Origin of the sequence: Streptomyces iakyrus (assembly GCF_000717055.1) — a bacterium.
Classification (GTDB): Bacteria; Actinomycetota; Actinomycetes; order Streptomycetales; family Streptomycetaceae; genus Streptomyces; species Streptomyces iakyrus.
Genome location: NZ_JNXI01000032.1, coordinates 1 through 56,467 on the forward strand (window position 1 = coordinate 1; position 56,467 = coordinate 56,467).

Annotated in this window: 56 protein-coding genes and 2 pseudogenes (1 of these 58 cut by a window edge); 40 read left to right on the forward strand and 18 right to left on the reverse strand. The window is 70.1% G+C overall.

Going from position 1 to position 56,467, the window contains the following annotated elements; genetic code table 11:
- From OO68_RS37135 to OO68_RS37150, 3 genes are all read right to left on the reverse strand, one after another.
- On the reverse strand, positions 1-546 hold a 546-nt coding region (locus OO68_RS37135), incomplete at its 3' end, for a pyridoxal-phosphate dependent enzyme (RefSeq protein WP_033313773.1).
- Between the two features lie 902 nt (positions 547-1,448).
- Positions 1,449-2,837 carry a hypothetical protein gene (locus tag OO68_RS37145; RefSeq protein ID WP_033313775.1) on the reverse strand — a complete coding sequence of 463 codons (1,389 nt, stop codon included), beginning with the start codon at positions 2,835-2,837 and terminating at the stop codon, positions 1,449-1,451.
- Positions 2,834-3,625 (reverse strand): alpha/beta fold hydrolase, encoded by a 792-nt coding sequence (locus tag OO68_RS37150; protein ID WP_063739365.1) that lies wholly within the window; start codon positions 3,623-3,625, stop codon positions 2,834-2,836. The genes OO68_RS37145 and OO68_RS37150 overlap by 4 nt, the downstream gene beginning before the upstream one ends.
- A 63-nt stretch (positions 3,626-3,688) precedes the next feature.
- Between OO68_RS37150 and OO68_RS37155 the strand changes: the two genes are divergently transcribed.
- The 16 genes from OO68_RS37155 (at position 3,689) to OO68_RS37230 (ending at position 20,967) form a co-directional block, all read left to right on the forward strand.
- A complete protein-coding gene (locus OO68_RS37155; RefSeq protein ID WP_078625705.1) occupies positions 3,689-4,087 on the forward strand; it encodes an ArsR/SmtB family transcription factor in 399 nt (132 codons plus the stop codon).
- Positions 4,084-6,048, forward strand: coding sequence for a heavy metal translocating P-type ATPase (locus OO68_RS37160; protein WP_033313778.1), 1,965 nt, complete (start codon positions 4,084-4,086; stop codon positions 6,046-6,048). Before OO68_RS37155 ends, OO68_RS37160 begins: the two co-directional genes overlap by 4 nt.
- Positions 6,045-6,575 carry a signal peptidase II gene (locus OO68_RS37165; RefSeq protein WP_033313781.1) on the forward strand — a complete coding sequence of 177 codons (531 nt, stop codon included), beginning with the start codon at positions 6,045-6,047 and terminating at the stop codon, positions 6,573-6,575. The genes OO68_RS37160 and OO68_RS37165 overlap by 4 nt, the downstream gene beginning before the upstream one ends.
- Positions 6,568-8,115: a DHA2 family efflux MFS transporter permease subunit gene (locus OO68_RS37170; protein ID WP_033313782.1), complete on the forward strand. Its 1,548-nt coding sequence runs from the start codon at positions 6,568-6,570 to the stop codon at positions 8,113-8,115. The genes OO68_RS37165 and OO68_RS37170 overlap by 8 nt, the downstream gene beginning before the upstream one ends.
- Before the next feature lie 46 nt (positions 8,116-8,161).
- Positions 8,162-8,779 carry a cation efflux transmembrane domain-containing protein gene (locus OO68_RS37175; protein ID WP_209442659.1) on the forward strand — a complete coding sequence of 206 codons (618 nt, stop codon included), beginning with the start codon at positions 8,162-8,164 and terminating at the stop codon, positions 8,777-8,779.
- Between the two features lie 448 nt (positions 8,780-9,227).
- Complete coding sequence (locus tag OO68_RS37180; protein ID WP_033313819.1) at positions 9,228-10,169, forward strand: bile acid:sodium symporter; 942 nt, start codon at positions 9,228-9,230, stop codon at positions 10,167-10,169.
- A gap of 245 nt (positions 10,170-10,414) precedes the next feature.
- Positions 10,415-11,092 (forward strand): DsbA family protein, encoded by a 678-nt coding sequence (locus OO68_RS37185; RefSeq protein ID WP_078625706.1) that lies wholly within the window; start codon positions 10,415-10,417, stop codon positions 11,090-11,092.
- Complete coding sequence (locus OO68_RS37190; protein WP_033313783.1) at positions 11,089-11,733, forward strand: vitamin K epoxide reductase family protein; 645 nt, start codon at positions 11,089-11,091, stop codon at positions 11,731-11,733. The genes OO68_RS37185 and OO68_RS37190 overlap by 4 nt, the downstream gene beginning before the upstream one ends.
- A gap of 32 nt (positions 11,734-11,765) precedes the next feature.
- Positions 11,766-12,368, forward strand: a complete 603-nt coding sequence (locus tag OO68_RS37195; RefSeq protein ID WP_033313784.1) for a TlpA family protein disulfide reductase — start codon at positions 11,766-11,768, stop codon at positions 12,366-12,368.
- Between the two features lie 3 nt (positions 12,369-12,371).
- Positions 12,372-13,124 (forward strand): cytochrome c biogenesis CcdA family protein, encoded by a 753-nt coding sequence (locus tag OO68_RS37200; protein ID WP_033313785.1) that lies wholly within the window; start codon positions 12,372-12,374, stop codon positions 13,122-13,124.
- A gap of 69 nt (positions 13,125-13,193) precedes the next feature.
- Complete coding sequence (locus OO68_RS37205; RefSeq protein WP_033313786.1) at positions 13,194-13,562, forward strand: ArsR/SmtB family transcription factor; 369 nt, start codon at positions 13,194-13,196, stop codon at positions 13,560-13,562.
- Positions 13,563-13,593: 31 nt separating this feature from the next.
- Positions 13,594-14,283, forward strand: a complete 690-nt coding sequence (locus tag OO68_RS37210; RefSeq protein ID WP_051814944.1) for an SCO family protein — start codon at positions 13,594-13,596, stop codon at positions 14,281-14,283.
- Between the two features lie 233 nt (positions 14,284-14,516).
- Positions 14,517-16,262: a cytochrome c biogenesis protein ResB gene (resB, locus tag OO68_RS37215; protein ID WP_033313788.1), complete on the forward strand. Its 1,746-nt coding sequence runs from the start codon at positions 14,517-14,519 to the stop codon at positions 16,260-16,262.
- Entirely contained in the window at positions 16,259-17,353 is a 1,095-nt protein-coding gene (gene ccsB, locus OO68_RS37220) for a c-type cytochrome biogenesis protein CcsB (RefSeq protein ID WP_033313789.1), read from the forward strand. The genes resB (OO68_RS37215) and ccsB (OO68_RS37220) overlap by 4 nt, the downstream gene beginning before the upstream one ends.
- 547 nt (positions 17,354-17,900) lie before the next feature.
- Entirely contained in the window at positions 17,901-18,671 is a 771-nt protein-coding gene (locus OO68_RS37225; RefSeq protein WP_245237361.1) for a helix-turn-helix domain-containing protein, read from the forward strand.
- A gap of 4 nt (positions 18,672-18,675) precedes the next feature.
- Complete coding sequence (locus tag OO68_RS37230) at positions 18,676-20,967, forward strand: MMPL family transporter (RefSeq protein ID WP_078625708.1); 2,292 nt, start codon at positions 18,676-18,678, stop codon at positions 20,965-20,967.
- Positions 20,968-21,136: 169 nt separating this feature from the next.
- On the opposite strand, the gene OO68_RS37235 is transcribed toward OO68_RS37230, so the two are convergent.
- Positions 21,137-21,379: a hypothetical protein gene (locus OO68_RS37235; protein ID WP_033313790.1), complete on the reverse strand. Its 243-nt coding sequence runs from the start codon at positions 21,377-21,379 to the stop codon at positions 21,137-21,139.
- Between the two features lie 710 nt (positions 21,380-22,089).
- Positions 22,090-22,815 (reverse strand): hypothetical protein, encoded by a 726-nt coding sequence (locus tag OO68_RS37240; RefSeq protein WP_157852808.1) that lies wholly within the window; start codon positions 22,813-22,815, stop codon positions 22,090-22,092.
- A gap of 343 nt (positions 22,816-23,158) precedes the next feature.
- Between OO68_RS37240 and OO68_RS46575 the strand changes: the two genes are divergently transcribed.
- On the forward strand, positions 23,159-23,332 hold the full coding sequence (locus OO68_RS46575; RefSeq protein ID WP_157852809.1) for a hypothetical protein: 174 nt from the start codon (positions 23,159-23,161) through the stop codon (positions 23,330-23,332).
- A 240-nt stretch (positions 23,333-23,572) separates the two neighbouring features.
- On the opposite strand, the pseudogene OO68_RS48785 reads toward OO68_RS46575, so the two are convergent.
- From OO68_RS48785 to OO68_RS46580, 3 genes and pseudogenes are all read right to left on the reverse strand, one after another.
- Positions 23,573-23,733 (reverse strand): annotated as a pseudogene (locus OO68_RS48785) (IS630 family transposase); the annotation flags it as partial.
- Between the two features lie 130 nt (positions 23,734-23,863).
- Complete coding sequence (locus OO68_RS37245; protein ID WP_245237363.1) at positions 23,864-24,418, reverse strand: hypothetical protein; 555 nt, start codon at positions 24,416-24,418, stop codon at positions 23,864-23,866.
- A gap of 5 nt (positions 24,419-24,423) precedes the next feature.
- Positions 24,424-24,591 (reverse strand): hypothetical protein, encoded by a 168-nt coding sequence (locus tag OO68_RS46580; RefSeq protein ID WP_157852810.1) that lies wholly within the window; start codon positions 24,589-24,591, stop codon positions 24,424-24,426.
- A 114-nt stretch (positions 24,592-24,705) separates the two neighbouring features.
- On the opposite strand from OO68_RS46580, the gene OO68_RS37250 reads away from it, so the two are divergent.
- The 4 genes and pseudogenes from OO68_RS37250 to OO68_RS48635 all read left to right on the forward strand — a co-directional run.
- Positions 24,706-25,356, forward strand: a complete 651-nt coding sequence (locus OO68_RS37250) for a TetR/AcrR family transcriptional regulator (protein WP_033313792.1) — start codon at positions 24,706-24,708, stop codon at positions 25,354-25,356.
- A 140-nt stretch (positions 25,357-25,496) separates the two neighbouring features.
- Positions 25,497-26,621: a Nickel transporter NicT gene (gene nicT, locus OO68_RS37255; protein WP_051814945.1), complete on the forward strand. Its 1,125-nt coding sequence runs from the start codon at positions 25,497-25,499 to the stop codon at positions 26,619-26,621.
- Positions 26,622-26,766: 145 nt separating this feature from the next.
- Entirely contained in the window at positions 26,767-27,426 is a 660-nt protein-coding gene (locus OO68_RS43290) for a DUF305 domain-containing protein (RefSeq protein ID WP_157852811.1), read from the forward strand.
- 215 nt (positions 27,427-27,641) lie between these two features.
- A pseudogene (locus tag OO68_RS48635) lies at positions 27,642-28,004 on the forward strand (class F sortase); the annotation flags it as partial.
- Positions 28,005-28,051: 47 nt separating this feature from the next.
- Here the strand turns inward: OO68_RS48635 and OO68_RS37265 are convergent.
- Positions 28,052-28,822 (reverse strand): methyltransferase domain-containing protein, encoded by a 771-nt coding sequence (locus OO68_RS37265; protein ID WP_033313793.1) that lies wholly within the window; start codon positions 28,820-28,822, stop codon positions 28,052-28,054.
- A 176-nt stretch (positions 28,823-28,998) separates the two neighbouring features.
- Positions 28,999-30,168: a lipid II:glycine glycyltransferase FemX gene (locus tag OO68_RS37270; protein WP_051814947.1), complete on the reverse strand. Its 1,170-nt coding sequence runs from the start codon at positions 30,166-30,168 to the stop codon at positions 28,999-29,001.
- A gap of 143 nt (positions 30,169-30,311) precedes the next feature.
- On the opposite strand from OO68_RS37270, the gene murJ reads away from it, so the two are divergent.
- From murJ to OO68_RS37285, 3 genes are read left to right on the forward strand one after another with little or no spacing between them, the layout of a single operon-like run.
- Positions 30,312-32,003 carry a murein biosynthesis integral membrane protein MurJ gene (gene murJ / locus OO68_RS37275; protein WP_033313794.1) on the forward strand — a complete coding sequence of 564 codons (1,692 nt, stop codon included), beginning with the start codon at positions 30,312-30,314 and terminating at the stop codon, positions 32,001-32,003.
- The gene (locus OO68_RS37280) at positions 32,000-32,575 is read left to right on the forward strand and encodes a SigE family RNA polymerase sigma factor (protein ID WP_033313795.1); all 576 of its coding nucleotides are present in this window, start codon (positions 32,000-32,002) and stop codon (positions 32,573-32,575) included. The genes murJ and OO68_RS37280 overlap by 4 nt, the downstream gene beginning before the upstream one ends.
- Positions 32,568-33,422, forward strand: coding sequence for a hypothetical protein (locus tag OO68_RS37285; protein ID WP_033313796.1), 855 nt, complete (start codon positions 32,568-32,570; stop codon positions 33,420-33,422). Before OO68_RS37280 ends, OO68_RS37285 begins: the two co-directional genes overlap by 8 nt.
- A gap of 32 nt (positions 33,423-33,454) precedes the next feature.
- Here the strand turns inward: OO68_RS37285 and OO68_RS37290 are convergent, their stop codons facing one another.
- The 3 genes from OO68_RS37290 to OO68_RS37300 all read right to left on the reverse strand — a co-directional run bounded on the left by OO68_RS37290 (position 33,455) and on the right by OO68_RS37300 (position 35,635).
- A complete protein-coding gene (locus tag OO68_RS37290; RefSeq protein ID WP_051814948.1) occupies positions 33,455-34,225 on the reverse strand; it encodes an alpha/beta fold hydrolase in 771 nt (256 codons plus the stop codon).
- Positions 34,226-34,342: 117 nt separating this feature from the next.
- Positions 34,343-34,972, reverse strand: coding sequence for a DUF2218 domain-containing protein (locus tag OO68_RS43295; RefSeq protein WP_051814949.1), 630 nt, complete (start codon positions 34,970-34,972; stop codon positions 34,343-34,345).
- Positions 34,973-35,002: 30 nt separating this feature from the next.
- Complete coding sequence (locus OO68_RS37300) at positions 35,003-35,635, reverse strand: class I SAM-dependent methyltransferase (RefSeq protein WP_033313798.1); 633 nt, start codon at positions 35,633-35,635, stop codon at positions 35,003-35,005.
- Between the two features lie 229 nt (positions 35,636-35,864).
- Here OO68_RS37300 and OO68_RS37305 point away from each other — a divergent pair, with 229 nt between their 5' ends.
- From OO68_RS37305 to OO68_RS37340, 8 genes are all read left to right on the forward strand, one after another.
- Positions 35,865-36,275, forward strand: a complete 411-nt coding sequence (locus OO68_RS37305; RefSeq protein WP_033313801.1) for a hypothetical protein — start codon at positions 35,865-35,867, stop codon at positions 36,273-36,275.
- A 365-nt stretch (positions 36,276-36,640) separates the two neighbouring features.
- Positions 36,641-37,234 (forward strand): hypothetical protein, encoded by a 594-nt coding sequence (locus OO68_RS37310; RefSeq protein ID WP_033313802.1) that lies wholly within the window; start codon positions 36,641-36,643, stop codon positions 37,232-37,234.
- Positions 37,235-37,691: 457 nt separating this feature from the next.
- The gene (locus tag OO68_RS43300; RefSeq protein WP_157852813.1) at positions 37,692-38,060 is read left to right on the forward strand and encodes a hypothetical protein; all 369 of its coding nucleotides are present in this window, start codon (positions 37,692-37,694) and stop codon (positions 38,058-38,060) included.
- A gap of 191 nt (positions 38,061-38,251) precedes the next feature.
- Positions 38,252-38,848: a carbonic anhydrase gene (locus OO68_RS37320; RefSeq protein WP_033313803.1), complete on the forward strand. Its 597-nt coding sequence runs from the start codon at positions 38,252-38,254 to the stop codon at positions 38,846-38,848.
- Positions 38,849-38,937: 89 nt separating this feature from the next.
- On the forward strand, positions 38,938-40,377 hold the full coding sequence (locus OO68_RS37325) for a SulP family inorganic anion transporter (RefSeq protein ID WP_033313839.1): 1,440 nt from the start codon (positions 38,938-38,940) through the stop codon (positions 40,375-40,377).
- 122 nt (positions 40,378-40,499) lie between these two features.
- Positions 40,500-40,850, forward strand: a complete 351-nt coding sequence (locus OO68_RS37330) for a BlaI/MecI/CopY family transcriptional regulator (RefSeq protein WP_280922564.1) — start codon at positions 40,500-40,502, stop codon at positions 40,848-40,850.
- Positions 40,847-41,749 carry a M56 family metallopeptidase gene (locus OO68_RS43305; protein ID WP_051814951.1) on the forward strand — a complete coding sequence of 301 codons (903 nt, stop codon included), beginning with the start codon at positions 40,847-40,849 and terminating at the stop codon, positions 41,747-41,749. Before OO68_RS37330 ends, OO68_RS43305 begins: the two co-directional genes overlap by 4 nt.
- Positions 41,750-41,831: 82 nt before the next feature.
- A complete protein-coding gene (locus OO68_RS37340) occupies positions 41,832-42,491 on the forward strand; it encodes a class I SAM-dependent methyltransferase (protein WP_033313805.1) in 660 nt (219 codons plus the stop codon).
- A gap of 76 nt (positions 42,492-42,567) precedes the next feature.
- On the opposite strand, the gene OO68_RS37345 is transcribed toward OO68_RS37340, so the two are convergent.
- The 4 genes from OO68_RS37345 to resB (OO68_RS37360) all read right to left on the reverse strand — a co-directional run bounded on the left by OO68_RS37345 (position 42,568) and on the right by resB (OO68_RS37360) (position 47,450).
- Positions 42,568-44,184, reverse strand: a complete 1,617-nt coding sequence (locus OO68_RS37345) for a multicopper oxidase family protein (RefSeq protein WP_033313806.1) — start codon at positions 44,182-44,184, stop codon at positions 42,568-42,570.
- A gap of 75 nt (positions 44,185-44,259) precedes the next feature.
- Positions 44,260-44,709: a DUF6153 family protein gene (locus tag OO68_RS37350; protein ID WP_033313807.1), complete on the reverse strand. Its 450-nt coding sequence runs from the start codon at positions 44,707-44,709 to the stop codon at positions 44,260-44,262.
- Between the two features lie 90 nt (positions 44,710-44,799).
- A complete protein-coding gene (gene ccsB / locus OO68_RS37355) occupies positions 44,800-45,915 on the reverse strand; it encodes a c-type cytochrome biogenesis protein CcsB (RefSeq protein WP_033313808.1) in 1,116 nt (371 codons plus the stop codon).
- A complete protein-coding gene (gene resB / locus OO68_RS37360) occupies positions 45,912-47,450 on the reverse strand; it encodes a cytochrome c biogenesis protein ResB (RefSeq protein WP_033313809.1) in 1,539 nt (512 codons plus the stop codon). The genes ccsB (OO68_RS37355) and resB (OO68_RS37360) overlap by 4 nt, the downstream gene beginning before the upstream one ends.
- Before the next feature lie 275 nt (positions 47,451-47,725).
- Between resB (OO68_RS37360) and OO68_RS37365 the strand changes: the two genes are divergently transcribed.
- On the forward strand, positions 47,726-48,940 hold the full coding sequence (locus tag OO68_RS37365; RefSeq protein ID WP_051814952.1) for a L,D-transpeptidase: 1,215 nt from the start codon (positions 47,726-47,728) through the stop codon (positions 48,938-48,940).
- A gap of 80 nt (positions 48,941-49,020) precedes the next feature.
- Positions 49,021-50,457, forward strand: a complete 1,437-nt coding sequence (locus OO68_RS37370) for a hypothetical protein (RefSeq protein ID WP_033313810.1) — start codon at positions 49,021-49,023, stop codon at positions 50,455-50,457.
- Positions 50,458-50,628: 171 nt separating this feature from the next.
- Here the strand turns inward: OO68_RS37370 and OO68_RS37375 are convergent, their stop codons facing one another.
- A complete protein-coding gene (locus tag OO68_RS37375) occupies positions 50,629-51,333 on the reverse strand; it encodes a SanA/YdcF family protein (RefSeq protein WP_051814953.1) in 705 nt (234 codons plus the stop codon).
- A gap of 350 nt (positions 51,334-51,683) precedes the next feature.
- On the opposite strand from OO68_RS37375, the gene OO68_RS43310 reads away from it, so the two are divergent.
- From OO68_RS43310 to OO68_RS44835, 6 genes are all read left to right on the forward strand, one after another.
- Entirely contained in the window at positions 51,684-52,982 is a 1,299-nt protein-coding gene (locus OO68_RS43310) for a M23 family metallopeptidase (protein ID WP_245237365.1), read from the forward strand.
- A gap of 21 nt (positions 52,983-53,003) precedes the next feature.
- On the forward strand, positions 53,004-53,153 hold the full coding sequence (locus tag OO68_RS46585; protein ID WP_157852814.1) for a hypothetical protein: 150 nt from the start codon (positions 53,004-53,006) through the stop codon (positions 53,151-53,153).
- 77 nt (positions 53,154-53,230) lie between these two features.
- On the forward strand, positions 53,231-53,434 hold the full coding sequence (locus OO68_RS37385) for a hypothetical protein (RefSeq protein WP_033313812.1): 204 nt from the start codon (positions 53,231-53,233) through the stop codon (positions 53,432-53,434).
- Between the two features lie 281 nt (positions 53,435-53,715).
- Positions 53,716-54,693: a hypothetical protein gene (locus tag OO68_RS37390; protein WP_157852815.1), complete on the forward strand. Its 978-nt coding sequence runs from the start codon at positions 53,716-53,718 to the stop codon at positions 54,691-54,693.
- A gap of 224 nt (positions 54,694-54,917) precedes the next feature.
- The gene (locus OO68_RS37395) at positions 54,918-55,820 is read left to right on the forward strand and encodes a DUF5134 domain-containing protein (RefSeq protein WP_245237368.1); all 903 of its coding nucleotides are present in this window, start codon (positions 54,918-54,920) and stop codon (positions 55,818-55,820) included.
- 245 nt (positions 55,821-56,065) lie between these two features.
- Positions 56,066-56,467, forward strand: partial view of a cupredoxin domain-containing protein gene (locus OO68_RS44835; protein WP_237480926.1) — the 5' portion only. Its footprint extends 12 nt past the window's final position; the window shows 402 of its 414 coding nt (coding positions 1-402); its start codon is at positions 56,066-56,068; its stop codon lies beyond the right edge, outside the window.

A 56,467-nucleotide genomic window follows, 5' to 3' on the forward strand; every position in this document is an offset into this window, starting at 1 on the left:
GTGGGCGAGCGGGGCGTAGGCGGCCACGTTGTCGGGGTTGTTGTACTGGTCGGGGCACCAGGCGTCCGGGTGGAGGGCGAGGAGTTCCTCGACGCGGTGGCGGCGGGCCTGTTGCCAGCCTCCGGTCGGGTGCGGGGTGTGGACGAGGTCGACCTGGGCACCGTAGGCGGTGAGCAGGCCGGTCATCAGCGGTTCCATGCCGGGGTCGGTGACGACCGTGACCGGGTGGCCGAATACGGCTCCTGCGAGGGCCAGGCCGAGGCCGAGGGTGCCGGAGGTGGACTCGACGATCCGGGCGCCGGGCAGCAACTGCCCGCGCTCGCGCGCGGCCCGCACCATGTGCAGGGCGGACCGGTCCTTGATGCCGCCGGGATTGTGGCCTTCGAGCTTGGTCCAGAAGCCGCGTCCGGCGGCGGTGAAGGGCTCGCCGATCCAGAGAACGGGTGTGTCGCCGACCAGTCCGGCGGGGGTGTGCGTCGGGCGCTTGGCGTCGGCGAGAAGCCGGGCCGGTGAGGCGGGGATCGCGGGCGTGGTGAGGTGGTTCATGGCGTGCTTCTCCCGCGGCCGACGGCACCAGAAGGCCGTCGGCCGTTTCTGTGGGTTGACGGAGGCTGGTCCGATCGGGAGCCGTTGCCGGGCATGCGGGCGCCGTTCGTGGCTGCGGCTCAGGGAGCGATCAGGTCCTCCACACGCCCAGGCGGGCCCGTTCCCGTTGGACGGGCGGCGTGCCGAGGTCCGGCTGCGAGGGCGGGCCTCCTCGCACAGAGACGAGTGACGCGTCGGCGTGTACGGCCGGCTGCGCCTCCTGCGGCGCGTCGGCGGCCGGGGCGATGTCCCGGGGCGGCTGCACCGTCGGCTCGTCCGTGCCCCAGCACTGCACTGGGCTGTCCTCGGCGGGGGCCGCCTGCCACCTGGCCGGGTCACCGGTCGGCTCGGACCGTCATTGATACATAGAGTAATCGATCATGTGCATAAAGTTCGTGCGATGGGCCGTGCGGGCGGCCTGACGCGCGGGGCCCTCAACCGCAGAACCCTGGGACGGCCCTGCCGCCCAGGGCCCGGAAAGGAGAACGGTGGGACCGTTCAAAGGTGCAGTGCGAGCTGCGGGGATGGGCCTTGGAGTGAGCGTTTCCCGTCGTCCCCGGAGGCAGGATCAGGTGCGGGCCTGGGTGAAGGTCAGCAGTTCTGCGTCGCCAAATTCACAGAGCCGACACTCCGCGGTGCTTCCATTAGATCGGTGAGCGCCCCTTGGGGTCGCCGGATCGCACTTACGGTCGCACTCTTCGCACCGCCAAGGCGGAGCAGGAGGCCGACGGGCGCCCGCTGATCTGTGGGCGAGTTTTCTGCCCACGGGCCCTTCGCCGGTGGCCCAGCCGGTTGGCCGCTGGTCGCGGCGGGCATTCCGGAGAACCTCGGTTGGGGGCGATCCGGCAGTGCGCTGCGGGCCGTCAGGCCGGGTGCCAGTCGATCTCATCCCGGGCGGTGAGTGCTTTGGCGGCGGCAGTGTTGAGAGGCGGTGGCATGGGGTAGCGGGCGCGGATTTTGCTCAGTTCCCGGTGCGAGCGGACGAGGCTGGCGAAGTCGCGTGGGTATGCGGTGGCGTCCACGCCGGTCAGGACGCCGATCTTGCGGGCGCGGGCGGCTGTGCGCTGCCAGTCCTGTGCGCTCGCCAGGCCGATGGAGTCGGTGCCGTGGTTGAACAGAAGGATCCGGATCTCGTCGTAGGGGTCGGTGGTGTCCAGGTAGGCGTTCAGGCCGGCGCGGGCGGTCTCGGTGCCGAAGAGGGCCCAGTAGGGCACGGAGCCGGTGCGCAGGGCCCACCAGGGTTCGAGCAGGAGGAATGACTCGGCCAGGAGCCGTCCGGTGGGCAGGCCGCGGTCGGCGTACCAGGAGCGGTAGAGGTCGGCGACGGCGGGGCTGAGCCGTTGCGGCGTGTCGAAGCGCAGGACGTGCGCATTGAGCCGGTGCTGTTCGGCGAAGGCGGAGAGGTCGTTGAGCAGGGCGGGCTGCAGGCCCCATTCCGCCTCGGGGCTCTCGCCGTCGGGGGCGGGTGGGTCCCAGTGGCGCACCGGGGCGCGGTAGCGGGCGAGCAGGTCGGCGACGCGGGGGCCGCCCTGGGGGTATTCCTCGGGTGTGGCGTCGCCGAGGGCGCCGAACTGGAAGACGTATCGGTCGTCGATCTGGGTGGTGGGCCAGCGCAGTGTGCAGTCGACGGTGACGAGCAGGCCGCCGGGCGCGAGGTGGTCGCGGATGAACCGGCGGTAGGCATCGGGCAGCCGGCGCCATTTGACCCGGAAGTACGTCATCCCGGCGATCATCAGACGGTCCTGGTTCGGGTCGTGCATGTGGTGCAGTTCGAGCTCCGGGTTGGCGGCGAGCAGTGCGCGCCCGGCTCCTTCGACGGCGGCCAGGTCGCCGCGCGGGTCGTCCGGGGCGACACCGCGGCGGCGCACGGGCAGCAGCAGCGTCTGCGGCAGCCAGGCCGCGTCGAGGGCTGCGGCCAGGTGGACCAGGGCGCCGTTCGTGGAGCCGATGAAGATCACCGGGTAGCGGCGTCGGGGGTAGTGTCCGGTGACCCATGCGGCGAGGGCCTCCGAGCGCACGTCGCCGACCCTGCGCTGTGGGATGGCCTCGGCCCAGCCGCTCGCCGCGTACGCCCGCTCCTGGGCCGGCCTCGGCAGCCGGTTCAGGGTGCCGAGCAGGGCGGACAGCGGGATCTCCAGGGCGGCCGGGACCTGGCCGATGGCCGGGATGTCCCGTCCGGCGAGGAAGCGGGACAGGGCACGCAGCATCCCGGTGGACGAGTCGAATGCGGCGACCGCCTTGGACGCCTTCACCGTGCCGCCCCGCTCTCCTCCGGGCCCGTCTCATCGCCGGCACCTCGGGCCGGGACTTCGTGGGCGAGGAAATCCGTGACGAGCCCGGCCAGTTCCTGCGGCCGCCGGTAGGGCACCATGTGGCCTACGTGGGCCACCACGGCCAGCCGACCCGCCGGCAGCAGCCGGGTCACCTCCTCTGCCCACTCTTGAGGGACCAGCCGGTCGTGGTCGCCGCGGACCACCAGTGCCGGCGCGTGGATGTGCGGCAGCTTGTCCTCGATGCGGTCGCGCAGCGACTCGGCGAACGCGCCGACGATGCGGCGCACGCCTGCGTCGCGGTAGTCGGCGAGGTTGAGTGCTGCCATCGAGGCCCGTTCGTGGGGGGAGTTGCGCATCCAGCGCAGCAGCTGGCGGACGAAGCCGCGCGCGGCGGGGTCGAGGGTTGGTCCCACGAGCACCAGAGCGGCGATGCGGTCGGGATGCCGGACGGCGGCGTCGACGGCCACCTGGCAACCGAAGGACCCGCCGAGCAGCACTACCGGGTCCAAGTCGACGGCGGCCAGCCAGTCGGCGAGCGCGTCGGCCAGCGCCCGCAGGCCCAGCGGGTACGGGGGCCCACTGCTGGCGCCGAAGCCGGGAAGGTCGACGGTCCATGCGTCGTGGCGGTGGCCGAGGACCTTGAGGAAGGGCTGGAATTCCCGGCTGGAGACTCCGGCGCCGTGCACGCATACCACCGACGGTCCAGGCCCGCCGATGCGCCAGGCAACCATGGGTCGGCCGCTCACCGCCGCCGTGATCCGTTGCATGACCTATCCCATACCCGATTCCTCTCCATAGATATCATCCACCGCTTCAGCTATCATCGCCGCATGACGATGAATAGTTTGGGGGCCGCTGCGGGAGCCGGTGCCTGTGAGGCGCCGCCTGCCGCGGTGGCGTTGTTCCGCTCGCTGGGCGATCCGGCGCGGCTGGCAATTCTGCGGCGTCTGGCCGAGGGCGAGGCGCGGGTGACCGATCTGGTCGCCTGTGTGGGGCTGGCGCAGTCCACGGTTTCGGCGCATCTGGCGTGCCTTCGGGACTGCGGTCTGGTCGATTCCCGGCCGGTCGGGCGGGCCTCGCTGTATTTCCTGTCCCGCCCGGAGCTGCTGGACCTGCTGGCCTCGGCGGAGCAGCTGCTGGCGGCCACCGGTGAGGCGGTCGAGCTCTGCCCGAACTACGGAACATCGGCGGCCGTGTCCGCCTCGAAGAGTGAAGAGAGTGCCCAATGAGTGACGCGTGCGGCTGCGGCGACGAGAAGAAGACCGCCGAGGGCGAGGAGGAGCACGAGCCGGAAAAGCTGTGGGAGGTCAGTGAGCTGCGGGCCGCCGCGGTGGCGGGCATGCTGCTGCTGGCCGGGCTGATCGCCGGCTGGTCCGGGGCCTCCGACACCGTGGTGACGGTGGTCAACGCGCTCGCCCTGGCGGTGGGCGCCTGGACCTTCGTACCGTCCACGCTCCGGCGGCTGGCCAAGGGCAAGATCGGTGTCGGCACGCTGATGACGATCGCCGCCGTCGGTGCGGTGATCCTTGGTGAGGTCGGCGAGGCCGCCATGCTGGCCTTCCTGTTCTCCATCAGCGAGGGCCTGGAGGAGTACTCCCTGGCCCGCACCCGGCGCGGCCTGCGCGCCCTTTTGAATCTGGTGCCGGACGAGGCCACCGTGCTGCGTGACGGCGTCGAGCAGACCGTCGCCCCGGCCGAGCTGCGCATCGGCGACACGATGGTGGTCAAGCCCGGCGAGCGAATCGCCACCGACGGTGTCATCCGCTCCGGCCGCACCGCCCTGGACCTCTCCGCGATCACCGGCGAGTCGGTTCCCGTCGAGGCCGAGCCGGGCTCGGAGGTGTTCGCCGGTTCCATCAACGGCACCGGTGTGCTGGAGGTCGAGGTCACCACGACCGCCGAGGACAACTCCCTGGCCCGGATCGTGCGGATAGTGGAGGCCGAGCAGTCCCGCAAGGGCGCCAGCCAGCGCCTCGCCGACAAGATCGCCAAGCCGATGGTGCCGGGCATCATGGTCGCCGCCGCACTGATCGCCATCGTCGGCAGCATCTTCGGAGACGCTTCCACCTGGATCGAGCGGGCCCTGGTCGTGCTGGTCGCCGCCTCGCCGTGCGCGCTGGCGATCTCCGTACCGGTCACCGTGGTCGCCGCCGTCGGCGCGGCCAGCAAGATCGGCGTCCTGGTCAAGGGCGGCGCAGCCCTGGAGGCCCTGGGCGGAGTCCGGACCGTGGCGCTGGACAAGACCGGCACGCTGACCCGCAACCAGCCCGCTGTCGTGGACATCGCCGCCACCGGTACAGCGACCGAGGCGGAGGTCCTGCGGATCGCCGCCGCGCTGGAGGCGCGCAGTGAGCACCCGCTGGCGCGGGCGATTCTGGCCGCGGCCGACGGTGACGTGACGTCGGCTTCGGATGTGGACGCGGTCACCGGTGCCGGTCTCGTCGGCCGCATCGACGGCCGCCAGGTCCGCCTCGGCCGGCCCGGCTGGATCGAGGCCGGGGACCTCGCCGCCCGGGTGAAGCAGATGCAGGAGGACGGCGCCACCGCCGTCCTGATCGAGGACGACGGCCGGGTGATCGGCGCCATCGCGGTCCGCGATGACCTGCGCCCCGAAGCCGCCGAGGTCGTCTCCCGCCTGCACGCCAGCGGGCTGACGGTAGCCATGCTCACCGGCGACAACGAGCGCACGGCCAAGGCGCTGGCCGCCCAGGCCGGTATCGACACCGTCCACGCCGACCTGCGGCCGGAGGACAAGGCCCGCATCATCGGCGAACTCCGGACGCAGCGGTCCACCGCGATGGTCGGCGACGGCGTCAACGACGCCCCCGCGCTGGCCACCGCCGATCTCGGTATCGCGATGGGCGCCATGGGCACCGACGTGGCGATCGAGACCGCGGACGTGGCCTTGATGGGTGAGGACCTGCGCCACCTGCCGCAGGCCCTGGACCACGCCCGTCGCGCCCGGCGGATCATGCTGCAGAACGTCGGCCTGTCGCTGGCCATTGTCGTCGGCCTGATGCCGCTGGCGCTGTTCGGCATCCTCGGTCTGGCCGCGGTGGTCGCGGTGCACGAGGTCGCCGAGATCGTCGTCATCGGCAACGGCGTACGGGCCGGGCGGACCAAGCCTCTGCCCGCCGCGCCCGCCCCCGTGGCGCAGGCCGCCCCGGCCCCGGTGGGAGCCAGCGCGTGACCGCCGACCGCACCGCCGTCCGCCCGGCAGCCCCCGCTGCCGGGCGGACGGCCCGCCGCCGCATCTGGCTCCTGCTGACCGCCGGCGCGCTGGCCGGCATCGACCTGGGCGCCAAGGCATGGGCCCAGAAGGCCCTGGTAGACGCGCCGATCGAAGCATGGCCGGTCAATCTTCAACTGGCCTTCAACCCCGGCATGGCGTTCTCCTTCGCCGCCGACGCCCCCGCCGGAGTGGTGATCACTGTCGCAGGGCTGATCACCACAGCCATCGCCGTGTGGGCGTGGCGTATCGCGCCCACGGCCCGGCTGGCGTGGCGGGCTGCGCTCGCCGCGATCCTGGGCGGCGCCGTCGCCAACGTGATCGACCGCGCCGGGGACAGCGTCGTCACCGACTACCTGCACACCGGCTGGTGGCCCACCTTCAACCTCGCCGACGTCTTCATCGTGCTCGGCGGGATCAGCATCGTCGTCCTGTCCTTCCTCGGGAGTGAGCATGAACCGACGAAGCAACCCCCCTCCGATGACTGAACCTTCCCCCGTGCGCCGGTGGGCGGGGCTGGCCGCCCTGGTCATCGCCCTGCTCACCGTCGGCCTGGACCTGATGATCCTCAACGTCGCCCTGCCCACCCTGGCCGGCGACCTGGCCGCGAGCACCACCCAGCTGCAGTGGATCGTCAACGCCTACACCCTCGTCTTCGCCGCCCTGATGCTCCCGGCGGGCGGACTCGGAGACCGCTACGGCCGCAAAAAGCTGCTGCTGGCCGGTCTCGCGGCCTTCGTCGCCGCCTCCGCTTGGGCCGCCTTCAGCGGCACCGCGGACTCTCTGATCGCCGCCCGCGCGGTCATGGGCATCGGCGCCGCCGTCATCGTGCCGCTGTCGCTGGGCATCCTCCCGGTGCTTTTCCCGCCCGAGCAGCGGCGCCGCGCGATCGCCGTGTGGGTCGGGGCCCTTGGCGTCGGGCTGCCGCTCGGGCCAATCATCGGAGGCTGGCTGCTTGAGCAGTTCTGGTGGGGCTCTGTCTTCCTGATCAACGTCCCCGTCGGAGCCCTCGCCCTGATCGCCGCGACCGTCCTGCTGCCCGAATCACGCGACCCCGCCGCGCCCCCGCTGGACCGACGCGGCATCGCCACGTCAGTGCTCGGCACCGCCTCCCTGGTCTACGGGATCATCCAGGGCCCCGAGGACGGCTGGAGCGATCCGGGGGTGCTCGCCGCGATCGGCGCTGGCATCCTGCTGCTGGCCGCCTTCCTGTACTGGTCGCGCCGCACCGCCCATCCGCTGATCGACCTGCGGCTTTTCACCAACCCCTTCTTCACCTGGCCGACGCTGGCCGCGACTGCGGGCACCTTCACCCTGGTCGGGGCGCTGTTCGTGGTGCCCCAGTACCTGCAGATCCTCGGCGGCCACAGCGCCTTCGGCACCGGGATTCGCCTGGTGCCGCTGGTGCTGGCGATCCTGGTCGCCGCCTCGGCCGTCGACAAGATCGTCACCCGCATCGGGGCGAAGATCCCCATGGTGGCGGGCCTGGCCATCGCCGCCGCCGGCTTCGCCCTGTACTCGGCCGTCACCCCCGGCTCGACCTACGCCTTCACCGCCACCTGCCTCGCCGTCATCGGACTGGGCGCCGGCCTCGCCTTGGCCCCGGCGGTCGATGCCGTCATGGCCACCCTGCCCGAACACCGCGCCGCCGCCGGCTCGGGACTGCTGATGGCCATCCGCCAGATCGGCGCCGCCTTCAGCGTCGCGATCCTCGGCACCGTCCTGAACGCCGCCTACACCCGAGACCTCGACCCTCACCTTGAGGGCCTGCCCGAACCGGCGGCCCAGGCCGCCCGCGACAACATCGCCGGCGCCTACGCCGCCGCCCAGCGCATCGGCGGCGCACCCGGGGACAGCCTCGCGGATGCCGCCGCGCACGCCTTCACGCAGGCCATGTCGGGCGTCTTCATGGTCAGTGCCGTGATCTCCGCCGCTCTGGCCGTGCTCATCGCCGCCCGGCTCCCCGCCCGCTCCGCAGACACACCACCTCGTCCCGCCGAAGCATCCGAGATCAAAGAGATCCGGTGAGGGAAACGTCGTAGCACCTGCCATCTCCGTATCGAAAGGCCCCAAAGTGCCCACCCGCGCCGAGGAAAACGCTCTGGTCCGCCGCGGACTCTCCCTCGCCTGGCTCATCGTTGTCTGGGATGTGCTCGAAGGCGGCGTCGCCGTCACGGCCGGCCTTGCGGCCCAGTCCATCGCCCTGGTCGGCTTCGGTATCGACTCCGCCATCGAGGTGTTCGCCGCGGCTGTGGTCATCTGGCAGCTTCGCGGCGGAGCCCAGGCCCGCATGCGTCCAGCCCTGCGGCTGATCGCCCTCAGCTTCTACGTCCTCGCGGCCTACGTGGCCTTCGAATCCGCCCGCGACCTGATCACCCAGGACAAGGCGGGAGAGTCCCTGGTCGGCGTCATCCTGAACATCGTCGCCCTCGCCGTGATGGTGCCCGTCGCCATCGCCCAGCAGCGCACCGGGCGAGCCCTGGGCAACCCCGTCCTGTCCGCCCAGGCGAACGAGACCTGGCTGTCCAACTACCTCTCGCTCAGCCTGCTGGCCGGCCTCGGCCTCAACATCACCGTCGGCTGGTGGTGGGCCGACCCGCTCGTCGCCCTGATCGTCGCCGGCCTGGCAGCCAAGTCCGGACACGAAGCCTGGGAAGAATCCCGCAACCACAGTCCGCAAACCGCACCCTGACCCGCCTGGCCGCCACCTCAGACACCAGCCGCAAGCCAACTGTCTGTGATACTCGGGCCGGGGCCCGGCGGTGTCTCCCTCGGCAACGATGCGGTAGACGGTGGCGACCGAGGGGTGGCTCGCCCTTGTTCTTGCCGGACGGGATGACGATTTGCGGGCGAGGTCTGAAGCGGGCGACGTTCTGGGCGCGCGGGGCACGGGCGTACGCGGCCACGCCTGCGGCGTACGGCCTTGGGCCGTACGCCGCGGACCGTCGGTGAACCTACGACCCGACTGGAAGGTGAAGGCGGCCCGCCGGGCGCTCCGAAGTCCGCGCCCCGCCCGGGGCGCCGGCCTGCTCACCGACCCCTTCAGCCTGGCGTCCCGCCCCCTGAGCGCCGCACGCCAGCCTGTCACCACCCCTGCAAGGAGTAGTACGTTGTCGCAGTCATCCGGCCTGGTCGCAGGCATGGAACGTCACCAGGTCACCGCCTACGTGGGGGCGATGGCGGCCGGGGCAGTGGTGGGCTGGGCCGCTCCTACGGCGGGGCCGGGACTGGAGCACGCCATCAATCCGGCGCTCGCGGCCCTGTTGTACGTGACGTTCTTGCAGGTGCCCGCCGCCGAGCTGGGCCGCTCGCTTCGGGCGGGCCGGTTCCTGGCCGCCGCGCTGGTGGTGAACTTCGTGGTGGTACCGATGGTGGTCGCGGCGATGTTCGCGTTCCTGCCGGCCAACCAGGCGGTGCGGCTGGGAGTGCTGCTGGTGCTGCTGGCCCCGTGCGTGGACTACGTGATCGTCTTCAGCGGGCTGGCCGGCGGCAGCAGCCGGCGGCTGCTGGCTGCGACGCCGTTGCTGCTGCTCGCGCAGATGGTGCTGCTGCCGGGCTTCCTGCTTCTGTTCATGGGCTCGGACCTGGCCGAGGTGGTGAAGGTCGGCCCGTTCGTCGACGCGTTCGTCGTGCTGATTGTCATCCCGCTGGCCCTGGCCTGGCTCACGCAAGGCTGGGCCGCCCGCCGTGCGGCCGGGCAGAAGGTTGCCGAGATGATGGGCACGACGATGGTGCCGCTGATGGCGGCCACCTTGCTGACGGTGGTCGCCTCCCAGGTTCCCAAGCTGAATGACAGCCTCGCCGACGTGGCCCGCGTGATGCCGTTTTATGTGCTCTTCCTGGCGGTGATGGCGTTCGCCGGGCTCGCCGTCGCCCGCATGTTCCGACTGGACGTGCCCGCGAGCCGGGCGATCGTGTTCACGGGCGCGACCCGCAACTCCCTGGTCGTCCTGCCGCTGGCGCTGGCCCTGCCCGACGCGCTTGCCATCGCGGCGGTGGTGGTGGTCGCCCAGACCCTGGTGGAAGTGGTCGGCATGGTGATCTACGTCCGGGCAGTGCCCCGGCTGCTGCCGGCCCGCTGACGGGGAAAGCCTTCGCCGTGTGCGCCTGGTTGCGGTTTCCGCTCATGCTCATTGCCCGCACGGCACAGGACGGTGCCGCCGGCGGGCGTCACAGCGGGAGGGAAGTCCGTGGCCCACCCCCCGGCGGCGGAGCTCATTCCAATGTCCGTTAGTGTGTCGATGCGTCGTTCGGGGGCCTGCCGGTGTGACCGGAGGTGCGGCGCGTCCGCCGGTACTCCTTCCTGCCCCTGTTTCGGTTGAGGCTCATGACGAAGAACGTGAAGCTTTCCCTGGCCCTGGTCGCCGTCGCCCTGGCTGTCGTCGCCGCGCTGCTGGCGGCCAATCGCACGCCTGATGCCACGGCGGATGCCTCGGCCCAGGCAGGCGCCGGCCAGGGCAAGGCCGCGCCCGCTTCGGTGCTGGTCCGCCCCGACAGTCACCGGCTGTCGACGGCGAAGGGCGGCAAGGTGACGGTCGTGGAGTTCTTGGACCTGGAGTGCGAGTCGTGCCGGGCCGCCTTCCCGCACGTGGAGAAGCTCCGCGAAGAGTACGAGGGCCGGGTCACGTTCGTGATGCGCTACTTCCCGATCCCCAGCCACAAGAACGCCGAGCTGGCCGCCCGTGCGGTGGAAGCCGCCGCGGCGCAGGGCAAGCTGGAGGCGATGTACCGGAAGATGTACGAGACCCAGGCCAGCTGGGGCGACCAGCAGGTCTCGCACGAGAAGACCTTCCGCGGCTTCGCCAAGGAACTCGGGCTGGACATGAAGAAGTTCGAGGCGGACTGGAAGGATCCGGCCACCGCCAAGCGGGTGGAGAAGGACCGCAACGACGGCCTCGCGCTCGGCGTCCAGGGCACCCCGACGTTCTTCATCAACGGCAAGCGCCCGCAGATCCAGTCGGTGGACGACTTCAGGGCGGCCATCGACGCGGAGCTGGCCAAGTGACCGTCACCGCCCCGCCCACCCCGTCACAGGCCGCGGGTACCGAGAGCACCGTGCCCGTGGGGCAGCGCATGCTGGCCGTTCTGCTCACGGTCGGCGGAGCGGTCGGTTTCCTGGCCGCCTTCACGCTGACGGTCGAGAAGATCGCCCTGCTGAAGGACCCGTCCTACAGCCCCTCGTGCAGCATCAATCCGGTGCTCAGCTGCGGGTCGGTGATGACGACGCCGCAGGCGGAGGTGTTCGGGTTTCCCAACCCGCTGCTGGGGATCGCCGGTTTCGCGGTGGTGACCGCGATAGGGGTGGTGCTGTGGAGCGGAGCGGTACTGCCGCGCTGGTTCTGGTGGGGAGTGCAGGCGGGGGTCACCTTCGGTGTGGTCTTCGTGCACTGGCTGATCTTCCAGAGCCTGTACCGGATCGGCGCGCTGTGCCCGTACTGCATGGTGGTGTGGGCGGTGATGATCCCGGTCTTCTGGTACACCGCCGTGCACGTCCTCACCCGCGGGTATCTGCCCGTGCCGGACCGGGTGCGCCACGCAGCAACGGCAGTGGCCGGCTACCACGGCGTCGTCCTCACCGCCTGGTATCTGATCATCGCCGTGCTGATCCTGCAGCGGTTCTGGCTGTACTGGACCACCCTCCTCTAACCCCGCTCCCGCCCCACCGAAGGCACTCACCGATGAGATCCACTCCTGCCGGCGCCGGTGCACGGATTGCGCGCCGCGCCGCCGCCCTCTCCCTCGTCCTGGCCGCGCTGGCCGCCGCGGGCTGCACCACGCAGAGCGACGACGCCCCGCCCTCGACCGCGAAGGCAGCCGACCGGCAACTGCTGCAGATCCCGGCCGCCGACCGGCAGGCCGCCCCGGATGTGCGGGGCGAGACCCTCACCGGTGAGCAGACCGCGCTGGCCGACTACCGCGGCAAGATCGTGGTCATCAACGTGTGGGGCTCCTGGTGCGCGCCGTGCCGGGCCGAGGCACCGCACCTGAAGAAGGTCTTCGAGGACACCCGCGGGCAGGGCGTCGCGTTCCTCGGGATCAACACCCGGGATGCGACCAAGACCAACGCACTGAACTTCGAGAAGGAGTTCGGCATCACGTATCCCAGCCTGTGGGATCCGGCCGGGCGGCAGCTGCTGAAGTTCAAGGGGACGATCTCGCCCTCCGCGATCCCCAGCACGGTCGTGATCGACCGTGAGGGCCGCATCGCCGCCCGCGCGCTGAAGGCTCTCAGCGAGACCGAGCTGCGCAAGATGATCGACCCTGTGCTGAAGGAGGGCTGAGCCATGCCGATAGCCGCCGGGTTGGAGGCCACGGTGCTCAGCGGCTCGCTGCTGCTGGCGCTGCCCGTCGCGGCGCTGGCCGGAGCCGTGTCCTTCTTCTCCCCGTGCGTGCTGCCGCTGGTGCCCGGCTACCTCTCCTACGTCACCGGGGTCAGCGGCGCGGACCTGGCCGAGGCCCGCCGCGGGCGCATCCTGGCCGGCACCCTGCTGTTCCTGGCCGGGTTCACCGCGGTGTTCGTCTCCTTCGGCGCCGCCTTCGGCTACGCGGGCAACGCCCTGCTGGAACACCAAGACCTGCTCATCCGCATCCTGGGCGCGGCGACGATCGCGATGGGCCTGTCGTTCATGGGCGTGCTGCCCGGGATGAGCCGGGAGTGGCGGCTGCACCGCCGCCCGGCGGCCGGTCTGGCCGGCGCCCCGATGCTGGGGGTGCTGTTCGGCCTGGGCTGGACCCCGTGCATCGGCCCCACCCTGGCCGCCGTCCAGGCACTGGCCTTCACCGAAGCCAGCGCCGGCCGCGGCGCGGTGCTGACCGTCGCCTACTGCGCGGGCCTGGGCCTGCCCTTCCTCGCCGCCGGGCTCGCCTTCCGCAAGGCACTCGGGGTCTTCGCCTGGGTCAAGTCCCACTACCAGTGGGTGATGCGCATCGGCGGCGGGATGATGATCGCCACCGGTCTGCTGATGGTCACCGGCGTGTGGAGCTACCTGATCAGCCAGATGCAGTCCTGGTCCGCCGGCTTCACCGTCGGCATCTGAAACCCCCGGCTCGACTCTCTCAACTGAGCTGGTAACGGCATGACATGACGACGAGTAAGGATCTTTGTGGTGAGTGAGGAACGGCCGGACTCCTGCGACCTGCTGTGCCTGGACCTGCCGGTCGCCGAGACCATCCGCGCCCGGATGCCGCAGCTGCCCGACCTGGAGCAGGCCGCCGCCGCGGCCAAGGCACTGGCCGATCCCACCCGCCTGGGAGTGGCCGCCGCGCTGGCCGAGGGCGGCGAGCTGTGCGTGTGCGATGTTTCCTGGGTGGTAGGCCAGGCCCAGAACCTGGTCTCCCACCATCTGCGGCAGCTGCGCACAGCTGGACTTGCCGCCTCCCGCCGGGAGGGCCGCCTGGTGATGTACATGCTCACCGACCGCGGCCGCCATCTGCTGCGGACCCTGCTCGGCACGACTGCGGCCAAGCCCGCCTGACACCGGCCAGAACACCGATCGGAAGCACCTGATGAACTTGCCCAGTGCACGGCGCCAGCGGGCCGCTGTGGCTGCCCTGACCGTGGCGGCCGCCGTGGCCCTGTCCGCGTGCAGCTCCACCGCCCCTGCCGCCTCGAGCCAGGATGCTGACGTCGCCCGGGCCTCGGACGATACCCTCTACCGGGGCAGCGAGCTCCAGGCGCCCTACTTCAGCAAGCCGGACCTGCTGCTCACCGACACCACCGGCCAACCGTTCGACCTGCGCAAGAAAACCGCCGGCCGGGCTGTGCTGCTGTTCTTCGGCTACACCAACTGCCCCGACGTGTGCCCCACCACCCTCAGCGACGTCGCCCTGGCGCTGAAGGAACAGCCCCACGACGTCCGTGACAAGACCGACGTCGTGTTCGTCACCACCGACCCCGAACGCGACACCCCCCAGGTACTCAAGAAGTGGCTGGCCTCCTTCGACGCGAGCTTCACCGGGCTGAGCGGCGACCTGGAGAAAATCAAGGCAGCCGCCCGTCCGCTCGGCATCAGCGTCGAGGACCCCAAGAAGCACCACGACGGCACCGTCACCTCCTCCCACGGCGGCCAGGTCATGGCCTTCCTGCCCACGGACGACAAAGCACACGTGGTGTACCTGACCGACACCCCGCTGAAGACCTTCACCCACGACCTGCCCCTCCTCGCCCGGGGCAAGCAGACGGACGCGGCACGATGACCACCACTCCCACGCCCCAGAGCAGGCTGCGGGACGGCACCCGGCCAGTTCGTTCCGGCCGCGCTCGTCGTCCAGGTGCCGCGGCGCCCTTCACTCACGCCCGCCACGCGCCTCGGCCCGCTCCCCGAGGCCGCCTGGCCACCCCTGCCACCCTCGCCGCTGCCAGCCGCGCGGCCTGTGCCCGCATCATCGCCCGCCGGCGCCCTGCCGGCGTCAACGCCGGGAGCTGATCCATGTCCAAGACCACGACGCCCGCTCCCGACACGGCCGACGAATCCTCCAGCCAGGCACGCAGCACGTCGACGGGCGAGGAGCCCGGGCTCGGGGCCGCCGGTGCACAGCTGTCCACTGCCCCGTCCGAAGGCGGCGGCGTCCCGGAGCTGGGTCTGGTCGGCTGGGTCCGCTGGTGCTGGCGGCAGCTGACCTCGATGCGTATCGCGTTGATCCTGCTGTTCTTGCTCTCGCTCGCCTCGATCCCCGGATCGCTGCTGCCGCAGCGCGGCACCGACCCGGCGAAGGTCGACCGGTACAAGGCCGAGCACGACGTCCTCGGGCCGATCTTCGAGAAGCTGCAGCTCTTCAGCGTCTACAGCTCGGTGTGGTTCTCGGCGATCTACATTCTGCTGTTCATATCGCTCATCGGCTGCATCGTGCCCCGCTCCTGGCAGTTCGCTGGGCAGCTGCGTGGCCGCCCGCCGGCCGCGCCGCGAAACCTGACCCGCCTGCCCGCGCACACCACATGGCGCACCGAGGCCGAACCCGAGCAGGTCCTGGAAGCCGCGCGCAAGCTCCTGCGGAGCAGGCGCTACCGGACCTGCACCGCAGAAAACGCGGTGGCCTCCGAGAAGGGCTACCTCCGGGAGGCGGGCAACCTCGTCTTCCACGTATCGCTGATCGTCATGCTCGTCGCCTTCGCCACCGGACAGTTGTGGAACTCCGAGGGCGGCAAGCTGGTCGTGGAAGGGGACGGCTTCTCCAACACTCTCAGCCAGTACGACGACCTGAAGTCCGGGGCGCTCTTCGACCGTCAGAAGCTGCCGCCGTTCGGTTTCACCTTGGAAGGGTTCGACGCGACCTACGAGCGCACCGGCCCGCAAAGGGGCACCCCGCGCACCTTCCGGGCCCGTGTGTCCTACTGGGAAGGCGCCGACGGCGAACCACGCCCGCGCACCATCACCGTCAACCACCCTCTCGAAGTCGGCGACTCGAAGGTCTACCTCCTCGGACACGGCTACGCGCCCGTCGTCACGGTCAAGGACGGTCGGGGCACGATCGCCTACCAGGGTCCTGTGGCCTTCCTTCCGCAGGACAGCAACGTCACCTCGGTCGGCGTGATCAAGGTGCCGAACTACCGGGACGCCAAGGGCAACAAGGACCAACTGGGCTTCCAGGGGGTGTTCGTGCCGACGTTCGGGGGTGTGGGCTCGGGCTCGATGTTCTCGCAGTTCCCCGCCCTGGACTATCCGGTCCTGGCGCTGACCGCATACCGGGGCGACCTGGGGCTCGATTCGGGACTGCCGCAGAACGTCTACCAGCTCGACCTGAAGAACATGAAGCAGTTCACGGACGCCAAGGGCAACAAGCTCAGGAAGATGCTGCGGCCGGGCGAGACCATGACCCTGCCGGGCGGCGCCGGTTCGCTGACCTTCGACGGCGTCAAGGAATGGGCCACCTTCCAGGTCTCCCACCGTCCCGGCAACGGCCTGGCCCTGGCCGGCGCGCTGGCGGCGCTGATCGGCCTGTCGGCGTCGCTGTTCATCCAGCGCCGCCGGATCTGGGTGAAGGCCACCCCCGGCGAGGACGGCACCACCGTCGTCGAGGTCGCCGGACTGGGCCGCAGCGAGTGGGCCCGGCTGCCCGAGGAGGTCGCCGCGGTGGCCCTCGCCCTGCGACCCGACGCCCCCGCCCTGCCCCCGGCCCAGGACGCCACCGACTCAGCCCCCACCCCTGCCGACCCCGCACCAGGAGCACGCCCGTGAACATCGCTGCCGCAGCCAACGAGGACATGGCCTCCATCAGCAACGTACTGATCTACTCGGCGATGGCGGTCTACACCCTCGCCTTCCTCGCCCACATCACGGAATGGGTCTTCGGCAGCCGCAGCAAGGTGGGCCGCACCGCCGCCGCCCTGACCCAGCCCCCGGCCACCGCCCCACTTCCCGCCGTCACCGTCACGGCCACCCGCAAGGCCGGGGGCACCACCGTGATCGAACGAGCCGAGGTCACCACCCGCTCCGCCGTCGGCAGCCGAGACGTTCCCGACGGCCCCGGAGCCGCGGCCGGGGACGAGAAGGGCGAGCTGTACGGGCGGATCGCGATCTCCCTGACTGTCCTGGCCTTCCTGGTCCACCTCGGCGGCGTGGTGGCCCGGACGCTGTCGGTGCAGCGCGCCCCGTGGGGCAACATGTACGAGTTCTCCACCACCTTCTCCCTGGTCGCCGTGGGCGGATACCTCCTGTTCCTCACGCTCGGCAAGAACGTGCGCTGGATCGGCCTGCCCCTGGTCACCTCGGTCCTCCTCGACCTCGGCCTGGCCGTGACGGTCCTGTACACCGACAGCGACCAGCTCGTTCCCGCCCTCAACTCCTACTGGCTGTGGATCCACGTCTCCTGCGCGATCATCTCCGGCGCCATGTTCTACCTCGGCGCGCTGGCCACAGTTCTCTACCTCTTCCGCGACCGTTACGAGACCAAGCTCGCCTCCGCCGAGGGCAAGCAGCCCGGCCGTGCTGCCTCGTCCGTCCTGGGACGGCTGCCCGCGGCCGCCAGCCTGGACAAGTTCGCCTACCGCATCAACGCGGTCATCTTCCCGCTGTGGACCTTCACGATCATCGCGGGTGCGATCTGGGCCGAGGCCGCCTGGGGCCGCTACTGGGGCTGGGACCCCAAGGAGACCTGGTCCTTCATCACCTGGGTCGCCTACGCCTGCTACCTCCACGCCCGCGCCACCGCCGGCTGGAAGGGCCGCAAGGCCGCCTACCTCGTCCTGATCGCCTTCGCCTGCTTCATCTTCAACTACTACGGCGTCAACATGTTCATCACCGGCCTGCACTCCTACGCCGGCGTCTGACCCCGACAGCAGCTGCGAGGCCGGGCTCTGCGGCTCTCATCGTCGGCGGCGCGAGCGCCCACCTGATCGGCCGCCGCCGCGGGACAAGCCCCCGCTCAGTCGGTCCCCCGCGCTACCCGCGATCTCCGGGTGCGCTGGTGCTGGTACCAGTCGGCCACACCGGCGCCCAGCCACAGCGGCACATGACCACCCCGATGAGCCATCGCCGTGCCGCCGGCTCCGTCCCCAGTGAACGCCGAACATCGCTGGGCCAGACGATTTTGTGGCGCACGAGGCGTACCAGCGTCGCGTGGTCAGGTGCATGCAGCGTCTTCAGGCATCCCCGGCTCCCCGCACTATCATCGAACAAACCCGATGACAGCGGGAACAGCCGATATGATGCAGAGGTGTTCGGCTGACGCTCGATGGAGGGCTGAGGCAGCAGCCCGTGCCGCCTGGCGATGTTCGGTGCCGCACGGGCGGTTGGGGCGTGTGTGGCCGCGCTGTCGCGGCGAGCGTGCGGTGCGCGGGCGCTGTGGTTCCCCAGGGCAGACATCCGGAGGATCTGATGGCTCGCCATGACATGTACGGCATGCGAGGGCGATGGTCCGGCGCGGTGACTGTCGAGCCGGGACGGCTGACGTTCAGCGGCGCCATCGGCTCGTCGGCCCCGCACGCCCATGCGTGCGTGCAGGTCCTGGAGGTCACGGCGGGCGAGGTGGTGCTGTCCGACGCCTACGGCGGTGAGGTGACAACCCGCGGCCGGGCGGTCATCCCGGCAGGGGTCCGGCACGAGGTTCGGGCGTCACCCGGTGCCAGGGGCGTGTCGGCCTATGTGGACCCGGCCGCGCCTGCCGGCCGCGCGCTCGCGGCACAGTTGGCCGCGGGGGACTGTGCTGCTGATCGCGTGGCCGGCTGGGTCGCCTTCGCTGCTCCCGGCGAACAACGGGACGTGGAGGCTCCCTTGCACCCCCGCCTCGACCGGGCTCTACGCCTCGGTGTGCAGCGGGCGGGCGGACCGCCGGAGCTGTCCGAGCTGGCCGCAGCGGTGGGGATCTCCCCGAGCAGACTCGGGCACCTGTTCGCCGACCAGCTTGGTATCGCCTACCCGGCCTGGCGACGATGGATGTGCCTGCGCCGGGCCGTCGAGGCCGTACGAGCCGGGGCCACGCTGACCGACGCCGCCCATGACGCGGGGTTCGCCGACAGTTCCCACTTGTCGCGGACCTGCCGCGCGATGTTCGGTCTCACCCCTACCGAGGCGGTGCGGGCGGCCGGCTGGCGCAACGGGAGCAGCGGATCTGTTCAAGCCAACGGCGGGGGCGCCGGCCGACTCTGAGGGCATGTCCGACCACGAGACCCAGACACCCCCGCCTTCCACCGCCGGTACGCAGCCGAGTCCGGCAGCGCCCGAAGCGGGCGCACCCGCACCCGACGGTGCGCTGGCCCGGTGGGGCCGCTTCTGCGCACGCCACCGGATCGCCGTCCTCGTCCTGGCCTTGGCCGCGACCGTCCTGGCGGGCGTGCTCGGCGCGGGCGCCGGGGACCGGATGGGCTCCGGTGGGCTGACCGACCCTGACACGCCGTCGGCACAGGCGCAGCGGATCCTGGAGAGCCGGTTCGACGCCGGCGATCCGCAACTGGTCCTCTTGGCGGAGGCTTCCGGGTCGGTCGACGAGCCGGGAGCAGTCTCGGCGGGCACCGCGCTGACCGACCGGGTCCGTGGCATCGCGGGCGTCCGGGGCGTGGATTCGTACTGGTCTGAGGGCCGTCCGGAGTCGCTGCGCTCCGAGGACGGCCGGATCGGTCTGCTCCTGCTGCGTCTGGACGGTGACGAGGACGCTTCCGAGGCGGTGGCCGCCCGCGTGGTCGACCAGGTCGGCGGCAAGCGGGACGGCCTGACCGTGCGCGTCACAGGCGCGGCCCAGCTCGACCGTGAGATCGACGCGCAGGCCGAGAAGGACCTCACCCGCGCCGAACTGCTCACCGCGCCGCTGACATTGCTGATCCTTGTGCTGGTCTTCGGCTCGGCGGTCGCCGCCGGGCTGCCGCTGCTGGCCGGCATCGTGGCGATCGTCGGAACCCTCGCCGTGTTGCGGGCCATCACCGCGATGACCGACGTGTCGGTGTTCTCCCTCAATCTCACCACGGCCCTCGGACTGGGCCTGGCGATCGACTACAGCCTGTTTCTGATCACCCGTCACCGGGAGGAGCTGCGTGCCGGGCGGAAAGTGCATGACGCGATCGCGGTGGCGATGCACACCGCGGGCCGCACCGTGCTGTTCTCCGCCATCACCGTCGCGCTGGCACTCACCGCACTGCTCGTGTTCCCCGGCTACTTCCTGCCCTCGTTCGCCTACGCCGGTATCGCCGTTGCCCTGCTGACCGCCGCCGTCACGCTGGTGGTTCTGCCGGCGCTGCTGGCACTCGCCGGGCATCGCATCAACTCCCTGGACCTGCGCGGTCTGCTCCGTGGGCGCCGCACGGCCGCCGCACGGGGCAGCGCGCGGGAGGGGGCGGGGGCCTGGCGTCGGCTCGCGCTGGCGGTCATGCGCCGTTCTGTTCTCTTCACGCTCGTGACCGTGACACTGCTCGCCGGTCTGGCGACGCCGTTCGTCGGCGTCGAGTTCGGCATCAACGACCACCGCACGCTTCCCCAGGCGTCCGCCGGCTATCAGGCGTCGGAGCAGCTGCGGACCCGGTTCGACTCACGGGAGACCACCGCCACCCCGATCGTCCTCGACGGCCGTGTGAACGACGCCGCGCTCAGCGAATACGCCGCCACCGTCTCCCGACTGCCGCACGTCAGCCGTGTCGACACCGCACTCGGCAGCTACATAAGCGGGAAGCTCGCCGCCCCGCCGTCGGACGCCTCAGCACGGTTCCGCGCCGAGGACCGTTCGGCGTGGCTGTCAGCCGTCACCGATGTGGAGCCGATCTCGGCCGACGGCACCGCACTCGTCGAGCGCGTCCGCGACCTCGACTCACCCGCCCCTGTTCTGGTCGGGGGCGACTCCGCCACGCTGGTCGACACCCGCGACGCGATCGGTGAACGGCTGCCGTGGGCGGCGCTGATCGTCGCCGTGGCGACCGCGCTGCTGCTGTTCGCCCTCACCGGTTCGGTACTGATCCCCCTGCAGGCGATCGCGCTCTCCCTGATCAGCCTCACTGCGGCCTTCGGCGCCATGGTGTACGTCTTCCAGGATGGGCACCTGCGCGGCCTGATCGGCGACTTCACCACGACCGGATGGGTCGACGTGACCGCGCCAGTGCTGATGTTCTGCATCGCCTACGGCCTCGCCATGGACTACCAGGTATTCCTCCTCTCCCGTATCAAGGAGGAGTACGACCACAGCAGCGACAACACCGCAGCCGTAGCCGCCGGTCTAGAGCGCACCGGCCGCCTCGTCACCGCCGCCGCCGTACTCATCGCGGTCGTACTCGGCGCCCTGGCCATCTCCGGGATCACATACCTGAAGATGCTCGGCGTCGGGCTGACCCTGGCCGTGCTGGTGGACGCGTTCATCGTCCGCACCCTGCTGATGCCGGCCCTGATGCGGCTGTTCGGAAGCGCCAACTGGTGGGCACCGGGCCGGCTGCACCGCCTGCACGACCGGCTGGGCCTGCGTCACTGAACCCGTAGCCGTGTCCGGTCGCATTACCTTCGTCACTGTTTCGCCTGGGCTGCCTACAGCGGCACCGACAGCCCGGGCCTCCATCCGGTGACGCAGGCAGCGAGCGCCGCGACGGCCCGGCAGCTGGGGGACAGCGGCGGGCCGTCGCGGCCGTAGGGGGAGGTGGTGCTCAGCGCGCCTCACCCTTCCGGAGCCGGTCGCCGGGGGTCGGCTCGGCCGTGCCGGAGCGCAGGTCGAGTTCGTGGTGCAGGAGCTGGACCTCCTCGCGCAGCCGCTTGATCTCCGCGTCCGTGCGCATGGGGCGCATGCAGAGGACGTAGGTCAGTGCGAAGGCCGCCGCCGTGGCGAGCAGCGGCAGGACGTAGGCGGTCACGGCGTGCGCTCCCGCGGTCATCCCCCAGCCGGACTTCATCGCCGCCACTCTCGTCGTCGCCGACCGGCGAACTCGTCTGCCGGAAGCGAAATCGGAGACTCGCGCACGGGTTCCTGACTGATCCCCTCCAGGAATCCGCGAACCCGCGCGCCTGGCCGTGCTCGGCCTTGAACATCGGTACAGCGGTTGTAGGCGAGAACGATCCAGGTCGGCTGGCACAGTCACCGGGCGGTCGCACCGGGGTTCTCAGGGAGATCGTCGATCACAGGTGAGGGGCGGCTACCGCCGCCGCGTGCAGGTGGAATTCATGGCTGATGAGCAGGCCCAGGCGCATGGGAAGCTCGCCGAGGAGCCAGCCGAGTGACACCCAGCCGATGCCTCGCGGCGATCCATCGGGACTCCCGCATGGAGGGGTTGTCGGTACGCGCTCTCGCGCGCAAGTACGGCATTAATCGGCGCACTGTCCGGGAAGCCTTGGTCTCCGCGTGGCCCGCGCCACGGAAGAAGCCGCCACCCCGGCGGTCGCCAGGCAGCCGACCAGGCCATGTCCTTGATCAAGGGCCGCACCCGCCGCGGCGAGCTGGGGAAGATCACCAGCGAGGAGAACCGTCTGGAGGAACGCCTCGCCGAGCTGCGCGCTCGCAGGAGCACGCCACATCCCGAGCCCGCCGACGGCAAGCGCAGGCGCCATGAGTGGGACTACGAGCCCAGCGTGGGTCCACGCGTGGGCCCGCGAGAACGGCTACGAGTCAGTGGCTATGGGACGTATGACCATCCTCTGCCGGCTCGGCGGGGGCTTCGGCCGGCCGGTCCTGCTCAGCGGGAGCCTGGTCCTGCTCTGCGGAGGGCTGGTCCTGCTCTGCGGAGGGCTGGTCCTGCTCTGCGGAGGGCTGGTCCTGCTCTGCGGGGGTCTGGGTCGTGGAGCCGTGATCGTGGCTGTGACCGTCGGAGCTGATGGTGCCGGCGAGGGCGGTCATGCCCAGCCAGGTGAGGGCCGAGAGGACGACGACACCGGCCGCGAACGGGCTGACGAGGTGCCGCCAGCGGCCCTTGGAGTCTTTGGCGACGAACGCGACGTACGACATGAGCAGGCCGATGGGGGTCATCCAGGCGCTGCGCTCGGGGAACTGCTCGAAGTGCTGGATGCCGCCGCCGACCAGGCCGACGCCGAAGGACAGCAGCAGGGAGAACGCCACCAGCGAGACTGCCTGGCTCAGCGCCGGACGCTCATCGGCCAGCACGAACTCGTTGACGATGGTGCCGAGGAGGAACACGAAGGCGCCGACGACGCAGATGATCGTGTACAGCGACGGATCGATCGGGTAGTGGACGACGGCGCCGGCGATCAGGGCGGCGCCCATGAAGTAGAGCATCTGGCCGCTGTAGCGAGCCGGGAGCGACTTCTTGTCGAAGGCGGGGCGGCGATGTCTCGAGGGGGGAGTCTGGTGGCGCTCGGGCTGGAGAACGGTGGTCACGCGGGTACGGCCTTTCAGATCTTGGTGTGCGAGAGCAGGCAGAAGCGCGCCGACACCAGTGGTGCGGCGTCACGCTGGTGCAGCTCTCAGCAGCGCAGGATCGAAAGTCGGTGTAGGCACGGTGGATCGCCGGTGCGGCTGATCCAGCGGTGCGCGGGTCGTGCCCATCGGCGAAGCACGCAGAGGACGCGGTTGGAGATCCCGCGCCTGAGGGCGAACGCGAGCGTGCGGCGACAAAGCCAAGCAGCGCCAGGCAGCTGTCTCCGCCTCCGCCGTGGTCGCAGGGGGATTCGTCGTCCCGGCCGTCCGGTGTTTTGGTGGCTTCACCGGGAGCGACGGCAGTGTGGGCGTGCTGAGTCTTGTCCCCGGCGTCAGTGAGGGGCATCGCGGCGGCGTGGCAGCTGTGGGCATGGTGATGTGTGGTCAGGGCGTGCATCGCGAATACGGCAAGCACCACCGCGAAGAGCGTTGCCATCAGCAACGCTCCCGTGCGGTGGCCGCGACGGACCTGGCCTGAAATCACGCTTCAGGACCATAGGCGGGCTTGGTGGCGAAATTGCCAGCCGGAGGCGTCCCCACCCCGTGATGGGAGGAAGATCACATCAGGCGTGGATGCGTCTGCGCGGCGTCACCGCGTGGCTGCACCGCGCTGGCTGGCCCCGCGGCTCGGAGCCGGGTGGCGATCGTCTTCGAGGGCGGCGGCGGTCGAGACGACCAGCCCACCGAGAGGGAAGCCGATACCGACTTCGGCTTGCCAGGGTGACGTCGGGGCGTCGAGGGCGAGGCCCGTTCCTGCTATGAAGCCGTCGAGGGTGTCGGGGCCGGCACTGAAGGCGTTTGAGCCGATTGCGCACCCAGAGTTTCGAGCCGGTCGAGGGCCGTGACGGCGAGGTTGGCCAGGCTGCGCTTGACGTGGGCCATATTCTCTCATCGGCGCTCAGCCACGTGGAGAAGAGCCTGCTCGGCACCGTCGACCGAGCGGACGGCATGAAGCAGCTCACCCTCGGCGGCTGGCCGCTGTACCAAGCGCGGGGGCGCCGGCGCATCGTCAGACGCCCGCCGGATCCTCCTGGACGACCGGCCGCTGCGGCGCCCGTGACTGGTGCTGCCTGCGCCAGCCGTAACGGGTCAGCCCCTTCGGTTTGTACACCGACAGCGTCACGGCGACGAGCAGCACGAGGAGGGCCGCGGCAGCGTCGGCCAGCAGCTGGATCCTCATCCCTACCAGGTCATCACTCGAAAGCGTGGCCCGGGCCGCGGCGTCGGCGACATGGCCGACCACCTGCATGTGTACGAGCAGCAGAGCGGTCGCGACCACGTTGATCAGCAGCTTGATGACGACCCAGTAGTGACGGAACAGACCCCAGGTCGTCCCCAGGGCTTGGACGAGCCCGGTGAACAGCGAGGCGAGGCTGAGGGGAACCAGCGCGAACCAGCCGGTCAGTTCCATCGCCAGGTAGGCACCGCGCACCCTCTGGGGGTCCTGGCCGGCAAGACCCACGGCAGCGAGGACGACGAACACGACGACAGCTCCGAGCCAGCCGACCGAGGAGGTGACGTGTGCGGTGAGGGTGAGCTTGCGGAGGCGGGGGTTCATGGCCATGGCGATCAGTGACCGCCCATCCCGCCACCGACCGCGTGCATGAGCACGAACGCCACCAGCAGCGCGGATCCGGCGGCGATACCGAAGACCTTCACCCAGCGGGGCATGCCGGGATGCGCCGTGGGGCCTTGCGTGTGGTCGGCGGCTTCGGTACGGGAGGGCGAGTCAGCCATGTGTGCGTCCTTGGGTGCTCGATTGCCGGACGGTCGACACCCGCACTTTACGAGACACTCTGTCCATGGTGTCAACCAGGGTGTATCAACATCGCCGCCGCGTACACTGACGCCGTGCCCAAGCTGTGGAACGAGACGATCGAGGCGCACCGCCGCGCGGTGCGCGACGCGATTCTGAACACCACGGCGGAGCTGGCCGCCGAGCGCGGCGTGCGGTCGGTGACGATGTCGCAGATCGCCGAACAGGCGGGCATCGGCCGGGCCACGCTCTACAAGTACTTCCCGGACGTCGAGGCGATCCTGCTCGCCTGGCACGACCGCCAGATCACCGAGCACCTGGCCCAGCTGGCAGAGGTCCGGGACCAGGCCGATGGGCCCGGCGAGCAGCTCGAGGTGGTTCTGAGGGCGTTCGCCCACATCTCGCGCCAGTCCCGCGGACACCACGGCACCGAGCTCGCGGCGTTCCTTCACCGGGACGAGCGGGTCGTCCGAGCACAGGAGCAGCTCCACGGCATGATCCGGGATCTGCTGGCCGAGGGCGCGCAGGCCGGCGTCTTCCGTGCCGACGTCGCACCCGACGAGCTGGCGACGTACTGCCTTCACGCCCTGACCGCCGCTGCCGCCCTGCCCTCCGAAGCGGCGGCGGACCGTCTCGTCACGGTGACCCTGTCCGGGCTGCGCGACGGTCACCCCATGCCGGAAGACCAGAAGCCGACGAGCGGGCACGCGCGCCACGGTCACCACTCAGGGCACTCAGCCCACTGAGCTCACCCGCTCTTCTCCACGAGCCCGCATGGGTTGGGCAGCAGCGTCCTCGAAGTTATTGCAATCTCTTTGCAGCTAACTACTAAATTCCATAGAGAATGGTCTGCGACGTAAGCACGACTCGGATCAAGGACACCGCCATGACCGCTGCGCCCAACCCCCAGCCCGGCCTCGTCCGGCGCATACGCGGAGCACTCACTCCCCGCGAATGGGCCCGGGCCGGCGGCCTGGCAGCAGCGATCCTCGCCCTGCACGTCATCGGCTGGGGCACGCTGCTGTTCTTCGTCGTCCCGCAGCACTTCGACCTGGGCAGCCAGGGGGCGTTCGGCATCGGTCTCGGCGTCACCGCGTACGTGCTCGGCATGCGGCACGCCTTCGACGCCGACCACATCGCCGCGATCGACAACACCACCCGCAAGCTGATCTCCGACGGCCAGCGCCCGCTGTCCGTCGGCTTCTTCTTCTCCCTCGGCCACTCGACCGTCGTCTTCCTGCTCGCCCTGCTCTTCGCGCTCGGCGTGCGCTCGCTCGCCGGACCCGTGCAGGACGACGGCTCCGCGCTGCAGCAGACGCTCGGCCTCATCGGCACCTCGGTCTCCGGGGTCTTCCTCTACGTCATCGCGGCCTTCAACCTCGTCGCCCTGCTCGGGATCCTGAAGGTCTTCCGCCGGATGCGCGCGGGCGGCCACAGCGAGGCGGACCTGGAAGCCCAGCTGAGCAGCAGCGGCGGGGTCATGACCCGGATCCTCGGCCGGGCGACCCGAGCCGTCGGCAAGCCCTGGCACATGTACCCGCTGGGCTTCCTCTTCGGCCTCGGCTTCGACACCGCCACCGAGGTCTCGCTCCTCTTCCTCGCGGCAGGCGCGGCCGGAGCCGGCATCCCCTGGTACGCGATCCTGTGCCTGCCAGTGCTGTTCGCGGCCGGGATGAGCCTGCTCGACACGATCGACGGCTCGTTCATGAACTTCGCGTACTCCTGGGCCTTCTCCAACCCGGTCCGCAAGGTCTTCTACAACATCACCATCACCGGACTGTCGGTCGCGGCCGCACTGCTCATCGGCACCGTCGAACTGCTGTCGATCGCCGCGGAGAAGCTCTCCCTGCACGGCGCCTTCTGGGACTGGATCGGCGGCATCGACCTCAACAGCGTCGGATACGCCGTCGTCCTCCTCTTCGTCGTCACCTGGGCCGCCGCACTGCTGATCTGGCGGTACGGCCGCATCGAGGAGAAGTGGGCACTCGCCCCGCAGTCCACGGGAGACTGACCCGCTGAGCGAGTGGGACACGCCGGGCATCCGGGTGAATCGCACGGCTCCGCATCGGTTACTCGCTGGTTGCACGGAAGGCAGGTTTCGGCACCGTGCCACCGACCGATCGATCGGAGCTTGCATGAACTGCCGAATAACATCCGTGGGCCGTGTGGGTGCGGCTCTGCTGATGGCTGCCGGACTCGCCCTTGCGGCAGCGCCCGCTGCCGTCGCGGACGGCGACAGCGAGTTCAACGAAAAAGAGTTCCTGGCCATGACCGTCGACCATCACTTCGGCGGCGTCCACATGGCCGAGATGTGCGTGCAGAAGACGACTCGGGCGGATCTCAAGGGCCTCTGCTCGGAGATCAAGCACACGCAGTCCAAGGAGATCGCCACGATGCGTTCATGGCTGAAGGCCTGGTACAGCACCGATGAGACACCGAGCGTGCCGCACGAGGCCATGCCGATGATGCACGAACTTGAGGGTCTGTCGGGCCGGGCCTTCGATGTGAAGCTCTCCCAGCACTTCGCCCAGCACCACCGCGAGTTCCTGCCCGAGGCGGACAAGTGCCGCAAGCACGCCAAGCACAGCGAGTTGCGCGACTTGTGCGACACGATGCACAAGACCCAGACGGAGGAGATCGGCAAGTTCGAGGCGGTCATCGCCGGTAAGCCGATCACCGTCGACACAGGCAACGGCGGCCTGGCCACCGCCAGCTCACAAGACGACGTCACCGGCGGAGCCGGGTGGCTGGCCGCCGCTGGTGCGACCGCGGCGCTGGGCACCGCCGCCCTGGGCCGGCGCCTGCGCCGCCAGTGACCGGCGGGCGCGCCGGGCACACCCTGTGGGCGCTGGCCACACTGTCGCTCTGGGTCGTCGCATTGGCGGCCGCCAGCGCCCCGGCGCGCCCTGCCGTCACCGCTGGGGCGGCAACCCTCTGGCCGGTGCCGCCCCAGCGGTCCGCTTCCCACACGACCTCGAGGGCGAGCCCGGTACGCCTGACTCTGGCCCGAGTGGGTCTGGATGCGGCGGTGATGCCCATCGTGGTGAGGGCCGATGGGCGCCTGGCCGTGCCCGATGACGGCAAGACAGCCGGCTGGTGGAAGGACACCGCCCCGCCGGGCAGCCGACAGGGCAGCACCGTCATCGCCGGGCACCTCGACACCCCACGCGGGGCCGCCGTCTTCGCACCCCTGACCCGGGCCAAGCCGGGTGACCGGGTCACGGTCACCACCGAGGCCGCCAGAGTGGGCTACCGGGTTCGGGCGGTCACAGTGCGCCGCGGCGCCGCACTGCCGGGCGAGTTCATCACCACTACCGGGCCGCCCCGGCTCGTGCTGGTCACCTGCACCGGGCCCTACCGCCACGGCAGCGGCTACCGCGACCGCCTCTACGTCGACGCCACCCCGGCCCCGCCGATCGGCAAGCGGAGGCCTTCTGAGGGTCAGGCCCCCTTTCCGAAGACCAGCACCTCCGTGGAGGCGACACCCATGGGCGCCAGGAAGCTGGCCTCCAGGCTGCAGCCGAGGGTCGCGAAGAGGTCCACGCATGTCCGGCGAGGCATGGCGGCTGGGTAGGAGTCGTGCCCCGCGCCGCCCTGCGTCGCCCAGGCGCGTACCGCGGCCGGGTCCAGGCAGGTCTCTGTCATCACGTCGAAGACGATCCGACCGCCGGGTCGCGTGACACGCGCCATCTCGAAGAAGTAGCGGGAGGCGCAGAGGAAGGTCACGGTGTTGAAGACCTTGTGGGCCTGTACGAGGTCGATGCTGCCGTCGGGTGTCGGGGCGAGACTGCTTCCTGCGGTCGGTTGGGCGACCACGCCGAATGTGTCCACCAGGTAGTTGGCCCAAGGCGCTGCCGTCTCGTAGATCTCGTAGCGGTCTGGTGAACACTCCTTCAGCGTCTTCTCCAGGTACCGTCCGGACCCGGGACCGATCTCCAGCACCGTGTTCGGGTTGGCAGCGAAGACGCCGAGGGCGCTTAGTTCATCGATGGTGGACTGGGTGGCGCCAGGCGTCCCGTTCATGACCTCGTCGATGTAGTCACCGACCGACAGACCGGCCGCTCGTGCAGCCCGCACCGTTGCCTCGAACGGGATGAAGTCGTCGATGCCACCCAGGTTGTTGGTACTGCGCACGATGTCGAATCCAGCACGCCCCAAGAGCCGCTTGACCCCCGACTTCAATACTGACGTTCTCCTGCCCGCCGCCCTCATCAGGCACCCCCGGTCGTCTCCACCCTCGGTGTCAGCAGGCGCCCGACCGCCGGGCGCACCTCTTTCGCACCCACGGGCTCCCCACCACCCATCGAGGCAACGCCACCCTACTAAATTACTTAGCACTCTGCGGCTAATGTTGCCCCATGACCGATCCGCGCGCCCCGGAGCTGCCCTCAGCGCCGTGCCAGATACTTCTGCATGGCACGGTGCAGCGTCTTGTTGACGGCCCCCTCAAGCGGCAGCTCCCACTCACCGAGCGTCTCGACGACCTGGCCTCCCGTGCCGAGCTTCCAGCGCATCAGGCCGTACGACCGCTCCTGCGGATCGAGTACGTCGGGCACGCCCCGCATGTCGTACACCTGAGCGCGCAGCGTGTGCGCGTCGCGGAGCATTCGCCACTGCAGGGCATTGCTCGGCCGCACCTCGCGGCGGTGGTCCGCGGACGCTCCCGTCTGGTACCAGGCCCGGCGCCCCGCCAATATCAGCGTGTGGGCGGCGAGCACCTCCCCGTCGTGCCACGCCAGGTACAGCCGCATGCGGCCGGACTCTTCGGCGTTGAGTTCGCGGTACTGGCGCTGGAAGTACTCCAGCGAGCGGCCGAGCCGGAAGCCGTCGCGCTGCTCGGTGAGCTGCAGCAGCCGGTAGAACTCCGGCAGATAGTCGGCCGTACCGACGCAGGGCTCGACGTCGGCCTTCGCCGCCTTCTTTATGTTGCGCCGCCACTCCTGGTTCAGCCCCGCCCACAGGTCGTCGAGGGTGCGGCCGGCCAGCGGTACCTCGAAGAGGTAGCGGGGCTGTGCGTCGCCGGCGTTCCCCTCCTCGCCGCAGCGCCGCCATCCGCCCGCCCGCAGCCGGTCCGCGACGGCGGCGCCGACCGGGTCGACGAGGTCCGGCAGCACATCGCCGACACGGCGCCCCGGACCGACCGCCGCCTTGAGGGTCGCGGCGTTCCAGCGGCGGTACGGCAGCGGCGGCCCCATCCGCACCGCGAAGGCGCCGGCCGACCGCAGATGGTCCAGCAGCGGCTGAAGCAGGTGCGGCAGCCGCGGGTCCGCCCAGTCCAGCACCGGCCCTTCCGGCAGGTAGGCGAAGTACCGGCGCGTTCCGGGCAGTGGCCGGTACAGCACCTGGGCGGCGCCGCACTGGCGTCCGGAGCTGTCGAACCAGCCGAGCCGTTCCGCCTTCCAGCCTGCCTTCACCGCGGCCCAGGACGGGTACTGCAGGAAGCTCGCCTGTCCGGGGAGAGAGTCCAGATATCCCAGGTGCCGCTCGGTGGTGGTGCTGCGCACCACGTAGCTGCGGGTGTGCGTGGTTTCGGACATCTGCGCCTCTGTCACGGCCATGTGGGAGGTCTCCTCGATCTGTTCCGTACTCCTCCGCCGGGAGGGCGGCGGGACAGACCCGCCTGTCTCTTGCACGCGTGGCGGCCCCGGGTTGTGGCGGGGAATTTCGCTGAGTTGCCCGAGTGGCGGGGAGGACACACGGCGTGACGGCTCAGGAACAGGCGGAGGCCGCCGCCGGCGCGGCTCCGAAGGCCGGCTCGGCGCGCCGGCTGCGCGGCGGGGCCGTGATGATGCTGGGCTCGCTGACGTCGCGGGCCACCGGGTTCGTCCGCGGTGCGGTCGTGGTCGCGGCCCTGGGTACGGCGTTGCTCGGCGACGCCTACAACGTCGCCAACACCGTGCCGAACATCGTCTACATCCTGCTGATCGGCGGGGCGCTGAACTCGGTGTTCGTGCCGGAGCTGGTACGGGCGGCGAAGGAGCACGCGGACGGCGGAGCCGCCTACACCGACCGGCTGCTCACGCTCTGCCTGACCGCCCTGACCGCGATCACCACGCTCGCGGTCCTCGCCGCGCCCTGGGTCGTCTCCGCGTACACCGACTACACCGGCGCCCAGCGCGACCTGACCGTCGCGCTCGCCCGCTACTGCCTGCCGCAGATCCTCTTCTACGGCGTGTTCACCGTGCTCGGCCAGGTCCTCAACGCACGCGACCGGTTCGGGGCGATGATGTGGACCCCGGTCCTCAACAACGTCACCGTGATCGCGGTGTTCGGGCTCTATCTGGTGATCGCCCGCACCGCGAGCACGGCGGGCGAGGTCACGGACGGCCAGCTGCTCCTGCTCGGCCTGGGCAGCACGGCGGGCATCGCCGTCCAGGCACTGGCACTGCTGCCGTCGCTGCGCGCGGCCGGTTTCCGGTGGCGGCCGCGGTTCGACTGGCGCGGATCGGGGCTCGGGCGTCCAGTACGGGCCGCCGTGTGGACACTGCTGCTGGTCCTGGTGAACCAGGTCGCGTACTGGGTGGTGACCCGGCTGTCCACGTCCGCCGGGGTGCGCGCAGTCGCCGAGGGCGTCAGGGAGGGCGTCGGTTATACCGCGTACAGCAGCGCCTATCAGCTGTGGGTGGTGCCGCAGGGGATCATCACCGTCTCCCTGGTCACCGCGCTGCTGCCGCGGATGAGCCGCGCCGCCACCGACGGCGACCTGGCGCAGGTGGCCGCCGGCCTGTCCCGGACCCTGCGCACGACAGCGGTGGCGATCGTGCCCGCCGTGTTCCTCTTCCTGGTGCTCGCGCCCCAACTCGCTGGCCTCGCCTACCAGTACGGGCAGGTGAGCGACGCCGACGCCAAGGCGATCGGCTGGGTGCTGGCGGCGTTCGCGCCCGGGCTGGCGGCCTTCTCCGCCCAGTACGTGCTCTCCCGCGGCTTCTACGCACTCGGCGACACTCGCACGCCGTTCCTGCTGACCCTGGTCATCGCCGGCGTCAACGCGGGGCTGTCCGTGACCTCGTACGTCGTGCTGCCCGCGCGCTGGGCGGTCACCGGCATCGCGGCCGCGTATGCCATCGCCTGCACGGCGGGCCTGTGCTGCACCGCGTTCGTGCTGCGGCGCAGGCTGGGCCATTCCCTGGAGCGGGCGCTCGGCACGCACCTGCGCCTCGGCGTCGCGTGCCTGCCGGGCGCTGCCCTGGCGTACGCGGTGAGCGGCTGGTTCACGGAACGACTGGGCGGCGATCTCGCGGGGGACGCGTCGGGCCTGGTGGCCGGCGGCGTCCTGATCGGTCTGTCGGTCGTGGCGTTGGCGGGCCCGCTGCGCATCCCCGAGGTCGGTGAGCTCGTTGCGCCACTGACTCGCCGTTTCGGATCGAGCGGCCGTCACAGGAGGGGGCGATGACGGACAGCCAGGATCAGGCATCGGCCGCCCGCCGGGACTTCGAGCGCTTCTACGCCGAGAGCGTCAAGCGGCTCGTCACGGTGGTGTACGCCGTGACGGGCGACCTCGGCGAGGCGGAGGACGCGGTCCAGGAGGCGTACGCCAGGGCCTGGACGCGCTGGGAGCAGCTCGTCGCACAAGGGGATCCCACGCCGTGGGTGCGCACGGTCGCCCTGCGTCTGGCGGTCAGCTCCTGGCGCAGGGCCCGCAACCGACTCCGCGCCCACTTCCGGCACGGTCCGCCACCCGACCTGCCCGGCCTCGCACCCGACCACGTAGCCTTGGTCGCCGCACTACGGCACCTCAACCCCGAACAGCGGCGCGCCGTGGTCCTGCATCATCTCCTCGACCTCCCGGTGGAGGAGGTCGCCCGCCAGACCGGGTCGACGAGCACGGCGGTACGCTCGCGGCTCATGCGGGCCCGCCGTGTCCTCAGTACCCATCTCACCGACTCGCCGGACACACCGACGGCCCGGGCAGGCCGTACCGCGGCCACCGCACAGCCCCGGCAGGAGGTCCTCCCCCATGAGTGACGAAACCCGCCGTCCCCCGCAGGACGACCTCGGCACGCTGCTCCACGGCTACGCCGACGAGGCCGAGCCGCTGATCACCGTCAGCGGGGGCGTCGCCGACGTGCACAAGCGCGTACGCCGCCACCGGACCCGCCGCCGGCTGGCGGTCACCACGGCGGGCTGCGCCGCCCTGCTCTCCCTCGGCCTCTGGGGCATCCCGCCTCTGCTCGATGGCGCATCCGCCGACCGTCCCGAGGAGACCAGCCCCGGCCTGGTCTCGGCCGCCTCGATCCTGCCCGCACCGGACAGCGGTGGCGGCCTCCCCCGTACAGATCTGCTGTCCCCCTCCGCCCTGCCCTGGAACGCCGCCTATCACTGGCGGACCACAACCACCAGTAACAGCGCCACCACTCCCCTGCCCACCGGGGGGACGGAGGACTGCGCTCTGCGGTGGTTCGACGGTACCGGCGCCGAGGAGCAGATCGCCCGTTCCTACAGAGGTGGCAGCGATGCGACCGCACAGCACCGCATCGTGGCGTACACGGACAACTCCGCCGCCCAGCACGTCGTCGGGCAGCTGGCCGAAGCCCTGCACAAGTGCGGCTGGCACCAGACCCGAAGTCCCCATGCACAAGACCACGACTCGAAAGCGCCTGCGCTCTACGAATACGTCCTCACCCACGGTGCGGAAGCCCCGCTGCGCGTCACGCTGGTCCAGTCCGACCACCGGGTCGCCGTGCTCGTACTCGCCACCCCGCAGGTCGCCGACCACGCCCACACCGATCCGCGGACGGAGAACTGCCTGGAGGAGACCATGAACTCCGCGCAGCCGCACGCCCCTTCGCCATCTGCGACCGGGCATTGCTGAGCCACGCCCTCCGGGCATGCGGTGCGGCACCGTCACGCCTTCGGTACGTGTCCGCCGAGCCTCAGAGCCGACACCAACGCATCGGCGAACCGGCCGGGGTGGGTCACGTGGCCGAGGTGGCCGCCCGGCATCTCGATCACGTCCCGGCCGATCCTGGGTCCCAGGGCGACGGTTGCGTCATGAGCGGGATAGCCGTGTGATTCCCGCCCCGCCGCGAGAACGACCCGATCGGCGTGCGCAGTGAGGACATCGACGTCGAGTTCAACCGCTGGGTACTGGCGCAGCTCGTGCTCGAACCAATAGGTGGCGTTGGCAAGAAGGTACTTGCCCTTCTTGGGATCCTTCGCCCGTAGCGCGGCCATGGCCTGCCGATCCGGCTCCGCGAAGGCTTCTTCACGGAACCTCTCAAGTGCCGGCTGGACGCCGGATCGGCGGTAGAGGCCGTACAGCTCAGTGAAGAAGTCGGCCCACCTCTGGCCGTCGGGCAGGAGTTTCACAGCCGGTGGCTCGTACGGCACAAGTGTGTGGACCGTGGAGGGGTGCCGGGCGAGGAGTTCCAGGGCGACGAGTCCTCCGGAGCTGCTGCCGAAGACGGTCGCGGGGTCGTCGCTCAGGTGCTCGATCAGGCGCCGGGCGTCGTCGGCGTCGGTCTCGAGGCGGCGGTCGTAGTCCTGCGGACCATCGAGTCGGCTCCGGGAAAAGCCGCGCCGGTCGTAGGTGACGACGGTGTGGTGCGCCGCCAGGTGGTCCGCCACCGCTCCGAAGGCGTCGGCGTCGCCGTTGGCGCCCGGGATCATGAGCATGAGCGGGCCGCTGCCACGGGTCTCGTAGTAGAGCTGTGCACCGGGAACGTCGAGGTGCTCATAGGTGCCTCGCTTCCATTTCTCGTTTCCGCGAGCAGGCGATGGCCCGCGTCCACGTCACCGGCTACGCCTGCGGCGGTGGTGCGCGACGAAGCCGCCCATCCCGATGACCTTCGCAACGACGACCGCCACGACGACGGCACCGGCGCCCCAGCCCAGCCATTGCGAAGCCGCCAGCACGGAGCCGCCCAGCACCAGGTGCGCGACGACCAGCAGTGCCACGGCTCCGACAACCGCCCTGACGGTCCAGCGGCGGGTCATGCCGCCTGCGTGACCGTGCTCCTTCTGATGCGGGGCGTCCGCCTGGTCACCCGCGCCGGGGAGAGTGCTGGGCTCTTCGGGTTGTTGCCAGGCCACCGTCAGGTGGTCACGCCTGCCGATCTTCTCGATGCGTGCGGCGATGAGATCCCGCATCCGCTGCAGGTCCCCCTCGGTGGCGGCCTCGAGGTGCAGCACGAGGGCATCCGGGGTGGCCCGCAAGGTCCACTGGCCCAGGCTGAGGAGGACGGTCCCGTGGGTGTCGGACCATTCGACGTGATGCACCTCAGGGGGCTTGTGCGTGCCACCGACGCCGCGCGCGCCCTGCCGATAGTGGGGGTGGCGTTCCATCTGCTGGGCATGTCGGCAGAGTTGGTCGAGGTAGCGGCTTGCGCGTTCGGTCTCGACGCTGGCTTCCGCGGTCAGCATGGCGTTCCTCTCCGGACCGCTCACAGGAGTTCAGATCCTGGTGAGGGCGACGAGCCAGGCCCGGATCCCTTCCGGGTCCGTGGTGATGTCGATCGTGCTGGGGTCGATGGAGTCGATCAGCCATCCTTCGGCGAAGGCGGCCTCGATCTCGGCTCGCGTGAGCTTGTGCACTCGTCCCCACTCGCCGGCCTGCCGGTCGCTGAAGCACAGCATGAAATACCGGCCGCCCGGGCGGATCACGGCCCGCAGGCTGTCGACGTAGGCGGCGCGGTCGTCGCCGTCGAAGATGTGGAAGAGCCCGCAGTCGAGCACGGTGTCGAAGGTTTCGCGCAGGTCGGCCAGCTTCAGGGCGTCCCCGTGGAGGAACCGCGCCATGCGGCCCCGCTCATGCGCCTTCTGCTCGGCGGCGCGCAGGGCCCGGGAGGCGAGGTCGACGCCCGTGGCATCCAGGCCGAGCCCGGCGCACATGAGCACGTGCTCTCCGGTCCCGCAGCCGACGTCCAGCACCCGGCCCCGGATGGCACCCGCCTCAGCGAGAGCCAGGAACGCCGGCTGCGGCCGGCCGATGTCCCAGGGCGGCGGGCTGGCGTAAAGGTCGTCGGGCTCCGGCCGCTCCTCGGAGCCGGAGCCGAGGTGGTGGGGGTAGCGGGGTGAGCCGCCCATGCCGGTGTCCTTCCGTCGCGTCGGAAGCTCCGGATCGCTGTCCGGACCTCATGTACACCCATCAGCTTTATCGAGACACTATGTCTCTGTCAATCCAGAGTGTCTCTCCAGCGGCGCGATGTATGACTCCAGGACCGCCGATGCGGGAAATCCGAAAGTGGGAGCCACGCGGAGTGGTTGGCACTGAGGCCGGTGACACAGCACCGTTCGGACTCGCTATGATCACGCCGTGCTCACGGACCAGACGGCCACAGCCCTGCCGCGAGCCCGCACGCGGGCTCCGCAGCTGACCCGTCTCGCGTGGCTCGCGATGCTGCTGTTCAGCCTGCTGCTCGCACACGGACTGCAGGGCGAGAGTGCCGCCGGGCACCTCGATGCAGGCGTTTCCGCATCGCTTCTCGTCCACGACACGGAGTCCTCCGCCGATCACGATCAGCGCGAGCACGAGGACGGCGAGTCCGAGGAGTCCGCACACAACAACTGCGCGCCCGGCCAACCGGACGACGCGCTCCCCGTACCATCCCCCGGCACTTCACCAGCGGTCGACCACTGCCACGTGTCGCCGCACTCCGGCATCCGTGCCGACATCGCCGCCCCGGGCACCAGGCCTCCGGGTGCGACAACCGTATTGCGTATTTAGACGGACCTAGGCGGGCAGGAGCCCTCCCCCCTGCCGGGTGGGGTGCTGCCCACCTGCGTCCAGGCATACGCCTGCGCCAGCTCCATGAAGGGCTTCGCACGCCCTGCCCAGCCAGGCAGTGAGCATCACGCCTTCGCCTTCAGCCGAGCACCGGGTTCCTCACCCGCGCCCTGCCCCACCAGCCGTCTTGCCCGTTTCCCTATCCTCCGAGCCGCCGAAAGGCCCCTGCCTTGTCCCTCGTCACCGAACGCCCCGCACCCTCCGCGCCTCAGCCGCGCCCTGGTGGCGGCAGAGCCGCCGCCCGTCGGGGGCGCCGCCGCCGCGCCCGCAAGCCTGCACCGCTCGCGGGCCGCTACATCGGATACGTGCTGTACTTCGTAGGAGCGGGCCTCATCAGCGGCGCCGTGGTGCATCACCCGCTGGATCCGGCCCGGTACACGAAGATCGCCGTCATCGGCGTCCTGGTGTTCCTGGTAGCGACGCTGGTCAACGAGTTCCTGCTCGCCGCCAACCGGCCGGCGCTGCCGCGCGCGATCCTCATCATCGCGGCCTCACTGCTGCTCTCGTTCGGCATAGGCATGCTCAGCGGCGGGCTGCAGCACTTCGAAGACTTCCCCGCCCGCGGTGCCGTGCTCGTCCCTCTGGGGATCACGGTCTCGTTCATCGCCTTCGTACTCAAGGACCCGGAGTCGTCCTGGCGTCGCATCTTCGGCCCTCTGGGGCTCGCCGTCCTCCTCACCGCCACCGTCAGCTTCTTCGGCCTGCGCACCATCGCCGAAGGGCTCGGCGAAGCCTCCGGCGAGAGCGGGCACAGCCATGGCGAAGGTGCGGAGGAGGAAACGGACGAGCACGAAGCCGGGCAGGAGTCCTCCGCGCCCTCCTCCGAACCCGCGGCGCCGGAGACGGCCGCCTCTACCGAGGCGGAATCCGGCCACACGGAGGACGGCCACAGCCACTGAGGCCGAGGGCGACAGAATGAACCACCTACTAAGTCACTTAGCTCCAGTCGGGTAACGTGGGCGCCGCGCCCCAACACGGGCGCGAACCAGAGGGGGGATATGACCGGATACAGCGGCGCCTACACCCCGCACAGCATCATCAGCGCCATCCAAGTCGCATCAGACACGAAGGAGGACCAGAGCGGTCTCGTCTCATGGGCCTCCGCCGCCGGCATCATCGCAATGGTGCTGGTCGTTGCCCTGGCGGTGTTCCTGACGGTAGAGCTGGCGTGGAGGGAGCGGCGACAGCGCAGACGAGAAGAGCGGACGGAGCCGCGACCCCCACAAGGGTGAAACCTCACGGTAACCATACGGCGCACCGCGTACGGTTAATGTACTAATGAACTTAGCGGAGCACTTGTCTTCGCGGCGCAGCCCCTCGCTGCACAGAACGACGTACGACCAGGAGCTGAACGCCGTGTCACGAGGCAAGCGGGTCTGGGCCGTGTTCGCAGCCCTCGCCGCCGCGTTGCTGGCGCTTCAGCTCTTCACGCACACGGCGCCCATGGCGGTCGCCCACGCGCAGGAGACGACGACGTCTCAAGGCGAAGCCGCGGTCTGCGGCGACGCGCACGGCTCCGAGGAGATGTCCGAGCACCGCCTGACCCGCGACCGTCAGCGTGCCGACGAGTACGCCCCGGACGGCCCTTCGTACAGCAGCAGCCAGGTCATGGACGCCGACGCGGTCGTGGCATCGCCGACAATCTCGGCGGCCAGAGACACACTCCGCCCGTCAAGACCGGTCACGGACCTCTCACCGGCGGCACTCCAGGTCTTCCGCTGCTGATCCGCCCCACGGGCGGCAAGCGTCATTCCGGGCGGCCGGGGCCAGATTCCCGCCGTCTCGCACCCCTCGCGCGCTCACCCAGCGCCCCGGGCGCTATCTCCTGCCCGCCGCAGTGACATTCCACCCCTGACAACCGACGCACCCTTGTGGTGCGCCCAGACGCGCCTTGGCGCGCCCAGGAGGCATCTCACATGCAACCCCTCATCGACTACGCCCGCACATTCCGGCACCAGACCGCGGCCCGTCCCGAGGAGTTCGCCCGCCTTGCCGAAGGCCAGGCCCCGCAGGCCCTGTTCATCACCTGCTCCGACTCCCGGGTCATACCGTCCCTGATCACCGGTGCTCGCCCGGGCGAGCTTTTCGAGCTGCGCACCGCCGGCAACATCGTCCCTCCGTATGGGTCGGGTCAGCCGTCCGGTGAGGCCGCCACCATCGAGTACGCCGTGGAGGTGCTCGGTGTCACCGATGTGGTCGTCTGCGGCCACTCCCACTGCGGTGCCGTCGGCGCCCTCGTGCGCGGCGACGACCTGAACTCCGTCCCCGCCGTCCGTGACTGGCTCGCGCACGCCGCGCCCCGGCAGGACGGCACGAAGAGCCAGGACGACCCCGCGGTCGCCGATGCGGTGCAGTCGCACGTTCTTGCGCAGATCCTCAGGCTGCGCTCGTATCCGTGCGTCGCGCGGCGGCTCGACGCGGGTGAACTGCGCCTGCACGCCTGGTTCTACGAGATCCACACCGGCACCGTGCTGGCTCACGAGCCGCACGCCGACACCTTCGTCGCGCTGTGAGCGCGCACAGGAGGGCCGCCGGTCAGGCGTCGCCCCACAAGCAGGGCGGGCAGCGGCGTCGCACGAAGGCCGCAGGCTCCGGATCCACTCTGCGGCAGGACTTCGCCGCCTCGCTCGTCGTCTTCCTCGTCGCCCTGCCGCTGTGCGTGGGCGTCGCCGTCGCGTCCGGCGTGCCGGCAGAGCTCGGACTTGTCACCGGCATCGTGGGCGGCCTTGTCGCCGGCCTGCTGCCCGGCAGCAGCCTCCAGGTGAGCGGTCCCGCCGCGGGGCTGACCGTGCTGGTCTTCGAAGCCGTCAGGGAATTCGGTCTCCCGGCCCTCGGTGCCATCGTGCTCGCCACGGGTCTGCTTCAACTCCTCATGGGGGCTCTGAAGTTCGGGCGTTACTTCCGGGCGATCTCGGTGGCGGTCGTCGAGGGCATGCTGGCCGGAATCGGCCTGGTGCTGATCGCGGGCCAGCTGTACTCCATGGCAGGGATCAAGGCTCCCGCCGAGGGGCTGGCCAAGATCGCCGGGTTGCCGGGGATGCTCGCCGATGCCGCGCAGTCGCCCGGCGCGCGAGCCGCTCTCGGCCTGGGTGTGGGCACCATCGCCGTACTCGTGCTGTGGAAGAAGCTGCCGAAGGTGGTTCAGGTCGTCCCAAGCCCCCTCACCGCCGTCGGACTCGCGACGGCCGCCTCGGTGTTCCTCTCCCTGCCGGTGGCCAAGGTGGAGGTGCGGGGTCTGCTGGGCGCCATCCAGCCTCCGACGCCCGACAGCTTCGGTCGTCTGATGGACGTCAGTCTCCTCGGTACCGTCCTCGCCTTCACGCTGATCGCCTCAGCCGAGAGCCTGTTCAGCGCCGCCGCGGTGGACCGGCTGCACGACGGGCCGCGTACCCAGTACGACAAGGAGCTGATGGCGCAGGGCGCGGGCAACACCGTGTGCGGACTGCTTGGCGCGCTGCCGATGACCGCCGTCATCGTGCGCAGTGCGGCGAACGTTCAGGCGGGCGCCCGCACCAAGGCGTCCCGGGTCCTGCACGGCGTGTGGCTGCTGCTGTTCGCGGCGCTCTTCCCGGCGGCGCTGGGAGTCATCCCGATCCCCGCCCTCGCGGGCGTCCTCGTCTACTCGGGCTTCAAGCTGATCCCCGTCAAGGAGATGAAGGAGCTGTGGCGGGAACACCGCGGCGAGGTCGTGATCCTCGTCGTCACCGCGGTGTCGATCGTCGCGGTGAGCATGTTCGAGGGCGTGCTCATCGGCCTCGCCCTCGCCGTGATCAAGACGGCGTGGGATGCCTCCCACGTCCGGCTGGAGATCGTCGACAAGGGCGCCGGTCCCATCCAGACGCACCTGATCGGGAACGCCACCTTCCTGCGACTGCCGAAGATCCTCGACAGCCTGGAGGCGCTGCCGCAGAACCGCCCCGTCGAGGTCGACCTGTCCGGAGTGCACCACCTCGACCACGCCTGCCGTACGGCCCTGCAGAACTGGGCGGCACGGCACAGCGCGACCGGCACCGAGCCCGTGAAGGTCACGTCGGGCGTGTGACGGACTGAGTCCGCTGCGGTACCGGGACCCGCTTCCGCTACCGCAGCGGACTACCGGGCCCCTGCTCAAACCCCAGGCGTACTACGCTCGCATAGTAGGAACGGTCCTGGAAGGGTGGCGCGGTGGTCCTCGGAGCACTTGAGGGCGAGGTCATGCGGGTCTGCTGGAATGCGGAACACCCGGTCACCGTTCGGGAAGTGCTCGACGGGCTGAACAAGGGCCGCGCCCAGCCACTCGCATACACGACCGTCATGACGGTGATGAGCCGACTCGCGGAGAAGGACGTGCTCAACCGCACTGCTCAGGGGCGCAGTTATGCGTACTCCCCCGCGGTGCCGGACGAGGCCGCACTCGCCGTACGCGAGGTACTGCGCACCCATGGAGACGCCGCGATCACGCACTTCGCCGCCGAGGCGGTCCACGATCCGGGCCTCCGCGACCGGCTGCGGCGCCTGTTGGAGGAATCGCCGTGACCGGCGCCGCGGTGCTCGACCGCGGGAACCGCGCCTTCTGGACACTGGTCGCCGCATCCGTGGCCATCCGTGCCGCGGTGGCCTATGCCGCATGTTGCCTGACCATGGCGCTCGCGTGGCAGGTGGGGCATCGTGGCACGAGCGCCCTGCTGACCGGTACCGCCTGGGCAGGCACCGTGCTGTTGGGTCTTTCGGTCGCCGGTGGCGCGCGGTCGACCGTCGGTCTCTGGAAAGGGCTGCGGGCGACGCGCGCCGTGAGCCAGGAGGTGCGGGCTCGCGGCGACAGCACCACAGTGAGCGCGTCCGAAGTGGGTGATGCGGCCGCACTCGCGGGCTTGGCAGGCCGTGTCACTGTGGTCGACTCCAAGGCGCCGTTCGCGTTCACGTACGGCCTGCTCCGCCCCCGGGTGGCGGTCAGCATCGGTCTGACGACGACCGTCACCGAGCGCGAACTGCACGCGGTGCTCGCCCATGAGGCCGCTCACGTCCGCGGTCGCGACCCGCTCCGGGCGTTGATCGCCGGCCTCCTGACGGCGCACCACTTCACCCTTCCCCTGCTGGGCCACCTGCGGGCAGCCTTCGCCGCCGACCGAGAACTCACGGCCGATCGCCGGGCGGTCGCCCACTGCGGTACGCCTGCGGTCGCCGGTGCTCTGCTCAAGGTGTCCGCCGTGCCCGGCTGGGCGCTCGCCGTACCGGCCAGCGCCATGGCAGCTCCCGACCTGCTCGACGCCCGCATCGCCCAGCTGGAAGACGGACACCCGCCGCGCCTGGCACCGCCCGCCCGATGGCGGGTGGCCTCCTCCGTCGCCGGGGCCGCCGTCTACGCCTGGGCACTGGCAGGTTCCGCGGCGCTGGTCGCGGCAACTCCGTTGAGCTGCATGCCCGTCGGGGCCTGACCCATCTACTACACACCCATAGTATCTACTACGTGCGCGTAGTAGCTTGACGGGTGTCGCTGACTGATGAGGAGTTGCCGTCATGCCCACAGCCGCAGCCAAGCGTCCGAAGGTCAAGCACCCTTTCTTCGCTCGGATCTACCCGAGGATCAACGCCTTCTCCGAAACCCACGGCGGACTTGACCACCGCAAGGAACTCCTCGCGGACACCGAGGGCCGTGTCATCGAGGTGGGTGCGGGCAACGGCGCCAACTTTCGCCACTACCCCGCCACAGTGGAGAAGGTCATCGCAGTGGAGCCGGAACCACGCCTGCGCGAGCTCGCGACGCGGGCGGCGGCCGAGTCGTCCGCGCCCGTCGAGGTACGCGAGGGCCGGGCGGAGGAACTGCCGGTGCCGGACAGCTCGGTCGACGGAGTCGTCGCCTCACTTGTCCTGTGCAGCATCGCCGACGTCCCCGCGGCGCTGGCGGAGGCGGCTCGGGTCCTGCGACCGGGAGGGCGCCTGTACTTCTACGAACACGTACGCTCGGCCGATCCGCGGTTCGCCAAGAAGCAGCGCAGGATCAACATGGTGTGGCCGCTGCTGACCGGCGGCTGCAACCTCGACCGGGACAGCGAACAGGCCATCAGGGACGCCGGTTTCACCGTCGAGCAGGCGCGGCGCTTCGACTTCCTCATCAACGGCCGTACGACACCCAGCTCCCCGTGCGTCATCGGGGTCGCACGCAAGCCGGAGAACTGAGGCGCCCACCGCACGACGCCTCCGGACGCGCCCATCGGCCAACCGATGAGCCCGCCCGGACGGCGCGAGGTGAACCTCAGGCCTTGTAGGCCACGTTCGCCATCATCCCGGCCTCGCCGTGGTAGGCGTTGTGGCAGTGCAGCATCCACTGGCCCGGGTTGTCGGCGTCGAAGAAGACGGACAGCTTCTTCTTGGGCAGCACGATCGCGGTGTCCTTGCGCGGCCCGGAGTCACCGATCTGGTACGTGTGGCCGTGCAGGTGCATCGGGTGCCACATGTCGGTGTCGTTGAAGAAGTCGAGCCGTACGCGCTGGCCCTCCTCGATGAGGATCGGGTTCCCCTGGGGGTCCTTCATGTCGAACGGCCTGCCGTTGATGGCCCAGTTGTACTTGTCCATGCCGCCGGTCAGCTTGATCTGGTGCGTCACGTCGGTCTTGGCCGACTTGAACCGCACGTCGTCGGCGGCACGCAGCTGGGACGCCGACATGATCATGCCGTCCAGTTCCTTCGGACGGACGGTCGGCTTCGGCGCGCTCCCGGAGCCCGTACGCACCAGAGCGAAGCCGTTGGCGTTCTTGCCCTCGGCCAGGGCGACGAGCGGGAAGACACCGTCGCCGAGGGTGACGAGGACGTCGTAACGCTCGCCCATGCCGATCAGCAGGGCGTCGACTTCCTGGTGCTGGACCGGGAAGCCGTCGGTGTGGGTGATGGTCATCTTGTGACCGCCGAGGGCGACGCGGTAGGCGGTGTCTCCGCCCGCGTTGATGATGCGCAGCCGGACCTTCTTGCCGGGCTTGCCGGTGTAAACGTCCGGGTCGGTGGCCACCCGGCCGTTGATCAGGTGGTGCGGGTACTTGACGTCGCCGGCGTCGCCGCCGAGCAGTTCACTCTCGGCGCCCATGAGCATGAACTTCATCGACATGCCGCCGGACGAGGCGGACGGGGACGGGGAGTCCTCCCCCATGTCCATCCCGCCCATGTCTCCCATGTCGTGGCCTTCCATGCCGCTGGAGCTGGGGCTGCTGCCGTCGCCCATGTCCATGCCGCCCATGCCCTGCCTGAGTTCGGCGAAGACCTCGTCCGGGGTACCGGTGACGCCGTCGACCCAGTCGTCGAGGAGGACGACCCACTCGTCGTCGTACGCGAGGGTCTCCTTGGGGTCCTCGATGATCAGCGGGGCGTACAGACCGCGGTCGAGCTGGACGCCGACGTGTGGGTGGAAGAAGTACGTGCCCGGGGCGTCGGTGATGAACTGGTAGGTGAAGGTGGAGCCGGCCCGGACGGCGGTCTGGGTGGCCGGGGGCACGCCGTCCATGTCGTTGCGCAGGGCGATGCCGTGCCAGTGGATGGACGTGGTGGTCTTGTTCGGGAGCTGGTTGGACAGCTCGGCCACAAGGGTGTCGCCGACGGAGAGCCGGATCTCCTTGCCCGGGGTGCGTCCGTCGAATGCCCAGGTCTTGGGCATGACGCCGCCGCCCAGGTCGATCATGGCGGGTGCCGCGGTCAGGGTGAGCTTCTGCTGGCGTCCGGTGCTCTTGCGCTTCTTCTCCCCCGCGGCGACCGCCGAGCCGGAGGGGTTGACCAGGGCATTGCCGCCATCGGAGCCGCTCCCGCTGCTGCAGGCGGCAAGAGCGCCGGCACCGGCGACTCCCAGTCCGGCGAGCAGGACGGAGCGGCGATTGATGCTGTTCATGGGTTGTGTCCTCTGTTCTCGTAACTGCCGACGTGGTCGCGGAGGGACGGCACATCGCGCGCCGTCCGGGGCGGCCTATATACGCAGCAGGGAGAGAACGGACAGGTCGGGCGGGGCGCGGCCGACCGTACCGACGGGCACGGATGCCGCCACGGCCTCGGGAAGGTCCGTGAGCGGTGAGAACTCGTTTTCGGCGGGGGCGACGAGTTGCACGGAGCCGATGCTCGCCGTGGTGCAGTGCTGCATGTCGGGCGCAGCGCAACCACCGGCGTCCATGCTGTGCGAGGAGGACGGCTCCCAGGCGGTCGGCGTCGCCTCGCCCGGCATGGTGTGGCCGGCATGGGCAGCACCCTGCATGGGGGCGCCATCCATCACGGCCATGGACGAAGCGCTCATCATGCGCGAGGCGCCCGTCGCAGCAGTCTCGTGGTGGACGAGCACGGCCAGCGCGACGAACAGGGCGAGGAACGCCCCATACGTCCAGCGGACGGCACTGCCGCCCCTGTGAGCTGCCTGTATCGCCACGGTCTCCACCCTGGTCGCGCTTGCGGACGCCGACGTCGGAATCTTACCCCCTGGGGGTACCTTACAGGGGTCGACGGACTGATGAGATCTTCAGTTGGTCGGCAGTCCTCCGTAGGAGTGCAGACCGGTGATGAGGATGTTGACGCCGTAGTAATTGAAGACGAAGGTGGCGAACGCCACCAGTCCGAGCACCGCCGCGCGCCGTCCCTTCCACCCGGCGGTGGCCCGGGCGTGCAGGTACGCGGCGTAGGCGACCCACGTGATGAAGGCCCAGGTCTCCTTGGGGTCCCAGCCCCAGTAGCGGCCCCACGCGGCTTCCGCCCATACCGCGCCCGCGATGACCGCGAAGGTCCACAGAGGGAAGACGAGGCCAGTCAGGCGGTAGGCCAGCTTGTCGAGCGTCTGGCTGGACGGCAGCCGCCGCCACAGCACAGCGCCTCGTCCCTCAGCCCCGCCCCCGGCGACCGCCCGTTCCCAGCGGTCGCGCACCAGGTACAGGATGCTGACGACGGCCGCCGTGTGGAACACGCCGCCCGAGATGATCGCGGCGGAGACGTGGATCCACAGCCAGTACGAGTGCAGGGCGGGCACGAGCTGTGCGGAGTCGACGTACAGCACCGACACCGCGAGGCCGAGGGTGAGCAGGACCGAGAAGAGGACCGGAACCCCCAGCCACCGCACAGGTCTGCGGGCCGCGAGCAGGCCGACGTACGCGGCCGATGCCATCAGGGCGAAGGCGGTGGAGAACTCGTACATGTTGCCCCACGGCGGCCGGCTCACCGCGAGGCCGCGGGCCAGCACCGAGCCGAAGTGGAGCAGGAGCGCCAGCACGGTGAGTGAGACGGCGATCCGCCCAACGAGGTCGGCCCGGGGACTGCCACCGGCCGCTCCGGGGCCGTCACCCGTGCCCGTGACGAGGGCTTCCGGACGCGCGGTCGCGGGCGGTGCCAGCACCTGCGTGCTGCTTCCTGTTGCACCGCCCACGGCCGCGCTCCTTGTCCGGCCGCGTGAGGGCGCGACCGGAGTCTGTTGTGCCGCCCGTACCGCCGGAGAGGCGGCGGAGGCCCGCATCCCCGGACCCCGGCTTCCGAACGCCCACTCCGCGCAGGCGGCGACGAAGGCGAGCAGATAGACGGCGATCGCCGAGTACATCAGCCAGTTGGCGAGCTGGGCCAGGTTCTGGTCGGCGAGAGGGGCGTTGCTCATTTCTGCTCCTGGGGCAGGGGCTCAAGGTTTTTCACGTCCGACTCGGCGGCCTTCAAAGCGGGGAACCGCTCCCGCAACTCCTCGGCGAGTTCGGCCACTTCCTCGGCCGTCCGGTCGGTCCCACCGGGGTCCAGTCCGGCGACCACGATCCGCACCCGGCCGGACAGCATGGCTTCCGCACGCACCCACACCCGCCGCCGGCGGACGAAGAGCGAGGCGCACAGGCCGAGGCCCATGGCCACCGCACTCCACAGAGCCGTGCTGTTGCTGGGGTTGCGGGCGATCTGGAAGCTCGCCCACTGTTTGATGCCGTCGAAGGTGAGCGAGCCCGCACCACCGGGGAGTTGCATCCGGTCGCCGGGGCGCAGGGCCTGCGCGAACGGGGAGCCGTCGGCCTTGCGGAACTGCGTCATGCGGCTGGAGTCGAGCTGGTAGACGTTCTGCGGTCGGCCGCTGTCCATGCCGAGATCACCGTGGTAGGCGGTCAGGACCAGTACCGGGTCGTCCGTGGCGGGGAAGGACGACGCCCAGCCGGTCTGGGTCAGCTGCACGGTGGGCAGGAAGAGCCCGGTGAAGCCGAGGCCGTCGCGCTTGCCGTCGCGGTCGCGGGCGTCCGGCGCCTTGATCACGCCCACGGAGGTCAGGTTGGCGTCCTGCGGAAGGAAGGCGGCGGGCCCCTGCCAGGCGATGTCGCCTTTGCCGTCGCGGACGGTGACGACCGGGGCGTAGCCGTGGCCGAGGAGGAAGACCTTGGCGCCGTCCACCTCCAGCGGCTTGTTGACTTCGACCAGGGTGTCCCGCGCCGGCCCGCCGTCGCTCTTGCTGTAGTTCAGGCGCGCGACGAAGGAGCTGGCGGTGCCGCGCTGCGGGCCGCTGCGCTGGTACGTCGCGGAGAACCCCTTGAGCTGGAAGCTGAACGGCTGAAGGCTGTCGGCCGAGGCCAGCGTGCCCGGGGTGAAGTCGTCGTACTGCGTGAGGGTGTTGGTGAAGCTGTCCCCCTCCAGGACGAGCTTCTGACCGGTCGTGCCGAAGAGACTGCCGACGGCGAGCGCGACGAGCAGCCCGAACAGAGACGCGTGGAACACCAGGTTTCCGGCCTCACGCAGGTACCCCTTCTCCCCCGCGACCGAGCCGCCCACATCGAGGTCGGCCCGGAAGCGGCGCCGCCGCAGCAGGTCCGCGGCGGTGAGCAGCACTTCGCCGCGGTCGGCCGACGCCGTCCAGACGGCGTGCTGCGGCAGCCGGTCCAGTCGGCGCGGGGCGGCAGGCGGTCGGGCCCGGAGCGTGCGGACGTACTGCACGGTCCGCGGCACGATGCAGCCGGCGAGTGAGACGAAGAGCAGCAGGTAGACGGCGGCGAACCAGGGCGACGAGTAGACGTCGAAGAAGCCGAGCGTGTCCAGGAGCGGCGCGAGATCCGGGTTCCGCCTGCGGAAGTCCGCGGCCTGGGCGGGCTGCCGCCCCTCCTGGGGCACCAGGGAGCCGGGTACAGCTGCGAGCGCGAGCAGGAGCAGCAGGACGAGCGCCGTGCGCATCGTGGTCAGCGAACGCCAAGCCCAGCGCAGCCAGCCGACCGGCCCCAGACCCCTGGGGTGGGCCGCCGGCGCGGATTCGCTCGTATCGCTGTCGCCTTGCGCGGGAGGATCGGCGAGACTACGAAAGTTATTAGTAGCCACGGAGGGAGTCTGACACACGACAGAATCCGTTCTGCGACCACCCCCGTCATTCCCCAATCGCGACCAGGAACCGGGAAGCTACGTCACACGTCTACGAACTCACTTAGCCCTTTAGAGAACCTGAGAGGGGTCCTATGCGACAGCGCCTGCCAGCACGGCTGAACCGCCGGACCGTACAGCCGCTCGCGCTCGCCTCGGCCGCCGCCGTCGTCCTCGCCGCGTGCAGCGCCGGCCCCAAGGCGGACAGCAGCTCCGACTTGGCGGCCGACGGGGGGAAGAACGGCGGGCCGGCCGCGATAGTCGTGGAGCCGGGCGCGGACAGCGAGAAGGTGCCGGTCAGCCGGAAGGTGACCGTGCGCGCCCAGGGCGGGTCCCTGTCGTCCGTCGAGGTCAGCTCCCCCGGCCCGGGCAAGCTCTCAGGCACCTGGTCCAAGGACAAGTCCGTATGGACCTCCAGCACACCGCTCGCCCCGGGCGCCACCTACACGGTGAACGCCAAGGGCAAGGCGTCCGACGGCTCGCCCCTCACCGAGAACGCCTCCTTCACCACCGAGGCGGCCAAGAACACCTTCGTCGGCACCTACAACCCCGACAAGGGAGCGAAGGTCGGGGTCGCCATGCCGGTGTCGATCACGTTCAACAAGCCGATCCACGACAAGGCGGCGGTCGAGAAGAAGCTCAAGGTCACCGCTTCGCCCGCGGTCGAGGGCGCCTGGAGCTGGATGAAGGACCGCGACGGCAAGGACCGTATCGACTACCGCCCCAAGGAGTTCTGGAAGTCCGGCACCAAGGTCACCCTGCGCATGGACCTCGCGGGCGTCGACGCGGGCAACGGGATCTACGGCACCCAGCAGCGCGTCGTGAACTTCACCATCGGCGACGCGGTGACCAGCACCGTCGACGTCGTGAAGAAGACCATGACGGTGGCGAAGAACGGCAAGACGCTCCGCACGCTGAAGGTCTCCACCGGCAAGAAGGACTTCGAGACCTGGAACGGGACGATGGTCGTGCTGGGCAAGGTCCCCAGCATCCGCATGAACTCCGCCACGGTCGGCATCTTCGGCGCCGAGGCGTACGACATGAGGTCGGTGAAGTGGGACGTCCAGCTCACCCCCTCCGGCACATACGCCCACGCGGCACCCTGGAACGAAGGCAAGTTCGGCCGCATCAACGCGAGCCACGGCTGCATCGGCATGAGCACGACGGATGCCAAGTGGTTCTACGACCAGGTCCATCTCGGTGACCCGGTCACCGTCGTCAATTCCACGGACACCGTGGCGGTCAATAACGGCTACGGCGACTGGAACGTCGACTGGGAGACCTGGAAGAAGGGCAGCGCGCTGAACTGACGTCACCGGTTTCCATATACCCCTAGGGGGTATATTCTCGCCGCATTGGCCATCACCAACCCTGAAGGCAGGCGGGGACCATGAACCGGCTCATCACCGCGGCGGCCGGCGGACTACTGGCGCTGTTCAGCATGTACTGGGACGACTCGCTGCACACCGACGTGGGTCGGGACACCTTCTGGAGCGCCCCCCATGTGCTGCTCTACGGCTCCCTGACGGTGACGCTCGGCGCCACCGCCTGGTGGGCCGTCGGAAGGATCCGCGGCCGGGGCCTTCGTGCGGCCGCGGCGGACCCGCTGCTGCGATGGGCGGCCATCTCCGCCGGAGCCATCGGCATCTCGGCTCCGGCGGACGAGGCCTGGCACATCGCGTTCGGCCGGGACGCGGTGCTGTGGAGCCCGCCCCACCTACTGGCCATCGTCGCCACCTTCGCCCTGGCCGTCACCCTCCTGCGGGCGATCGCCGCCGAGGGCGGCGGCGGGTCGCTGATGCTCGGCGGCGGGCTCGTCCTGGCGGCCTCGCTGGCACCGGTCATGGAGTACGAGTCCGACGTACCGCAGTACTCGGCCGTCTGGTTCCTGCCGGCCGCCACCACCGGGATCACACTGGCGATCGTGCTGATCCGGCGGTTCGACCCGAATCCGTGGGCCGTCACGCGGGCGGCGCTGGTCGTCACGGCCGTGCGGCTGGCGGTGATTCCGGTCCTCGCCGGTCTCGGGTACTCCACGCCGATCGTGCCGCCCGTGCTCCTCGTGGCCCTGGCGGTCGACCTGGCCCGTGGGAGGAACGGGAGTTGGTCACCGTGGTGGCTCGCCCTGATCGTTCCTCTCGCTGTGCACGCGACATACATGCCGCTGCTTCCCGTCCTGCCGCACGGCACGATCGTCGACGCCCACCAGTTCGTCCCGTCCCTGCTCGTTTCGATAGGCGGCTCGGCACTGGTCATCCTCACCGCCGAGGGACTGCCACGCCCAGGGCTCCCTGTGATCCGAGCAGCCGGGCTGACGGTCGCCGCGCTGACGCTGGCCCTGCCACTGCCCCTGCTGTCCGCCGGGCGAGCGGCGGCCCATGACCCCGGTCAGGGAACCGAGGCAGGTAAGGCTCACTGGCGGACGTCGGTTCAGGGTTCCCGGATCGACGTCAGGGTGACTCCCGAACCGGGCGCATCCGGCCGCGCCAGCCTGGTCGCACGCCGCGCCGGGCAGGAGTTGACCGCACCCCTCGAGACATTCGAGAACGGCGTGTACCGCGGGGACATCACGGTGCCGGAGCCCGGCCGCTGGTTCGTCTACGCCGCCTTCCGCGGCACCGGAACGTCCACGACGGAGACTTGGATCCCGGTCGAGGCCGACTCCTCACAGATCCTGCAAGAGGCCCGGCCGCTGTACATACCTCCCGCCCCGCGGAAGGACGGCGCGGGCAGGACGGCGGCCACCGTCGCGCTGTACGGACTGTCGGCGGCGATTCTGCTCGCCGTCGCCCGCTCCGGGCGCCGTACACCGCTCCCGCAGGGATGAGCATGTCGCCGGGTTCCGGCTGGATGAGCATGACCTGGACCCGGCGGCGTGCTCTGCGGGCAGAGCGTGTCACACGCCCTGTCCTGTCCTCACCCGAGGACAGGAGGGGGGCGGCGCAGCTACTCGGAGAAGCACACGCCGCGGCTCAACGACTCGTCGGCCGACGCCTGATCACCGGGCGTCGGCCAGCGCCCGCGCCACGCCCGGTTCCTTCGGCCCGAGGAACTGGGGGTCCGGCTCGAACGCCGCGTCCAGGGCCGCCTTGCTCGCGGCGAACAGTTCGCGGGTGGCGCCGTAGTAGTAGATCGCGTCGTGGTGGTCGGCCGCACTGACGCCGTACGAGTCGACGCCGGCCCCCTGGCACAGAGCGACCGCCCGGCGGATGTGGAAGCCCTGGCTGACGAGGATCGCGCGGTCGACACCGAAGATCTTCTTGGCGCGCACGCAGGAGTCCCAGGTGTCGAAGCCGGCGTAGTCGCTGACGATGTGAGCGTGGGGCACGCCGCGATCGATGAGGTAGTGGCGCATGGTGTGCGGCTCGTTGTAGTGGTGGCTGCTGTTGTCGCCGGTGACCAGAACCACCTTGACGCGGCCCTCGCGATACAACTCGGCCGCGGCGTCGAGGCGGTTGGCGAGGAAGATCGACGGCTCGCCGTTCCATAACAGGCCCGCACCGAAAACCACGGCAACATCGGTGCGGGGGGCCTCGGTCGTCGTCCGCAGCCGGTCGTCCGCAGCCGTGAACACCCACGTCGCGGGTATCAGCGCCAGCACGCACAGCAGCATCAACGCCTGCACGGTCCGCCGCTGCCCCGCACGCGTACGCGGCAGACGCGGCCTGAGGACGGCACTCAGGTGCGGGCGCGGCAAGCGCATGAAGTGATCCCCTGTTCGTCGGCCACCGTACCGATCGACGGTGGCTCGTGCGTTTCGACTGCTTCTGCCGTCTCGACGGCCAGCAGTGCTCTGACAAACGAAGGACGCCGCACTTGGTCCCGCTCACCGCCACGGCGTGACCAACGTCACTCAGCGCACTCAACTCCGCAGGTCATCTCCCGGCCGCTTCGCGTGCCTCGCGCCCCACTTCCGAGTCCGGCCATCCATCAAAACTACGTAGTGGTTTAGTATCCCCGCCTGGCATGAGGTCCGATCCGGCGTTCAGCGGTCTCTCCGCGAGTGCAGTCGCCGCTCGTCCTCCGGCTGTCGAGGTGAAAGAGAAGGTGCTGGTGGACGATCGGTATGCGTCGGGGGGCTGGGCCTCGACGGTCCCCCACTCCGACACGACACACGTCGCATGGCCGGAAAACCCTCGGTGGGCGGTCCCGCACGAGCCCTACGGACACCCCGCCCACGACCTCGGCCTGACCGATGCCGCATACACCGAGGCGGACCCGCTGTTCGGTCCGCTACCGGGCACGTACGGCGCCGGTGCGCCTGGTACCGGGCCCTTCGCCCACCACACATGGCACGAGCACAGCGGCGGCCACGACGCGGCCCCGTCGTGGGAGATATCCGGCTACCACACCAACCCGAGCGGTCACGGGTACCCGGGCCAGTGGGCGGATCACAACGGTCCCACCTTCTCCCCGACGATCCCGGACAGCTCCGACGCCCTCGGTTCACTCAACGCTGCCGCCCCCGTCGACTTCCACGACGGTCCCGATGAGGAGCCTGTAAACAGAGCGCCGGAGTACGACGCGCCAGGCACGCTCCAGGACACGTCCGAAGCCTCGTCGACTCCCGCCACTCCCCCAGCCCGGCCGACGACGCGCCGCGCCGGCCGCCGCGATCGCCGGGCGCCTCGCCGAAGCTCCGCTTTCCTGACGGTCGTCGCACCCTCCGTCGCCTTCGTGGGCATGGCCGGGATGGCCGCGGCCTCCATCGGCCTCGGCGGCGGCGTCAAGACCGTGGAGGCCGCCGACGACCCGGCCGTCGAACCCTCCGCGGCCAACAGCGAGCTCGACACCCAGCTCACCGCACTCAGCCGGGGCGCCGACGACTTCGCCGGGCGTGCGAGCCGGGCGCAGGAGCGCGTCGACCTCGAACAGCGGCGGCGTGAGGAGCAGAGGCTCAGGCAAGAGGAGGCGGCACGCAAGAAGGCGGAGGCCGCGCGCAGAGAGGCACTGCGCCCGAAGTTCGCACTCCCCGTCGCACAGAAAGGAGTCGGCGAGCTGTTCGGGGCGGCCGGGTCCATGTGGGCGAACCGGCACACCGGCCTCGACTTCCCCGTGCCCATGAACACGCCGGTGATGGCGGTAACAGACGGCACAGTCGAGGCCATGTGGCATCCGTCCTACGGCAACCTCGTCAAGGTGACCGCCCCGGACGGCACGCAGACCTGGTACGCCCACCTCGCCGGCTTCAGGCTCCGCTCCGGTTACGTCAAGGCAGGGACCGTCATCGCCTATGCGGGCAGCACCGGCAACTCGTCGGGGCCTCATCTCCACCTGGAAGTGCATCCGGGCGCCGGCGATGCCGTGGATCCGCTGCCGTGGCTGCGCAGCCATGGCCTCGACCCGACGTAGGCGTGTATCGACGTCCTGTCGTTGATCAAAGCCGAGCCGCTGGAGATGCCCGTGTGGGAAACCCTCGTCGTCATTGTCGGCTTCGCGGTCGTGGTTGAGCCGCTCCGCTCCTTCGCCGCATACGCGGGCTACGGCGCGAGCGCCACATTTCCCAAACGATCGCCGCGCTGAACCGTGGGGGAACCATCCGCATCCGCTGTGACGCACGATTCCGCAACTCCGGCGGAGAGCGACAGCGCGCTCGCCTCGTGGTGCAAGCCGAAGGCGTCTTCCTCTCCACCACTGATGGCACCGTCTCGAACCTGCAGCTCGGGACTCCTGGCGCCACCGTCGAGGTCGTCAATGAGCTCTCAATGGTCCTGTGCAACGTGGCCGGACGACAGCTTGAGGTTCTCTTGCCAGCCACAGAAGACCGCCTGTTCAAGGCCGTGGCGGACACCCTCGTACGCTGAGAGGGTGTGTTCTGCCAGGCTCGGCGTCGACGCTGATCTGGTCCTGGGCAGCAACGTGGTGCGGTAGACAACCGGCAGCGGCAGCAAGCTGGTTGCAGAAGAATGTGACGAATCCCGCTGCGATGAAACCACTTGTCTCCCTCCACCCCCATGTGGCCGTGCGGCTTTGTCCAGGCGGGAACCTATGAGCGGCGAGCGGTGTACACAGAACATGGAGAGGCCGAAGAAGCCGGCGCCGCCCCGTGCCGTGTGCCTGTCCAACCGGGGAGGAGGCTGCGCGCATGAGCGAGATTCTCAGCGGCGGGCCGGAGCGGCCACCTTGGAGACCCCCTCGCTGGTTGGTCATGGCGGCCGTGGCTGTGGTGACGATCGCAGCCCTGGTGGTCAGCCTCATCGTCGCGAATGGCGAAGACGCCCCTCAGTCGGCAAAGCCCCGGAGTTCGCCGTCGCTGTCGTCGCCGACCGGCGTTCCCACCCCGGACGGTCCGAACGCGTCCGTCAGGCAGGATGAGACGCCCGGCCTGTTGATCAACGGAGTCGCCTTGGGCCAGGGCTCCCTGAACCGGCACGACCGGCGGGCTGATGCCGGTCCTTGGACGGTGACGGTGCGGCGGTCGGATGGATCGTTGGCACGGAATGGTGCGGTGGTGACGTTCCCTGTGTCGAAGCCTCGGGTTGGCCGCCCGATCCGGATCGGCGACGCGTCGGGGTGGAACCGTAGCGGCGAGATCATCTGGCCTGTCTCAGGGGCGGACGCGCGCGTGCGCGGCGATCTGCCTCGGCCGCAACTGGTGGGAATCGCCGCCGCGACAACGGTCTCATCCGGGCGTCCGAAGGTCAGGGCACCGTCCGGGTTCTCGGTGGTGTCGACGGGTGCCGCACGCCCGCACCTCCTGCGCGAGGCACGCTACGGCTCCGACGAGGTGGGAGAGGCCGGGGAGCTCTCCGGCGGTCTGACCTTCACCGGCGTGGCCCGTTGTGGGGGCATCGAGGACCGGTTGTACGCCGTGGGCACGCAGCCTGCCGGCAGAGTGCGCGGCAAGCCCGCGGTCGTGACGTCCGGACTCGTCGGCAACGCTGTGCTGGCCTGGGAGCCAGAGCCTGGTGTGGTCGCTTATGTCGGATACAGCGGTGCGCCCCTCGACCGGGGCGCGATCGGCGCCCTTCGACGGCTCGCCGAGCGAACCCGTTTGCTCAGCTCGCGGCAGTGGCAGGAGACCCGCCCTGCGACGGTCGACCAGGTCAACGACTTCGGCTGACACGGGGCCCGTCAGCAGGCTTCCCGTGTTCCTACGAACCGTCCGGCGCCCTGCCAGTAAGGCCCGCAGGGCGAAATCCCACCGACCACCTGAACACCCTCCGCCCGAGCAACGTACTAAGGGCACTAGCAGCTAATGCCCATGCAGCGCCCCGTGGCGCTCGTACGACGCGGCGGGCGTCGGCCGTGCGGACCCGCCGTGCTCGGACGATCGGGAAGGTGAAGATGGGAACTCTGACGCTCAGTTGGGCCATCGCGCTGGTCGCCGCCCTGGTGGCCGCCGTCAGTGCGGTCCGGGTGGCGACCACCAGCGGTGAGATCCGGTTCGCGGCGGGCGGCGACCTGCTGATGGGCGTGTGCATGGCCGCCATGGCACTCCCGGCGACGGTCGGCTGGTACGCGGGCTACGGCATGTGGTGGTCGGTTGCGTTCGGCGTCCTCGGGCTCGTGGCAGTGGCGATGGCGGTCAAACACACGCGCGACGGCGGGTGGAAGCACGGCCGTCACTGGGTCCACCTCATCGTCGGCAGTTTCGGCATGGTGATCATGACGCTCGCCATGACGAGTACATCGTCCGGACCGGTGCTCGCCCTCGGCAGCGGGCACTCCATGGCGCACATGCCGGGCATGGAGAACACGGCGAGCACGACGGGTACGCACCAGATGGCCGGCATGGATTCCATGGAGGGGATGGAATCCATGGACGGCATGGGCTCCATGCACGACGGAATGGACATGTCGGGGATGGCGAACGCCGCAGCCGACGCGGGTTCCGCAGGGGGATCCGGTGCTGTGTGGCGGTGGGTGATCGCGGTGCTCGCCGTGTACTTCCTGATGTCGATCGGCGCCTCCGTGTGGGCGAGGGCCCGCGGCACCGGCAAGCGCGGCGGCCGGGGCAGCGGCTCACGGGGCGTGAGCCGCTGGCTGCTCGCCATGCCGGACACGGTGTTCGTCTTCCTGGCGTCGCTGACGCTCTCGGTGTGGGACAAAACCAGGTTGGCGCAGCAGCCGGACCGGCCGGGCCACGGCCGCCGCCGCAAGCTCGGAGCCGCGCCGGACGCGGCGCTGGCGGCCCATATCGGCATGGGCGGGATCATGTCGGCGATGCTCCTGATGATGGCCGCGTGAGGGTCGCCATCGCTGACAACGCGGGGACGGCATCGCTCACTGCGGCGAGAGAGCGTCGAGCAGGGTGGGGGTGTCGGCATCAGCACGGAGTGGACTCGACACGGCCCGAATCTGCGAAGCATCTTCGTATTTGACGCCCGGGACGGAGAGAATGGACGGAAGCACTCCACGCGCCCGGGCAGGCTCGGACTTCATGATCCCCCGTGCAAGCCGCCCGCCGGCGCCCGTCCGAAGGGTCCGGTCCGATGTCGCCTTCACCCCGCCGCAGGCGTGCCGTCCCGCTGGCGCTCGGAGCAGCCGCCGTACTGCTGCTCGCGACCGCCTGTGCCGACGGGAACGACGAACCCGCCGCGACTTCTCCCAGCCCCGCCACCTCCGCCTCGAGCCCCGCGTCCCCCACCGCAGAGACGAAGACCATCACGATGGAGGACTTCGCGTTCAGCCCGGCAAATCCGGAAGTGCGGGCGGGCGAGAAGATCACCGTGGTCAACAAGGACTCCGCCGCCCACACCGTCACGGCCACGGAAGGCGACGCCTTCGACACGGGGAGCATCGCCGGCGGGAAGTCCGGGACGTTCACCGCGCCGTCCGAGCCCGGCGAGTATGACTTCGTCTGCACCTTCCACCCGAACATGACAGGCACTCTG

Bases quoted from the DNA above. Each gene is read 5' to 3' on its own strand.
- OO68_RS37150 (WP_063739365.1), bottom strand. From the start codon at position 3,625: ATGCAACGGATCACGGCGGCGGTGAGCGGCCGACCCATGGTTGCCTGG.
- OO68_RS37155 (WP_078625705.1), top strand. From the start codon at position 3,689: ATGACGATGAATAGTTTGGGGGCCGCTGCGGGAGCCGGTGCCTGTGAG.
- OO68_RS37160 (WP_033313778.1), top strand. From the start codon at position 4,084: ATGAGTGACGCGTGCGGCTGCGGCGACGAGAAGAAGACCGCCGAGGGC.
- OO68_RS37170 (WP_033313782.1), top strand. From the start codon at position 6,568: ATGACTGAACCTTCCCCCGTGCGCCGGTGGGCGGGGCTGGCCGCCCTG.
- OO68_RS37180 (WP_033313819.1), top strand. From the start codon at position 9,228: ATGGAACGTCACCAGGTCACCGCCTACGTGGGGGCGATGGCGGCCGGG.
- OO68_RS37185 (WP_078625706.1), top strand. From the start codon at position 10,415: ATGACGAAGAACGTGAAGCTTTCCCTGGCCCTGGTCGCCGTCGCCCTG.
- OO68_RS37195 (WP_033313784.1), top strand. From the start codon at position 11,766: ATGAGATCCACTCCTGCCGGCGCCGGTGCACGGATTGCGCGCCGCGCC.
- OO68_RS37200 (WP_033313785.1), top strand. From the start codon at position 12,372: ATGCCGATAGCCGCCGGGTTGGAGGCCACGGTGCTCAGCGGCTCGCTG.
- OO68_RS37210 (WP_051814944.1), top strand. From the start codon at position 13,594: ATGAACTTGCCCAGTGCACGGCGCCAGCGGGCCGCTGTGGCTGCCCTG.
- resB (WP_033313788.1), top strand. From the start codon at position 14,517: ATGTCCAAGACCACGACGCCCGCTCCCGACACGGCCGACGAATCCTCC.
- OO68_RS37225 (WP_245237361.1), top strand. From the start codon at position 17,901: ATGGCTCGCCATGACATGTACGGCATGCGAGGGCGATGGTCCGGCGCG.
- OO68_RS37230 (WP_078625708.1), top strand. From the start codon at position 18,676: ATGTCCGACCACGAGACCCAGACACCCCCGCCTTCCACCGCCGGTACG.
- OO68_RS37235 (WP_033313790.1), bottom strand. From the start codon at position 21,379: ATGAAGTCCGGCTGGGGGATGACCGCGGGAGCGCACGCCGTGACCGCC.
- OO68_RS37245 (WP_245237363.1), bottom strand. From the start codon at position 24,418: ATGGCCATGAACCCCCGCCTCCGCAAGCTCACCCTCACCGCACACGTC.
- OO68_RS46580 (WP_157852810.1), bottom strand. From the start codon at position 24,591: ATGGCTGACTCGCCCTCCCGTACCGAAGCCGCCGACCACACGCAAGGC.
- nicT (WP_051814945.1), top strand. From the start codon at position 25,497: ATGACCGCTGCGCCCAACCCCCAGCCCGGCCTCGTCCGGCGCATACGC.
- OO68_RS37265 (WP_033313793.1), bottom strand. From the start codon at position 28,822: ATGAGGGCGGCGGGCAGGAGAACGTCAGTATTGAAGTCGGGGGTCAAG.
- OO68_RS37270 (WP_051814947.1), bottom strand. From the start codon at position 30,168: ATGGCCGTGACAGAGGCGCAGATGTCCGAAACCACGCACACCCGCAGC.
- OO68_RS37280 (WP_033313795.1), top strand. From the start codon at position 32,000: ATGACGGACAGCCAGGATCAGGCATCGGCCGCCCGCCGGGACTTCGAG.
- OO68_RS37285 (WP_033313796.1), top strand. From the start codon at position 32,568: ATGAGTGACGAAACCCGCCGTCCCCCGCAGGACGACCTCGGCACGCTG.
- OO68_RS37290 (WP_051814948.1), bottom strand. From the start codon at position 34,225: ATGCTCATGATCCCGGGCGCCAACGGCGACGCCGACGCCTTCGGAGCG.
- OO68_RS43295 (WP_051814949.1), bottom strand. From the start codon at position 34,972: ATGCTGACCGCGGAAGCCAGCGTCGAGACCGAACGCGCAAGCCGCTAC.
- OO68_RS37300 (WP_033313798.1), bottom strand. From the start codon at position 35,635: ATGGGCGGCTCACCCCGCTACCCCCACCACCTCGGCTCCGGCTCCGAG.
- OO68_RS37320 (WP_033313803.1), top strand. From the start codon at position 38,252: ATGCAACCCCTCATCGACTACGCCCGCACATTCCGGCACCAGACCGCG.
- OO68_RS37340 (WP_033313805.1), top strand. From the start codon at position 41,832: ATGCCCACAGCCGCAGCCAAGCGTCCGAAGGTCAAGCACCCTTTCTTC.
- OO68_RS37345 (WP_033313806.1), bottom strand. From the start codon at position 44,184: ATGAACAGCATCAATCGCCGCTCCGTCCTGCTCGCCGGACTGGGAGTC.
- ccsB (WP_033313808.1), bottom strand. From the start codon at position 45,915: ATGAGCAACGCCCCTCTCGCCGACCAGAACCTGGCCCAGCTCGCCAAC.
- resB (WP_033313809.1), bottom strand. From the start codon at position 47,450: ATGCGCACGGCGCTCGTCCTGCTGCTCCTGCTCGCGCTCGCAGCTGTA.
- OO68_RS37365 (WP_051814952.1), top strand. From the start codon at position 47,726: ATGCGACAGCGCCTGCCAGCACGGCTGAACCGCCGGACCGTACAGCCG.
- OO68_RS37370 (WP_033313810.1), top strand. From the start codon at position 49,021: ATGAACCGGCTCATCACCGCGGCGGCCGGCGGACTACTGGCGCTGTTC.
- OO68_RS37375 (WP_051814953.1), bottom strand. From the start codon at position 51,333: ATGCGCTTGCCGCGCCCGCACCTGAGTGCCGTCCTCAGGCCGCGTCTG.
- OO68_RS37390 (WP_157852815.1), top strand. From the start codon at position 53,716: ATGAGCGAGATTCTCAGCGGCGGGCCGGAGCGGCCACCTTGGAGACCC.
- OO68_RS37395 (WP_245237368.1), top strand. From the start codon at position 54,918: ATGGGAACTCTGACGCTCAGTTGGGCCATCGCGCTGGTCGCCGCCCTG.